Source organism: Paenibacillus caseinilyticus (genome assembly GCF_027533645.1).
Taxonomy (GTDB): domain Bacteria; phylum Bacillota; class Bacilli; order Paenibacillales; family NBRC-103111; genus Paenibacillus_G; species Paenibacillus_G caseinilyticus.
Genome location: NZ_JAQAGY010000025.1, coordinates 1 through 57,671 on the forward strand (window position 1 = coordinate 1; position 57,671 = coordinate 57,671).

The following is a 57,671-nucleotide window of genomic DNA, read 5'->3' on the forward strand; positions in this document are numbered from 1 at the left end:
GCGGTTCGATCCCGTCAGCCTCCACCATAATTGATTTACTGACGCGGGGTGGAGCAGCCCGGTAGCTCGTCGGGCTCATAACCCGAAGGCCGCAGGTTCAAATCCTGCCCCCGCAACCAATTTACTTAGTGTGGAGCCGTGGTGTAGAGGCCTAACATGCCTGCCTGTCACGCAGGAGACCGCGGGTTCGAATCCCGTCGGCTCCGCCATTTTCGTTTATTCGAAACACATCGCAGTTTCGGAAACGAAGAGTTTCTGTAGCTTCGGTGTTTTATTGATTATGCCGTCGTAGCTCAGCGGTAGAGCAACGCACTCGTAATGCGTAGGTCGGAGGTTCGATTCCTCTCGACGGCACCAGTAGTTCTATGGCGGTCGTGGCGAAGTGGTTAACGCATCGGTTTGTGGATCCGACATTCGAGGGTTCAATTCCCTTCGACCGCCCCATTATCTAGAATGATATAGTGCATTGGGGATTAGCCAAGCGGTAAGGCAACGGACTTTGACTCCGTCATGCCTAGGTTCGAATCCTAGATCCCCAGCCATTGCATGAGCCATTAGCTCAGTTGGTAGAGCACCTGACTTTTAATCAGGGTGTCGTAGGTTCGAGTCCTACATGGCTCACTTTTATTACTACCCACTTGCGGAAGTGGCTCAGCGGTAGAGCATCGCCTTGCCAAGGCGAGGGTCGCGGGTTCGATTCCCGTCTTCCGCTCCATCATCTTCACTAGTGCTTGGTTTATTGTTATGCGGAAGTGGCTCAGCGGTAGAGCATCGCCTTGCCAAGGCGAGGGTCGCGGGTTCGATTCCCGTCTTCCGCTCCAACCACCTTCTCCGCACCATACATGCCGGTATGGCGGAATTGGCAGACGCGCGCGACTCAAAATCGTGAGGGAAACCGTGGGGGTTCGAGTCCCTCTACCGGCATTATCAACGGGACGTAGCTCAGCTTGGTAGAGCACCTGGTTTGGGACCAGGGGGTCGCATGTTCAAATCGTGTCGTCCCGACCATCTTTTTATTCTTAATTATGCGGGTGTAGTTCAATGGTAGAACTCCAGCCTTCCAAGCTGGTAGCGTGGGTTCGATTCCCATCACCCGCTCCATGTCCCAGTAGCTCAGTCGGATAGAGCACTCGCCTTCTAAGCGAGTTGTCGGGGGTTCGAATCCCTCCTGGGACGCTTTGTATTATAACGGCAAGCCTTCTACTTTGGTAGAAGGCTTTTTTATTGTCTTTATGGACATTTTTAACTCCTCCATAGTTGATGTCTCTCCTGCTTACGCATTTCAACCAACCTTGTATAGTCCTCCCTGAACGGCAATTTATCCGCTTTAAAAATTTACCATGGAAAATTATGCTTGCTGGGTGGACCCGATTCGAGTAAAATCAAAGCAAGCAAATTGTAAACCATTGTTTGTTTTGATTGGTTAACAATAATTAGGAGTTGAGCGGCGATAGGTAAAGGGCTATTTGTCACGGGAACAGATACGGAGGTAGGAAAAACATGGGTTACTTCCGCACTAGCCGCAGCGATCGTACAGCGGCTGCAACCAGACAAAGATAGAGATAACGTACGCAGATCTATACCTCTTGGAATATGGAAACCAGTACAGTCGGGAACCAGCTTAGAAGATCCTAAGTCGGACAGTGCTAGACTCGTACGAGGCAGCGGTGTAGAGCAGACCGAGACGGAGACCGTCTCAATCACTCTGCTGGCCCCTTTGGCCCCTTGGATGGCGGCTGTACATGAAAATAAGTACATTTCCTGGGATGAACTGGTCGCGGAAGGGAAGCGAAGGATGACTGTAGTGCCGCGCTTGCTGATCGAAGGGGCGGGAGGACTGCTCGTTCCCTTGACGGAGCAGCATATGGTTGCTGACTTGGCTGCTGCAATGAAGCTGCCCTTACTGATTGTAGCCCGAGCTGGGTTGGGCACGGTCAACCATACTCTGCTTACAATTGAAGCTGCGAGGTACAGAGGGCTTACGATTGCCGGGGTTCTGCTGAACGGATACCGGGAGGGGGAGGAGCGAGCTGTAGACGAAAATATCTTGATGATCGAAAGCTTCGGTGCAGTCAGGGTATGGGGCGCGCTTCCTCAGTTGGACGAAGAGCCTGTAACTCCTGAAGAGTGGAAGTGTTGGAGAGCCAAATGGATAGGGATCATGGAGTCACGGACTCGGATGGATGATATTATGGCATTTTTTTAATGTTTTTACGGATAGGTCAATTTAGCGAAGGAGATGGGATACTTGCTAACCACTACATATTCGGATTGGAATGCATTGGCCGTTAAAGTGATCCAGGGGGAATGCCTGACAATGCAGGAAGGGCTGAGCATACTCGAAGCGGCTGATGAAGAGCTTCTTGGCATTATGGATGCCGCATTCCGAGTACGAAGGCATTATTACGGGAAGAAGGTCAAGCTAAATCTCATTATCAATGCCAAAAGCGGATTATGCCCTGAGGATTGCGGGTACTGCTCCCAATCTATTGTCTCTAAAGCGGCGATCACCAAGTACCCCTTGCTTGAGAAGGAGACGCTCGTAGATGGCGCTCGCAAAGCGATGGAGCTTAAGGTGGGTACCTATTGCATAGTGGCCAGCGGACGTGGTCCTACAGGACGGGAGCTTGACCAAGTGGTGGAAGCGGTCAAAGAAATCAAGTCGAGTATGCCGATGAAAATCTGTGCCTGTCTTGGGATACTTAGTGATGAGCAGGCGGTGAAATTAAAAGAAGCCGGTGTGGACCGGTACAACCATAATTTGAATACAAGCAAAGGGAACTTCAGTAACATTACAACCACGCATACGTACGACGACCGGGTAGAGACAGTGGAGAAAGCCAAAGCGGCAGGAATGTCCCCGTGTTCCGGATGCATTATCGGCATGGGAGAGACAAACGAGGAAATCGTCGAGATGGCCTATGCCCTGCGTGAACTGGACGCGGATTCGATTCCGGTTAATTTTTTGAATTCCATTCCCGGCACCCCTCTGGAGCATCGGCGCGATCTCGATCCGCGGCGCTGTCTTAAGGTTCTGGCCTTGATAAGATTAATTTGTCCGACCAAGGAAATCCGAGTGGCCGGCGGAAGGGAAGTCAATCTTCGATCCATGCAGCCGTTGGCTTTATATGCGGCCAACTCGGTGTTCGTAGGGGATTATCTCACCACGGAAGGTCAGGAAGCAACCGCCGATCACAAGATGATCGAGGATATGGGCTTTGAAATTGAGCTCTGTGCCCTATAGAAAGGAGAAGCGGTCACCTGTGTCTCTGCAGCAGCTGAACTGGATGCAAACGGAACTGGAAACGCTGAGAGAGCAGAAGAAGTTCCGTTCCTTGGTGGAATCGAAGCCTCAGCCGGATGGTTGGGTGCTTCGCGATGGACGCCGGATGTTGAATCTGGCATCAAATCACTATTTGGGCTTGGATTCGGTGGAGATGGATACCTCTAATGAAGAATTAGGAGAGCACGGTTTGGGGGCGGGCGCTTCTCGCCATGTGACGGGGCATCATCCGCTCTATACGAGAATGGAAGAGGAATTTGCGGTCTTTAAGGGCACGGAGAGCTGTCTTCTTTTCTCCTGCGGGTATATGGCGAATATCGGGGTGATCCCTGCCTTGGTCGGCCGTGCCGATTATGTCTTCAGCGACCGGCTCAACCATGCGAGCATAACGGAAGGTATTCTGCTGAGCAGAGCGCACAGCTGCCGGTACAGACACCGAGACATCGATCAGTTGGAGGCACAGCTTCAGAAGGCTCCAGCAGGAGTCAAAAAGCTGATTGTGACGGACTCGATTTTTAGCATGGATGGGAGTATGGCGCCTCTGCTTGAGCTGGTGGAGCTTAAGGACCGGTATGGGGCTATGCTGATGGTCGACGAGGCGCACAGCGGGGGCCTGTATAGCGAAGAGGGCCAGGGGCTCATCCATGCCTTGGGGCTGTCGGATCGAGTAGAGGTTCAGATGGGAACATTCAGTAAGGCTTATGGCTGCTATGGGGCTTACGTGGCCGGCGATCGGCTCCTCAAGGAATATTTGACGAATAAGGCGAGAAGCTTGATCTATACCACGGCCCTGCCACCTGTCCTGATCGCCGGCATTCACAGCAGATGGAGGTCGGTCAAAGAACAAGGGGGACGCAGGAGGGACCTGCAGCAAAAGGCGGCGAGGTTCCGGCAAACCCTCCAGCAGGCCGGCTTGGATACGGGCCGCAGCGAGTGCCAGATTGTTCCTCTGCTGCTCGGCAGCAACGAACGGGCTCTAACAGTGAGTGAGCGGCTCCAGCAAGAGGGTATCGCCGCTGTAGCAATCAGGCCCCCCACGGTTCCGGAAGGAGAGGCCCGCATCCGGTTTAGCTTGATGGCAACCCACAGAGACGAAGATCTGGAATGGGCGTTGGAGCATATCATCCGGATAGGACGTGAGGAATCATGAATGGACTACAGACCGAGCGCCGTATGCTGTGGATTCACGGCTGGGGGATGCATCCGGAGATCTGGCCCCATTATGACCGATCCGAAGCGAGGGGCCACGCGGCAGATCAAGCCCGAGGCCTTGTGCCCGGTTGGCACAGCTTCTTCTCATACCATGGGTGCGGCAGCATACAACAGATGGCAGAGCGTCTGAAGAGCAGCATACAGGAAGAAAAGCCTAATGTCCTAGTAGGATGGTCGCTTGGCGGAATGCTGGCGCTTCAGTGGTTGGCAGAGCGGCTGGAGCGGGGCGAGGGTAGAAACGAAGGACGCGGTGAGGAGCTTCCAGTGGTGGTTCTGGTCGGTACTACCTTGCGATTCGTAGATCGTGAACGTAAGAGTGGCTGGCCAAAACGTATTCTCGAACGTATGCTTGCGAAGTTGGGGGAGGTGCCGGAAGCGGTATTGGAACAATTCGCGGTTTCCATGCTGGCTGAAGCGGAGCAGGAGGATAAGGGGCTTCAGCAGAGAGTGAAGGCAGCTGCCCGAAGGACGGATTTTGCTGGAGAGGGGCTGCAGGCCGGCTTGGCTTACTTGATCGAGTCGGATCTGAGGTCTAGCTGGGCGGAACACTTGATTCCGGCGCTGCAGAACAGCAGGCTGCGCCTGCTCTGGATTCATGGAGAAGCGGATCCCGTCTGTCCCCTTGGTGCCGTTCCTGACAGAGTGGAAGGGCTGCAGAAGTGTCTGGTCAGCGGCGCAGGACACCTGCCGTTCCTCACGCAAGAAGGTATCTTCTACGAGCGTATAAAGGAGTTTGCCGAATGACAACGATTGGCATCGATAAGGGAAGAGTTAGACGCCACTTTGACCGGCATGCCCATGAATACGACCGGTATGCGGCCGTTCAGCGTCATATGGCGGAAGAGCTGCAGGCCGGCTTGTGTGAGCGGCGCAATGGGCAGGAGGTTCGGCGCATCGTAGAAATCGGTTGCGGTACGGGGCTGCTGACCGCTATGCTGCTGGATGCCTATCCATATGCAGACGTAACCTCAATCGACATCTCCCCGAAGATGGCGGAAGCAACGAGGCTTCGATGCATGAGCGAAGCGGAGAGAAGGCTTACTGTGCTCACTGCGGATGCGGAAAGCATTCTATTGGAAGCCGAATGGGCACAGGAACGATTCGCCGATATCGACCTCCTGGTCTCCAGTGCAGCCTTCCAGTGGTTTAACGATACAAGGCAGACGCTGAACCTGTGGCTCGGAAGGATGAGCGCTGCAGGCCTTTTGGCGTTCGCCACGTTCGGCCCGGATACGTTCAACGAGCTGCACAGCGCGTTCCGGATAGCGGAGCAGGAGCTGGGCATCGAGCCGCAATCCAGCGGACAGCATTTCATGAGCCAGGAAGAATGGGAGGGGCTGCTGTATTCCTATGACAAGTTCCCTTGGGAGGTGGACTGCAGGGAAGAGCTTGTCTTGCAGCGTTTCGATAGCGTGCTCAGTTTTCTTGACAGCATCAAGAGGGTTGGCGCCGGCAATGCCGTCCAAGACGGGAGGGAAGGCTTCCCTTCGGCCCGCCAAAGAATGAAGAAGATGATCGAAGCCTATACGCAGGTCTATGGCAGCAATGACGGAATTCCCGCCACGTATCAGCTCTATTATACTTTTTATGGAAAAGGGTAGTTTTGAAGGGCGGAGTATGGCACATTGTCGGGAGTTGTCATATAATGAAGGGGTGAAGTTGATCGCAAACGTGTGCAAAACGTCTGTGAAAAGACTTAAAACGCTTAAATGGGGTGTAGAGATGAATATGTTTGATCTGACCGGAAAAGTCGCTTTGGTAACGGGCGGTGCTGTGGGCTTGGGCGGAGGCATTTCGCTGGGACTGGCCAAGGCGGGCGCAGATGTTGTCATCGTCACAAGCAACGACCGTACGCGTGAAGTTCAACAAGAGATTGAAGGCATGGGCCGTAAAGTACATACGATCGTAGCCAATCTCATGGACGAGCAGGCGCTGAAGGGCGTCGTGGAAGAGGCTCTTTCCGTTTTCGGCAAGATCGACATTCTCGTCAACAACTCGGGCATCATCCGCCGGACACCGGCAGCCGAGCACGGGGCGCAGGATTGGCACGATGTGCTTAACTTGAACCTGAATTCGGCGTTCTTCCTGTGCCAGCTGGTGGGCCGCGAGATGATCAAACAAGGTTCGGGCAAAATCATCAATATCGCTTCCCTGCTGAGCTTCCAGGGGGGGATTAACGTGCCGGGCTATACCGCTTCGAAGCACGCGATCACCGGTGTTACCAAGGCACTTGCTAACGAATGGGCCAGCAAAGGCGTTCAGGTGAATGCGATTGCACCGGGCTATATGTCGACAGACAATACAGCTGCCCTGCGTGCTGACGAAGAACGCAGCTCGCAGATTCTGGTCCGTATTCCGGCTGGGCGCTGGGGCACGACGGAGGATCTGCAGGGACCTGTCATATTCCTGGCGTCCCCAGCATCGGACTATATGAACGGTCACGTCCTGTGCGTGGACGGCGGATGGATGGCACGATAATGGCAGACAGCGGACATAGAACAGAACACCAAATGTTCCGTCCGGAAATCATCACCTTCGGAGAGACGATGGCGCTGATTATGCCGGAGGGCTCCAAAGGGATCGAGTATTCGGGCAGCTTCCAAGGGCTGTTCGGCGGAGCGGAGAGCAATGTCGCCATCGGCATATCCCGACTTGGTCACCGTGCGGGGTGGTTCAGCCATCTTGGCAAAGACCCTTTTGGCCGGATGATCCTCAAGAAGATCCGTGGGGAAGGCGTGGATGTTTCCCGAGCGGAACTGACGGCGGAAGCGCCTACAGGTCTTATGCTGCGGGAAGTCGTGTCCGGCAAAACTTCCGTCTACTATTATCGCAAAGGTTCGGCTGCCAGTCTGCTTTGCCCGGAGCATCTTGATGAAGAATATATCGCCCAGGCGAAATATCTGCACATCACCGGCATTACGGCAGCACTGAGCGAGTCCTGCCGCGACACGCTGCGCGAAGCGATTCGGATCGCCCGCAAGCATGGCGTGAAGATTTGTTTTGACCCCAATCTTCGTCTGAAGCTGTGGACCATCGACGAAGCGAGAGAGGTTCTTCTGGAGCTGGCCCGGGAGGCGGATTACTTCCTGCCGGGGCTCGATGAGCTCAAGCTGCTCTATCAGACGGAGAGCTTCGATGACATCATAGCCAAGCTGGGCGAGCTGAAGGCGGTCTCCATCGTTAAGGGCGGCGAAGATGAGACCTATGTGGTGGAGAATGGCGAAGTCTCGGCGGTTCCCTACTACAAGGCGGAACAGGTTATCGATACGGTGGGCGCGGGGGACGGGTTCTGCGCGGGTTTTTTCGTGGGCCTGCTCAAAGGATACAGTCATCTCGAAGCCGTACGTCTCGGCAATCTCATCGGCTGCATGGTTGTTCAGATGGAAGGCGATTGGGAAGGCATTCCCACATGGGAGCAGGTAGAGGCCTTCCTGAACAACGTTAAGCACGTAGAACGATAAGAGGTTGCCCGAAGTTCAGGGAGAGTTCATCCAAGTGGGTTAGGGAGGATACGGGGAATGAAGAAGCTGCAGCTGGTGCAGAAGATTGTGAATGAAGGCGTTGTCGCGGTTCTGCGAGGGGATACACCGGATGAAGTAGTGGAGATGGCGGAGCAGGCAATTGAGGGCGGCATTAAAGTCATTGAGGTCACCATGACGGTTCCCTTTGCTCTCCAGGCCATCGAGAAGCTCGCTAAGAAATACTCCAGTACGACTCAAGATGCGGCCCGTTATGCGATTATAGGAGTAGGGACCGTGCTCGATCCGGAGACGGCCCGTGCGGCCATTCTAAGCGGTTCCGAGTTCGTCGTCGGGCCTTCGCTCAATCCGGACACCGTGACTCTGTGCAATAGGTACCGTGTGCCTGTGATGCCAGGCGTCATGACCATTCAAGAGATTCAGCGTGCCCTGGAACTCGGTGTAGACGTCGTGAAGCTGTTCCCGGGCAATCTGTATTCTCCAAGCATGATTAAAGCGATTAAGGGGCCTCTGCCGCAGGCGAACGTGATGCCGACCGGCGGTGTATCGCTTAGCAACCTGAGCGAGTGGATCCAGGCCGGCGCGGTAGCCGTGGGCATCGGATCGGATCTCACGACCGAAGCGGTCAAGCAGCAGGATTACAGCCTGGTAGCCAAGAAGGCGGCACAGTATGTAGAAGCCTACCGTGCAGCTAAGGCATAATGACGAAGGATATAGAAGACAAAAGGTGCTCTTCCCTATGGAAGGAGCACCTTTTGGTTTTTGGGCTGAATAGCACGAAGGTTACAGTTAACGGTACGTATCGCTGACGGTGACACGAGGCTCTTCGCTCGTCAGGAATTGATACCAGCGCTGCCGGAACCGCACTTGGGGCCCATCGGCTCCTACATGGGCTTCCATACGCAGTGCGTCCGGGATAGGGCGGGGATGCTGGCTCTCGACTACGGAGCGGTCTTCCTCCAGAATCTTGGCACTGTATTTGGAGAAGATGCGGCTCATGCCGGGCAGCTTGGCAAAATTCCTTCCGGCGTATCCAAAGATGGCGGTGACCTCCCTGTCAATGGGCGTAAAAGTCACGTAATTGAGAAACCGTCTTCGACGGGGCTCGGCAGGGGAGAGCAGCCACTGTTGTGGGAAACGGTATTCGAGCAGTCCGCTGCCATTGCGGATCGTGATCATGTCCCCTTCGGCTTCAAAGTCGATATGGATGTCTCGCGTACTGTTCCTGCCGATCGTTCGCCGGTGTACGATCGGCACATGAGCCACATCAATGACGCTCTCGATAACCCGGGTCAAGTGTGCCTGCCATACGGCATCATAAGGAGCGAGCGTGATATCCGGATCCTCGAGTGCAGGAAATACAGTGAGCGGCGGAGGGAGCATGCCTTCCATCTTGCGTAAAGGCATAGGATAAACCCAGAGCAGTCCGGTCCGTTCGACGGCCGGATAAGTGTCCGTGTGCGCGAAGGAGGGGATAGGTTTATCGGGATGGGCCGGAATGGATGTGCAGTGCCCCATTCCATCAAAGGTCCATGCATGATAAGGACACCGGAGCAGGCCGCCTTCGCAGCTTCCAAGGGCAAGGTCTGCCCCTCTATGAGGGCAGTAAGCGTGAAGTGCATGCAGCCCGCCACCCGCATCGCGGAATAGAACGATATCGCGGCCGGCGATCCGCTTCTTAAGGGGGCGGCCGGATTTCAATTCTTTAGCCCATCCCACCGCATACCATACACAGGGAAATAGGTCATGGTCTCCTTCTCGGCTTGATCGATAACGCTCATCGGACATCGTAATCCCTCCCGAATTTATCAAGTGATAAGTTTAAGTCGCATAGAAATTTAACGTGTAGCGTGGGATGTATGCACCATTGTAGTTGGCGCATCATACGGTCATCATTACCCTGAAATTATACTTGTACAAACACTATATAGCCTTGGACGGGTAACTAAAGAAACGCTGGGCACCCGGAAGTTGCATGAATGAGGGAGCGAATGAGAATGACGAAGGCTTGTCTAGACTCGTTGGTGAGGGGAGAACGGTGAGGAGCACGCGCAAAAAACAGCCTCCCGTATGACAGGAGGCTGTTAGTTTAGTAGACATTGCTAGTTATAGTGGAAAATCGACATCAATATGCTATTCCGTAGCGACGGATTGATCTGCCTGCAGGTTGACCGGAGCGATACGTACAAAGTTCGCCTGGAGGTTAGCCAGCAGTCTTTCAATCGTTGCAGCGGCTTCCGCTTGGCCGGAGTTCGCCAGTTCTTCACGGTAGATGCTGAGCAGCTCCGTGAGGTCCTTGGTGCTTTGAGGTCCGATCTGTTCGATCTTCACTTTGGCGCCTTTGGCGATCCGCCGCTCGAGAGCAGCCTGATCGAGGCCCATCTCAGGTACGAGACGCTGATAGATCACACCGCCGGTCATCCCTGCGCAAATCCATGGACCCGGGTCGCCGAGAACGACGGCACGGCCGTTAGTCATATACTCGAACGCAAAGCCCTTCAAGTTCGCCCGGGAAGCCAGACCGCCCAAATCATCACGCAGCGGAGTCGTAATCTCGCCGCCGAAGATGACGTCTGCACCCGAGAAGCGGATGCAGGCACGGGTATCGGCATTGCCCTGGATCAGGAAGAGACCCTTCTGTGCGCCGTAACCGAACGATTTGCCGACGGAACCGTTGATGAACTGCTTGTGCTTGCTGTGTGCCTTCAGGATGGCTACTTTGCCGCCAAGGGACATCTTACCGACGCCGTCTTCAGCACCGCCATGTACCGTAATGTCTACGCCGCGTGCATTGAATGCGGCAAGACCGTTACCCGGTACGGAGCCATCCGTCATCGTGATGTTCACAGGCGGCAGGTTGTCGTAGCTGCCGTCGAAGCGGTCTCTTACGCGGTGGCTTGCATAACGTGCCCCGAGAATACGGGATTCCGCATCGACTTTGCTCCAAGTCCGTTCAACCGGCGCATGGAACGATACGGTATCCGGGAAGAACTCCTGGCCTTCGGCACCGGCAGCGATCCGGATATCGGAGGAGATAGCAGCCGCTACTTCGGCATGGGCTTCCTGCGCAGCAGCGAAGGAGAGTGGAGCCGGACGAAGCAGGTCGGACAGGTCGATCCGCTCGAGGTGCGAGATCTGCTGGAGCAGGTCGGAACGGCCGACAAGTTCCTGCAGGTTCTTGAAGCCGAGCTGGGCAACGGTCTCGCGAACTTCTTCGCCAATGCCGCTGAATACGCGGATGAGGCCGTCTACAGCCAGATCGTAGACACGAGGCACGAAACGGCGAAGACCCTTCTCTTCCGCTTCTTCCTTGGAATCGATCTGCGTAGCGATACCTACGTGGCAGGTATCGAGGTGACATCCGCGGCAAGTCGTACATCCGATGGACTGCATCGCGATGGAACCGAAGCCGACGCGGTTCGCGCCGAGCATGACCATCTTGACCACGTCCTGGCCGGACTTCATGCCGCCGTCGGACCACAGCTCAACGCGGTGGCGAAGACCTGCATCGATCAGGGCCAAGTGGGCGAGCTTCGTTCCAATCTCCGTAGGCAGACCTACGTGGGTGATGGAATGAATCCGCGCCGCACCTGTTCCTCCGTCAAAGCCGGAGAGGGTGATAACATCCGCGCCAGCTTTGGCTACGCCGACGGCGATCGTGCCGACACCCGGTACGACCGGAATCTTCACGATGATCTGCGCCTTGCGGCCGGAAGCTTCCTTAAGCTCGGAGATGATCTGCGCCAGGTCCTCGATGGAATAGATATCGTGGTTGTTGGACGGCGAGATCAGGTCGGAGCCGATCGTGGCATTCCGTGCTGCAGCGATCTTCGCTGTAACCTTGGAGCCCGGCAGGTGACCGCCTTCGCCCGGCTTCGCGCCTTGACCGATCTTGATCTCCAGGAAAGCGACAGCATTGGCGAGTTCGACGTTGACGCCGAAACGGCCGGAGGCCACTTGGGCACCGCGCGTACGCTTGTAGCGTCCGAGCATGTCTTTGATCTCTCCGCCTTCGCCGTTCATCGTGACCATGTTCAGGCGCTCGCCAGCTTCCGCGTAAGCACGGAAGGCAGTTTCGTTCTGCGAGCCGAAGGACATGGAGGAGATGAGCATCGGCAGGCTGTGTCCGCCGATACCGATCTCGACTTGCGACGGTTCGAGCGGCTTGCGGCCTTCGCTGTGAGCCTTCTCGAAGTCGAAGCCCGCCACGTGGCGGATCGAGATACCGTTCTTCTTCTCTTCTTCACGGAGCTTATCGCGGTAGTCCGCGTAAGGAGCCGCGCCGGAAGCCGTATCGCCGAGGGCCTTCCACATACGCTGGAAGAAGCGGAAGTTCTTCGCAGCTTTGGCTTTCGGATTCGTGAAGTCATTGTAACGCGCTTCGGCGTCTGCTTCGAGCTCGGCATAACCTGTGCCGGCTTTCTCGCTGCCGAGGTAGTTGACGATATCGAGCACGTCGGCCAGCTCCGGCTTCAGGCCGATGGACGAGAAGAAGCGGGTGTAGCCGCGCAGCTCATGCGTACCGATCGTGGAGATGACTTTCTCCAGACCCTTCATGAGGGCTGCGAATACTTTGCGTGCCGCCGGGGCTCCGTCTTTGGACGCTGCCGTAGCAAACATCACGTAAGGAGACAGAACATCGGCACCAAGGCCACAGGCGACGGCAATGTCATGCAGGTTGCGAATGGCTCCACTACGCAGCACGACCGTGGTCTGGCGGCGTAAATTGTCGCCGAATCCGAGCTTCTCGGCTCTCAGGGCAATGTCCACCTTGGAGACGGCCAAATGCGGATCCATCCACAGACGGTCGTTCTGATGAGCCTCGCTGTCGTCAAGGACGAGCAGCAGGGCGCCGTTCTTGACAGCCTGGACGGCGTCTGCCGCGAGCTGCTCCAGAGCCGCTTCGAGCGATCCGCCGCGAGGGAACGTAGTCGAGAGTACCGCTACGCTGGCTGCGCTTGGGCCGCCGAACAGAGTGACGAGCTGCTCCAGGCTAGGCTGCTTCAGCTCGGCCAGAGACTCGATGCCGTTGCTGCCTTCAAGGACGACCGGGTACAGGATTTCCACACGAGGGCGGGCATCCGGTTCGCCGTATACTTTCGGACGGGGGCCGACGATAACGCGGGTGGAGAAGTGCTCCATCTCACGGTCGCGGTCAATCGCCGGGTTCGTTACGACGGCTACGCTTTCCTTGATGAAGTCCGGAATGTTCTGGCGCTCCCATGCGAGTGCCGCATGCGGGCTGTCATGTCCGAGGGAGCGGATCGGCTCGGCGCCGGTTTCGGCAGTCGACTCGATCATGGTGATCCCGTCCCGGTCCCAGCCGAACGCGCTGTATACCGCATCCGTCGGTACGATGTCGGACGATGGAGCCGCTTCGCTTACAGCCACATCCTGGATCAGATGCTTGCGCAGACCGTCAAGGCCTACACGCCCCGAAGCGCGCTTCAGGACCAGGTTCTGCACTTCGAAGTAAGGAATAACCTGTACATGTTCGCCCGGTGTCAGAACTACACCGATCTTCTCGCCTGGGGCGATAGGCTTAGGATCAGCGACCATTTCGCCTACCGTGATGACGCCCTGCTCCGAGGAGAAGTACAGCGACGTGTCGCTCTCTACCATCCATACCGGACGAAGACCGAGGGCATCGACGCTGAAAATACACTCGTTGCCGTATCGGGATACGATCCCTGCAGGCCCTTGGGCAAAATGTCCCCAAGTTTGACGGTAGTAAACGTAGAGATCCTGCAGCTCCGGACGGAACAGCTTCATCTCGTTGTGGATCGGCGGGAAGACGATCTCCATCGCTTCGAACAAGGAGATGCCGGAGCGATGAATGAACGTTTCGATCGTACGGTTCATGTCCTGGGAGTCACTGCCCCCGTCGACCAGCGGTACGCCGACCATATCGGCTTCGATGCGAAGCTTTTTCACCGTGTTGATCTCGCCGTTGTGGCCGAGAAGGGAGAAAGGCTGTACGCGGAAGAAGCTCGACTGGGTATTCGTGGAATAACGGTTATGGCCGATCGTAACCTGGGCTGCGAACAGCGGGTCACGGGTATCGTTAAAGTATTTCGGGAGGATGCTTGCGGCACCCATCACTTTGTAAGCGGCGGTTACGTTGCTCAAGGTGGCGACGTGCACCGTATATTGATCTTCGATCGCTACATGGAGCTCAAAGAGGTGATCGGCGACTTTCACTTCCTGCTTCTCGCAGAGGCCTGCGACCTGCCAGAACGTAGGCTCATCGTTGCGGCCGTTCGGGCCGAGTACGGAGCTGTCCACTTGATTCTCCTGCTCCATCAGGATGCTCACGTCGAACTTCGCAAAAAGTCCGCGGATGCCTTCCTGCATCTCGGCTGCCGACAAGTCAAGCTTGCGCGGCACGAAGATGTGGGCCACGGAGAAGCGCTCATCGTAAGCGAGCTTGCCGTCGAGACCGGCTTCCTGCAGCTTCTTCTCCCACAGGGCTCTCGGAATGTCCGTCAAAATACCGCAGCCGTCTCCTTCGCCATTGATGAATCCCGAACGATGCTCCATCTTTACGAGCGCTTCGATCGTTTTCTGGATGTTGTCACGGGAGGGGAACCCATCTTTCTCTACAATACAAATGATGCCGCAGGAGTCATGTTCGGTGGCCAAAAGATTCTGAAAGCGACCTTCATCACGCATAACTTGATTCATTCTAGTGGTCAGCAGGCTGACCGTCACCTCCCATGTAATTGAGTTGCGGTTTCGTCCATAATAGAAGGTTCTGTTCATGATCTTAGAACGTATATCGCAAAGCTCTATACCGGCTCTAAATCACGGAGAGTAGCGAAGCCGCTTTGTAACTCGCGGCACGGCACCCGATCCCGATGCTGCTGCAAAGAAAGCGGACATAGCCAAATGGGCAGAAGGGGTGAATAAAAATACATTTATTCTGCATAAATGGCGCGGCCGACGTGTTCCTACTCCCCAAATCGGGGATGGGAACTGGGCGATAATAAAAAAATAAATGTGCCCAAGTCGACAAAATGAGCGCATATCCTCGTGGCTATCATGGCGAAAACCTTACAATTAGCCGATGATATTGGGTTATAAAGTATTTATAGGATACCATGAAAATGCATTTGAGACAATAGAACTTTCAGTAAAGCAACCAAATGTAAGCGTTATCTATTGTGCATAAGTGGTGAATAAAGGCAATTTTCTTGCGATTTCATTAGGGTTATAAAAAACGAACGAACTATTATCGGTCTTCGATAATAGTTCGTAATTGAGGTGATAAATGGTTTTTATTATGAAGTGGAGTCCTTTATTTCATGCGGGAGAAGGCACGCCGCGCCGCCTCGATCGTAATGGCGATATCTTCATCGGTATGGGCCGTGGTTGTAAACCAAGCTTCATATTTGGAGGGGGCGAGACAAATCCCTTCTTCCAGCATGTACCGGAAGAAGGCGGCGAAGCTCTCACCGTCGGTATCCTGCGCTTCGTCATAATTCGTGACGGGATGTGAGCAGAAGTGCGTCGACAAGGCGCCGCGGATGCGGTTGATCGTCAGGGCGATACCGTGCTCCGCCGCGGCGGACGCGAGCCCGGTCTCCAGCGCCGCTCCGAGCCGGTCGAGGCGCTCGTATGTGCCCGGCTCGCTCAGGGCTTCGAGGCAGGCAATGCCCGCCGAGATCGAAGCCGGATTGCCCGCCATGGTGCCGGCCTGGTAGGCGGGACCGAGCGGTGCCACCTGCGACATGATCTCCGCCCGGCCGCCATAAGCGCCGATCGGCAGTCCGCCGCCGATGATCTTGCCGAGCGCCGTCAGGTCGGGCTCGATGGCGGCGTAGTCTGTGCCTGTCGGCAGGCCGGCGAACGTGGAAGCGGCGCCGTAGTGGAAGCGGAAGGCGGTAATGACCTCGTCATAGATGACGAGGGAGCCGTTGCGCCGGGCTGCGCCGCACAGCGCCTCCAGGAAGCCGGGCTGCGGCATCACCATGCCGAAGTTGCCGACGATCGGTTCGACCATGACGGCGGCAACATCGTCGCCCCAGCGGGCGAGCGCTTCGTCCAGCGCACGCGGGTCGTTGAACGGCACGGTGATGACCTCGTGCGCGATGGACACCGGAATCCCGGCGCTATCCGGGATTCCGAGCGTGGAGGGCCCGGAGCCTGCGGCGACGAGCACCAGATCCGAATGGCCGTGATAACAGCCGGCGAACTTGATGATCTTGTTGCGGCGGGTATAGGCGCGGGCCACGCGGATCGTCGTCATGACGGCCTCGGTGCCCGAGTTGACGAAACGGACCTTGTCGAGCGAGGGGATCGCTTCTTTGAGCATGCGGGCGAAGCGGATCTCAAGCTCTGTCGGCGTGCCGTAGAGCGTGCCGTTCTCGGCCGCGCGGACAATGGCCGCCGTGACATGCGGGTGGGCGTGGCCGAGGATGACCGGACCGTACGCCGCGAGATAGTCGATGTAGCGGTTGCCGTCTTCATCCCAGAAGTAGGCTCCCTGCCCCCTATTCATGAAGACGGGGGCACCGCCTCCTACGGCTTTGAATGAGCGGGACGGCGAGTTGACGCCGCCTACGATATGCTGGAGCGCTTCTTGATATAAGGATCCGGAGCGCGGTCTGGCGGCATCTCCGGCGGAAGCATGCTGGTTCATGAGTATGTAACCTCCCAAGGCGAATGTAGATAGGCAAAGGGAACAGGAAGCAAGCTCTCCCCTGCAGGTGCCGCCCTGTCCCTTGGCTTCATTATACGGTATCGCCCGGCGAAGAGGAAACGCACCGGCTCGTCTTTACAGCCGCGGGGCGTGGGCTAACCGGCCCCTGAGCATCGTGACGGCTTCTCCGGCGATCCGTACGCGGTCTCCCGCTGCCTCCAGATACAGCACTCCGGTTCTCGAGGAGCACTGGAGTGCGGTCATCCGGTCCCTGCCCAGCTTGTTCCGCCAGTAGGGCAGCAGGGAGCAGTGGGCCGAGCCCGTAACGGGGTCTTCATTAATGCCGAAGGAAGGGAAGAAGCAGCGGGATGCGAATTCGTACCGATCATCGGACGAACGGGCCGTTGCCAGGAGACCCTGGAAGGAGAGGGAGCCCAGAGCGGCATAGTCGGGGTTCAAGCTCCGTACGGTTTCTTCGGAGTCGAACTCAAGCAGGAGATACTGTCCGTTCGTGGCGGCCTCTACTGGCCGGACGCCGCCAAGCATAGCTTCGACCTGCCGGGTCAGCCCCTGCTCTTCCAGATCGAGCGGGGATACCGACTCCATCGGAAAGTCGAGAGAGATGCGGCCTTCTGCGGTCCGCTCGGCCGTCAATAATCCGCTGCGGGTATGGAACCGCAGCAAGGCCGCAGGATCGGCTGCCCCCGTCTCCCAGAGGTAATGGGCGCTGGCCAGCGTAGCGTGGCCGCAGAGATCGACCTCCACGGCGGGAGTGAACCAGCGGAGGCGGAAGCTCCCGTCTTCTTCTTTCCACAAGAAGGCGGTCTCGGAGAGGTTCATCTCCATGGCGATCTGCTGCAGCCATTGCTCCTCAGGGCGGACACGAAGCAGGGTCACGGCTGCCGGATTGCCGCGGAAGGGTCCCTCGGCGAAGGCATCGATGATGTGAAGCTCGGGAAGCGTCTCGGCGGGCGTTGTCTTGTACAAGGTCTCGGACATGGGTGAATCCTCCTTATGGGATATAGGGTTGAAGTGGATATGAGGAAAGTGTAACAGAACCGGAGGCCGGACAGTAACAGTACAGTAGTACAGTTGAGAGGCAGAGGGGGACGGGCGTCCCTGAGTGCCGACGTTGACGATAACTGCACTGGGGGCTGCAACGGGAAACGGGAGGGACGAGGTTGAACCGCACTGCCAGGCTGCAGTACGGCAGGCGCTCAGACCGGGCACAGCAAAAAGGAGGCCCACGGGCCTCCTCCTTCCCCAACGCATGGGGGTTCTCATCCAAAAAATCTTAACGCCGTGCATGATTCGCGGGGCGTATAATTCATGGTGTCAACCAAACTACTGCTTCTTGGCCGCGCTTGTACCCGAACCCGAGGCCCCGCTGCCGCTCTTCGTTCCGGCCTTCTCGGCTGGAGCAAAGGGATCGCGTCCTTCGAAGAGGGCTTTGATGTAGCTCTGCAGCTTGTCCTTGTTGACGCTGAGCACTTCGGCGCCGCCGACACGCTTCTCGATCACGAGCTCCGTCGGAGGAATCTGCGAGGATACCATGCCTTCGGTCTTCGCTTCAAATGCGAGGGTGCCGAGTTTCAGCATGTCCGTCGTCGTCAGGTTCGTAGAGATGTACGGATCGATGCTGCTCAGCACCTTGGGCAGGCGGATGAGCGAGCCGGTCGACTGCATCTTAACCGCGACCGCCTGGATGAATTTGCGCTGGCGCTCCGTCCGGGAGAAGTCGCTGAGGGCATCGTGACGGAAGCGGACATACTGCAGCGCTTTTTTGCCGTCGAGCTGCTGCAGGCCCTTCTTCAGGTCAATGTCGTATTCGTGGCCGTCAGCGGAGTCCTTATACTTCATGTCCTTCTCTACATCGATCTCAATGCCTCCGATGGCGTCGATGAGGGCGATGAAGCCTTTGAAATCCGTATAGACATAATACTGCACCGGGATGCCGAGCAGGTCGCTGACCGTCTTCATGGCGAGATTCGGTCCGCCCGTGGCAATGGCCGTGTTAATCCGGTCCTCTCCGTGCCCGGGGATTTTGACATAGGTATCCCGCAGAATGGAGAAAAGATAGGCTTTCTTCGTCACCGGATCAATGGAGGCGACCATAATGGAGTCGGAGCGGGGGATTTCATTCTTCTTAAGCCCGCGGGAATCCCCACCGAGGATCAGTACGTTCACCCGCTGCTTGCCTTCCCACTTCGGCGGGGTGTAAGATTCGGCAGTGCCCACCTGCTTGGGAGTAAGGCCCCCCCACTTGGGCGAAGCCGGGTCATCTTGAATGTTGTTTGCAAAACGGAGAAAAGAATATGTAAAATAACCAATACCGACGAGCAAAATCGTAATCAATAAACCAAACGTCCATTTTAGCGTACGGGCCATTATCGATCGGTTCCTTTCTTGAAATACCAGAATGCGTCCTGCTGCGAAGAAGCGCCTGCTGCCTCTGATATTTAATGGGGCCGGGCACAGAGCCCGGGAGAAGGGTATGCTATCTGTACCCCTGTACGATAGGGAAAGATCAACACAGCACGAAGGAGTTCACCGGTATCCGGTTCAATCGTTATGATTCATTATAAAAGTTAGAGCCGCTTCCCTGCAAGCTTCGGCAAATTATGACAGAAAGGTGTGAACTGCATTGACGCTTGCTATTGATGTCCAAGGACTGCGCAAAGAGTTCATGGTGCAAAAAAACCGTGAGGGGCTGAAAGGGGCCGTCCGCGATCTATTTAGAAGAGAGTATAACCAAGTTAGGGCTGTAAAAGACATCTCCTTCCAGATTCCCGAGGGCGAGATCTGCGGGTATATCGGAGAGAACGGCGCAGGCAAATCGACAACGATCAAAATGCTCACCGGCATCCTCGTGCCGACCGCCGGGGAAATCCGTGTCAACGGGTACATCCCCTTTAAGGAAAGAGAGAAGTTCGTCCGAGGCATCGGCGTCGTGTTCGGGCAGCGCAGCCAGTTGTGGTGGGATCTCGGGGTGGTCGAGTCGTTCCAACTCCTGAAAAAAGTATACCGCGTGGAGGATGCCGCTTACCGCGAACGGCTCGCCGAGCTGACGGACCGCCTGCAGCTGGGGGAACTCTTGAACCGCCCGGTCCGCAAGCTCAGCCTCGGCCAGCGGATGCGCTGCGAGCTCGCGGCTTCGCTGATCCACAACCCGAAGATCCTCTTCTTGGACGAGCCGACGATCGGCCTCGACATTGTGGTGAAGACGGAGATCCGCGAATTCCTGAAGTCGATCAACCAAAGGTTCGGGACGACGATCCTGCTCACGACGCACGACCTGCAGGATATCGAGGCGCTGTGTTCCCGTGTCATCATGCTCGATGACGGGCGCATCATCTATGACGGAGGGCTGGAGGAGCTCAAAACGCGCTGGGGCAAAGGCAAAGAAGTGATTCTGCGCTTCGCGCAGCCCGCTTCGCTTGGGAGGCTGAAGGAACTGACGGCGGGCCTCGAAGTGCACTGGTCACTCGATAACGAGCTCACGGCGAAGGTCTGGATTCCGCAGGAGCAAGCCGGCGTATCGGAGGTGCTCGGCCGCGTGGTGAACGCGGTGGCGATCGAGGATATCAAGATTATCGAGACGACGACCGACGACATCGTGCGCGAGATCTACAAGTCGGGCTCGGCGGAGACGAAGCAGGCCCCCGAAACGGAAGTGACGCTTCATGGGTAACGCGTATATCGAGATCATCCGGATGCGGTTTCTCATGATGCTCGCCTACCGGGTGAACTATTACAGCGGGATCGTCATCTACTCGCTGAATATCGGAGCCTATTATTTTCTATGGAAAGCGATCTACGGGGGCAAAGAGGTGCTGGGCGGACTGACCTTGACCCAGATGACCACGTATGTCGCCGTATCCTGGATGGCGAGGGCCTTCTACTTCAATAACCTCGACAGGGAGATTGCCAATGAAATCAAGGACGGCAGCGTGGCGATCCAGTTCATCCGTCCTTACAATTATATTATTGTGAAGATGATGCAAGGGCTCGGCGAAGGCCTGTTCCGGCTGCTCTTGTTCTCCACGCCGGGCATGGTGATCGTGTCGCTGCTCTTCCCGGTGAAGCTGCCGACCGATCCCGGCGTATGGCTCGTGTTCCTCGGAATGCTGTTCTTCAGCTTCCTGATCAACACGCAGATCAATATCATTACGGGGCTGTTCGCCTTCTTCCTGGAGAATAACGAGGGCATGATGCGCATGAAGCGGGTGGCGGTGGACCTCTTCTCGGGCCTGGTCATCCCGATGTCCTTCTTCCCGGATTGGTCGGAGAAATTATTGAACCTGCTGCCCTTTCCCGCGATTACGTATCTGCCCAGCTCCGTGTTCACGGGTAAAGTGGCAGGTGTCGGTGCATGGAACGTCTTCGCCGTGCAGATCATCTGGTTCGTTCTGCTCATCATTCCGCTCTATTTACTCTGGCGTGGCGCCCGTTCGCGCTTGTTCGTGCAAGGAGGCTGACGCAAAGTGAGATTCTACGGTGGACTGATCTTCGACTATCTCAAGAATTATATGAAAACCAGGCTCACGTACCGCTCGGACTTCTGGATCGAAGTGCTGTCCGATCTGTTATTCAATGGGCTCAATCTGTTCTTCATTCTGGTAGTGTTCAGCCATACGTCCGCCATCGGAGGCTGGAATGAGCAGCAGATCCTATTCATCTACGGCTATTTCATGGTGCCGTACGGCTTGTTCATCACGTTCTTCAACCTGTGGGGGTTCAGCGAGAAGTATATCGTCAAGGGGGAAATGGACCGGATTCTAACGCGGCCGGCCCACAATCTCGTGCAGCTCATGCTCGAGAATATGGATCCATCCTCGCTGTTCTCGGCATTGGTCGGGTTCCTCATTATGAGCTCTTCATGGATGCAGCTTAAGCTCGGCATGATGTGGTACGATCCACTGGTGTTCATAGTGCTCGTACTTGGTTCCATGATGATCTACGGCGGAGTCTACATCTTCTTCACCGCGCTCTCGTTCTTCTCGGATTCCCCAACCGGTATTACCGCGCTGCTATGGAATCTCCAGAACTACGGCCGCTATCCGATGACGATCTATAACCGGGCGCTTTCCTTGATGCTGACCTGGGTGCTGCCGTTCGGGTTCGTCGGCTTCTATCCGGCGGCCTACTTCCTCGACCGGGAGAACTGGGGGGCATTCGCCCTGCTGACGCCGGTAGTCGGAGCCGTGTTCCTGACGATCGGATTGTCGGTGTGGAATTACGGTGTCAAACGCTACCGCGGCGCAGGATCGTAAGTGTGCGAATGGATCGAGGCTTGTCCGTGCAAGACGGTGTACTAAAAGAATAGGCGAGGGTTCCTGAAGAGGAGCACCTCGTCTTTTTGCTTCTGTGTTAGCGGGGAAGAGTGGGAGGGATTAAGCTAATTTTCAGGTTTCTTTAAGATTCCCGTCATCTTCAGTTCACAGAAGGGAGATACCATAAATCGGTGAAGAACTTACTTCGAAGCCCTCACCCGCTGCCATTCCGTATTGGAGAAAAGCGGGTATTCGTAATGGATTCGAAGCCGGAGAAAAGAGGGAGAAAGATGAAGAGAAGACGATGGGCGGCTGCAGGGATCTGTCTACTGCTGGCCGTACCGATTGTGGCTTGCGGTCAGCAAAAGCCTGACATGCAGCAGGTAGCTGCCAGCCAAGGAGCACAGGCACCGCAAGCTGCTGAAGTCAAACTGCCGGACTATTGGCCGACGGCAGGGTGGCGTACCTCAAGTCCCGAAGCGCAAGGGATGCATTCCGAAGGCATTGCCGCTGCGATCGAGGCGTATCAGCATCAGAACCTCCATAGTGTCGCTATCGTACGGAACGGTTATATGGTTACGGAAGCTTATAACAGTGTAACTCAGCCGGATGTACCGCAGGATCTGCGATCGGTGACCAAGAGCTTTACTTCCGCCTTGACAGGCATAGCGCTTCATGAGAATAAAGTGACGAGCCTGGAAGAGAAGCTATCGTCCTATCTTCCCCAAGCGGCTGACGGAAGCACCAAGGCGGAGATTCAGCTTGGGCATTTGCTCTACATGGCGTCAGGGCTCGATTGGGACAATAACGGAGAGAAGTCGACGAAAGAGATGTCGGAGTCTCCGGACTGGATTGCCTACATACTGAACACCCCTTCGCGTTCGAAACCCGGTACGGTATTTCACTACAGCAACGGAGATGCACATCTGATGTCCGCCGTCCTGCAGAAAGCGACAGGGCAGACGCTCTTCGATTATGCCAAGCCACACCTATTTGAGCCTATGGGCATCAACGGGGCACAGTGGAAACAGGACCCTCAGGGTCATTCGATCGGCGCTTGGTCGATTCAGATGACAACTCGAGATATGGCCAAGTTCGGCTACCTTTATCTGCACAAAGGGCTGTGGGACGGGGCGCAATTGCTTCCAACTTCCTGGGTGGAAGAATCATGGAAGGAGAGGGTGCCGCAGAAATATAGTGACGGAACGCAGGGGGCATACGGGTATTACTGGTGGATGAAACCATTGGCTCCCGAAGGGGAGGGGGAGCTGGCGCGATACAAGGCATATTATGCGGCAGGTTCGGAAGGCCAGCGTATTTTCGTGGTTCCCGGCATGGATCTGATTGTAGCTGTCACAGCCTACAATACGCTTAACGAGGACATGCCCCTGGGACTTTTGACGGAAATCGTGAAAGCTGTAGATACCAAGAGTTCCCTTCCGGCCAATGAGGCGGCAACGACCAGGCTTCAAGAAACGGTGCAGGTATTCAAGTCTGTAAAAGACGAGGAATAATCACGTCTGGACTTCCTCGACCGGGAGAACTGGGGGGCATTCGCCCTGCTGACGCCGGTAGTCGGAGCCGTGTTCCTGACGATCGGATTGTCGGTGTGGAATTACGGTGTCAAACGCTACCGCGGCGCAGGATCTTAAGCTTTTCTAGAGGCGTGCGTACAAACAACGATATGGAGAACAAGGCGTAGAGCTTCCTTCGGGAAGCTCTTTGTCTTGGCTCCGGAGGAAACAAAATATGGGAAATTAATCGTAGATTAAGGTTCCTTTAATGTTCTCGTCATGCCTGGTTCACAGACGGGATTTATGCTGAACATGAAGATCAATCGGCCTCGGTCATCCCCTCCGTCATTTGGGACCTTCCCTCCCGTATGGGCGGTATTTGTGCTGTAGAGGGCAGAAAGGAGGGGGACAAAGGAGAAGCGGAAACGAAGGGCCAGGCTCGGTTAATACGCTGCTGTGGATGACCGTGACAGTCCGCGGCCGGCAGGAGCCCGCCGCACAGTATGGCTGATAAAGGGGGGAACCTTATGATAAGAATCGTTATTGCAGAGGGCCAAAGGATGCTGCTCGATGCCTTGGCGGCGCTGCTTTCCCGCGATTCCGATTTTGAGATCGTCGGCAAAGCATCCACGGGAGAAGAGGCGCTGAAGCTAATACAACGCTCCCAGCCCGATATATGTATAACGGACATTCATTTACCTGGGATGAAAGATCTTGGGCTTGCAGAGCGGTTAAAGGGCAGCAGCTGCAAAGTTGTCATTTTGACGGAATTCATTCAGGTGGGGTATTTTGAACGTGCCATTCGCGCGGGGGTAAGCGCATATGTATCCAAGGCCTATGGTAGCGAGGAGTTAATTCAGGCCATTCACAGTGTGATGAGCGGGCGGCGCGTCTATACCAAAGAACTGATCGTGGGAAAAGAGTCAGAGGCGAATCCTTTAACGGAGCGGGAGAAAGAAGTTCTCATTCTGGTAGCGACCGGCAAATCCACCTTGGAAATAGCGGGGGAGCTTCATCTCTCCAAAGGCACGGTGCGTAATTACATATCGGGAATTCTGGAAAAGCTTCGGGTGAAGAACAGGATCGAAGCCATCCTTCGCTGCAAGGAGAAGGGGTGGTTAGAATCCTATCTCCATTCTTTACCGGGTGTTTTGCATTCGAAAAATGAATTTTATTTTTAGGGACCGAAGCTTGGGCGGCGGAGGTCCCACGGAGTTGAACACGGCAGTCCGCTCCGGTATGCTGTAAGGTGATACCCGCCGACTGCTCCAGGGCAGGCGGAGTAAGAGAAGGAGACGAATGACATGACAGCGATAACGATTGGACAGGCAGCGCCGGACTTCGCTCTTCCCGCTACCGGCGGCTCTACCGTGTCCTTATCGGACTTTTTGGGACGGAATGTGCTCCTATACTTCTACCCCAAGGATATGACCCCTACCTGTACGACCCAGGCGCGCGATCTTCGAGACCATGCGGCCGATTTCGGCGGAGCGGACGTCGTGATCCTCGGCATTTCGCCCGACCCGGTCAAGCAGCACGAGAAATTTATTGCGAAGTACGGGCTGCCTTTCCTGCTGCTCTCGGACGAGGACCATGCCGCCGCGGAAGCGTACGGAGTCTGGCAGCTCAAGAAGCTGTACGGCAGAGAATATATGGGGATCGAGCGGTCGACCTTCTTAATCGACAAACAGGGCACGCTTGTCAAAGAATGGCGCAAGGTGAAGATCAAAGGGCATGTAGAGCAAGCGCTGGAGTATGCGAAGGAGCATCTGTCTTAGAGTCGATGCACCCGGAAGACCGTCTAGGCGAAGGCGGTCTTTTTTGATTTTTTTGGGAAAAGGGGTGGGAGGAACGAGGGACAAGAGGTACACTGGAAAGGGGCCCGGCAAGCAGCGTTAGGAAGCCTGCAGGAGCGCAAACAAGGAGGACGAGGAGAGGACATGACACGAATTGTAGTGCTGGACGGACACACCTTAAATCCGGGGGATTTGAGTTGGGCCTCTTTGGAGAAACTCGGGGAAGTGAAAGTATACGAGAGGACACCGCCGGAGCTGATCGTAGAGCGGGCGTTGGAAGCGGACATCGTACTAACGAACAAGACCCCGCTGACGGCGCAGACGATCGCCCGGCTGCCGAAGCTTCGGTATATCGGCGTCCTCGCAACCGGTTACAACATCGTGGACGGGGAAGGCGCGGCACAGAGGGGGATTCCGGTTACGAATGTGCCGGATTACAGCACGGATTCCGTAGCGCAGCTCGTATTCGCCCTGCTGCTGGAGCTGACCCTGCAGGTGAAGCTGCACAGCGATGCCGTTCATGAGGGGGAATGGACCCGGGGAGAGGACTTCAGCTTCACGAAGGCGCCGCTGCTCGAGCTCTCCGGCCGGACGTTCGGCATCCTCGGATTCGGACGGATCGGGCAGCAGGTCGCCAAAGCAGCGGCGGCATTCGGGATGAAGGTGATCGTCAGCGGCAGGCAGCCGAAGACGGTTCCGGGCTTCGAGGGAATCCCCTGGGTGCCGGTGGAGGAGTTGTTCGCCACCTCCGATGTGCTCTCCCTGCACTGCCCGCTGACGCCGCAGACCGAAGGGATCGTGAATGGGGAGCGGCTGAACCGGATGAAGCGGACGGCCCTGCTGCTCAACACGTCCCGTGGCGGCCTTATCGTGGAACGGGATTTGGCCGACGCCCTGAACGAAGGGCGGATCGCAGGAGCGGGGCTCGATGTGCTCTCAACGGAGCCGCCCGAGGCTGAGCATCCGCTGCTGTCCGCACGCAACTGCCTCATTACGCCGCATATCGCCTGGGCGACCGTCGAAGCGAGGATCCGTCTGCTCAGTCTGGCCGCGGACAACGTGGGGGCTTTCCTTGCGGGAACCCCAAGAAACGTCGTAAACGGCAAGGTCTGAAGAGGTGTGGGACAGGCTAAGCGTTTGCGAAGCTTAGGGTAAGACAATCAAGCTGTCTAGTATAGATAAGGAGAGTGCGTAGTATGAGTCTTGGCCCGGAAAACAGCATTCGGATGTATATCGGTACCTACAGCGAGGAAGGGGCGGAGTCCCTGTTCCTGGTTACTTTGGACGGGGAGACCGGAGAATTGAAGAGGCAGACGGGGTATGCCGAAGTGCAGAATCCATCGTTTGCGATCATAAATGAAGAGGGAGACCGGTTGTACTGCGTGAGCGAGATGGATATCGAAGGACGCGCCGGCGGCGGAGTGGCGGCCTACCGGATCGACCCGCTTACGGGAGAGGGTACCTTCATCGGCAGGCAGGACACCCAAGGAGCGTCGCCCTGCCATCTGGCGTTGACCCCGGACGGAAAGTGGCTGGTGACGGCCAATTATTCCAGCGGCAACGTATCGGTCCACGGCATCGGACCGGCAGGCGAATTGCTGGAGATGAAGGAAGGGCATCAGCACGAGGGAAGCAGCGTCAGCGAACGGCAGACCGGGCCGCATCCCCACTGCGTGGCAGTACGCGACGGGTTCGTCTATGTGCCGGATCTCGGCATGGACCGGATCGTCACGTACCGTCTGGCGGCAGAAGCGGGCGAGGGCGTCTTGATTCCGCATGGCGAAACCGCCGTTCACGCGGGAGCCGGTCCGCGGCATCTCGCCTTCCATCCGGCACTGCCTTATGCCTATGTAGTCCATGAGCTGGATTCGACCGTGACGGTGTTCGCCGCTTCCACAGCGGACGGGAAGCTGGAGGAGATCGAGACGGTGTCCGCTCTGCCGCAGGAGTATGAGGGCGAGAGCTACGTGGCGGACGTGCATGTGCATCCTTCCGGACGGTATCTCTACGTATCGAACCGCGGGCACGACAGCATCGCCGTCTTCGAGATCGACCAAGAGTCGGGACGGCTCCGCGCAGTTCAGCATCAATCTACACTCGGCAAGTTCCCGCGCAACTTTGCGGTAACCGCCGACGGCCGGTTCCTGCTCGCGGCGAACCAGAACTCGGACTCTATCGTGGTATTCCGGATCGAGGACGCGGGCGGGGCACTTCGCCCGGCGGGGCACGAGCTGGCTCTGCCGAAGCCGGTCTGCATCCGGTTCGTGCAATGAATGAGGTGCTCCTAAGATCAGCATCTGCCGCTCCTGTCGAGCAGGCTGCGCTTATTGTGACTTAAGGAATGAGGGATACGAGCTCTCGGAAGTAATCCTGTCGTTGTCTGCATAAAAGCCCATGGCCCTCCATATAATCTAGTATTCCTGAATACTAGATTATATGGAGGGATCTTTATATGGCGGGCAGAAGGCAGGCGGCATTCATTGCAGTAACGAGGCAAGCTGCTATAACGACGGTAAGTATCATCCTGCTTCTGCTGCTGCTCTTCCCGGGGACGATACAGGCCAGGTCCTCGGCGGAGGGGGACGCCGTGTATGCCGCGCTGAAGTCCGGTCAAAGGATCGATGGCGGCCGAACGTTCGCCGCACCTTCGAAGCCTACGGTTTACCTGACGTTCGACGATGGTCCCAGCCGGCTGACGCCGAAGGTCCTCGATGTGCTGAAAGAGGAGTCCGTAGCGGCGACCTTCTTCGTCTTGGGAGAACAGGTTGAGGCTCGGCCCGAGGTGGCCAAGCGGATCGCGGACGAAGGCCATGCACTCGGCAACCACAGCTATAATCATGTGTACCGCCAGCTCTATGGGAACTTCCAAGCCTTCTGGGATCAGGTGCAGCAAACGGAGCGGATCGTAAAAGAAGCAGCCGGCGTCCGTCCCCGGCTCGTTCGGGCTCCGGGAGGCACGCACGGGAATTTTGATGCCTTCTATTTCTACTATCTGGAGCAGGCCGGCTACCAGGTGTATGACTGGACCATCGACAGCTCGGATGCCCGCAAGAAGGGCATCAAGGCTGATGAGATATATGAGATCGTGAGCCGGGGGCCGTTCCCTCAGGAAGCCGTCGTGCTGATGCATGACAGCGCGGGCCACGAAGAAACGCTGAAAGCGCTGCCGAGGATCATACGGCTGTTCAAGGAAAAAGGGTATGCGTTCGCCCCGCTGACGCCGCAGGTCAAGCCGGTCCAGTTCTCGCTGGGCACGCCAGGATGGGGACGCAGCGTCACCGCCGAGAGCCATGCGGCACAGCTGGAGGAAGCGCAGGGACACCTCTACGTATGGCAGAACGAACCCGGCGGGACGGCGCCCCAGATCATGCCTGCGCCTCAGGCCATTCTGGCTTCCAGTGCGATGACGCTGGAGCCGGCGGGTCCGGACCGGCTGGAGATCGTGCTCGGTTCTAACCGCCTGACACTGGCCAAGGAGGCGTTCCATGCCCGTGAAGGCACCTATACGGTACCGCTGCGGAATCTCGTCGAAACGATGGGGGGCGAGGTGCTGTGGGATGGAGGGCGGCACATTGCGACCGCCCGCTACGGCGGGTATGCCGCCCAGTACGATTTTGCCCGGCTGGAGCTGAGGCTGTACCGCCCCGGCGAGGAGACCCGGACGTATCCGCTGCCTGACATGGCGCTGCGGGACGGAACCGTCACCGTCCCTTTGGAGCGGACGCTGAAGATGCTCGGCAGCCGGGTGACCGCCTCCGATACGGGAGTCTTGGCCGGGGGAGGGGGGACTGCCGAGGTCAGTGCGGTGCTCTACGGCAATTGGTGGCACCTGACGGTGGAACCCGTGGCTCTATTGAATCCGCGTCGCGCCGTCTAAACTCTCTCAAAAGGGTCATACTGGAAAGCATAGACTGCGAGATTCAGGAGGAGTCCGTCTCCCCTCTTCCGCAGAAAAGCTAGGAGGTTTCCAGACCATGACTCACGCTCCCTTTGCCCCGGATTCGCCGCAAGCCCTGCTGGAGAAGATCGTATACCAGGTCGAGAAAGTCATCGTCGGCAAACGAGACGCGGTGGAGAAGCTGATGACCGCGCTGCTCTGCGGCGGCCATGTTCTTCTCGAAGATGTGCCCGGGGTAGGCAAAACGATGCTGGTCCGCGCACTGGCCCGCGCCATGGACGGCAGCTTCAAGCGGATCCAGTGCACACCGGATCTGCTGCCCTCGGACCTGACGGGCGTATCCGTCTACAATCAGCGTACGTCGGATTTCGAATTCCGGCCGGGCCCGCTGTTCGCGAACATTGTGCTGGCCGATGAGCTCAACCGGACATCGCCCCGCACGCAGGCCGCACTGCTCGAAGCGATGGAAGAGAGGCGGATCACCGTCGACGGCACAACTTATCCGCTGCCGGAACCGTTCTTTATTCTAGCTACGCAGAATCCGCTGGATTTCGAAGGAACATATCCTCTCCCCGAAGCGCAGCTCGACCGGTTCCTGCTGAAGCTGAAGCTCGGGTACCCGGAGCCCCGCGAGGAGATGGAGATGCTGGGCCGGATGGAGGAGGCTCATCCGCTCGCAGCTGTCCGGACGGTTGTGCTGCAGGAAGAGTTCGCCAGGCTGCAAAAAGAAGTACGCACGGTCCATGTCGACGAAACGATCCGGCAGTACATTGTCGGACTCACGGCCGCTACCCGGCATCATCCGGACGTGGCCCTGGGGGCGAGTCCCCGAGCTTCGATCGCCTTGATGCGGGCCTCGCAGGCCCACGCGTTCCAGCACGGGCGGGGGTATGTCATCCCCGATGACGTCAAGGAGCTCGCCGTACCCGTTCTGGCGCACCGGCTGATGATGGCGCCGGGAGCCAGTGTGGCGGGGCGTACGGCCGAAGGCGTGGTCGCAGCGGTTGCGGGCTCATCCGCGGTGCCGGTCCGCCGGCCTGCGGCCGGTTAGCGGGGGAGAAGCCGATGCGTAATGCTCTTCTCATCCTCGGATGGCTGGCGGCTGCCGGCTGGTCTGCCGTATGGGCTTTCTTGTGGGGAGGCCGGACGGCCTGGTTCACGCTGTATGCGCTGGGGTTTCTTGTGGTGTATGGGGGTGTGCTGCTGTGGTCGGTGCGGCAGGGCGTAAGGATAGAGCCGGTGCGCAGAGGCGGAGGCGATCCCGAGGCCGGAGTCCTGGATCGGACTGCAGAGCATGGGGAAGCCGCGGAGCTGTGGTACAAGGTGATTCCGGCTGCCGGCTGGGCGCCGGGAAGTTGGGTGCTTCTGGAAGAAATCTGGGTGCACCAGGGGACTCGGGAACGGCTCTCGCTCCGGATGGCAGGCCCCCTGCTTCGTACCGGAGCGGAGCTTCATGGCGTTCTGCCCCCGCTGCAAAGGGGCTGTTACGAGCTGGAGGCCCAGGAAGTACGGATCAGCGACGTCTTCGGGCTGCTGCAGGTGCGCATGCCAAGCAGACTGGCCGCTGCGCAGCTGAATCCGGTGGAGGGTCATACGGGCAAGGGAAGAGCAAGTGACTCTCTTGCAAGCTTACCGCGAGGGAAGTCCGGGACCGCCGGAAGGGGCGGGGCTGGTCAGGCCGGGAAGCTGGACGGCAGGAGAGAGCCTGCCGCTGCCCCAGGTCTTGAAGCTTCCCGCGGACAGCTGTGGGTTCTGCCCCGGTGCCTGGACGGCGCATCCGGGCACGCCGGAGGCCTGGGGACGGCCCGGCCGGTGCAGAGGCCCGCATGGGCTGCCGCCGAGGTGCCGCAGCTCAGCGGCACCCGGCCTTATGCGCCGGGGGATCCGCTCCGCCGGATCCATTGGCGCAGCAGCGCGCGCACGGGCGACCTGCGCGCGAAGGAGCTGGAGCCGCCCGGACCGGCCCGGCAGCTCGTGCTCTTGGACGCGGCCGGAGCCGGGGGGAGCCAAGGGGCCGCCCTGTGGGCGGATCCTTGGCTCACGGCGGCGGCGGAGGCCGCGGCCGCGCTCGTGCGGCGCAGCCTCGCCGAAGGACGGCGCGTGCGCCTCGCGGCGAGCGACGCGCACGGCAGCGCCGCAGAGGCGCAGGGCAGCGCCCGCCTGGCGGAGCTGCTGCGGCTGCTGGCGGCGGTGCCGCGCGGAGGCGCAGCAGCCGACGTCAGCAGCGGAGGCTTCGCCGCGTTCGTGCTGCGCGAGGCCCGTTCGGCCGCAGGCGGTGCGCTCACGCTTGTCACGGCGCGCGCCGATGCAGGGCTGCCGGAAGCGCTGCGCCGGCTGCCGAGGGGCTCTGCCCGCGTCGTGTTCGTGCACGGCCCGGAGGGCGTGCCGGAGGCCGTGCACGCATGGAAGCGGCAGCTCGAAGCGCTCGGCTGCCCTGTAACGCTGCAGCCGGCAGGAACGGTGGCTGCAGCTCGGCTGGCTGCGGAAGGAGGTGCCCGCGATGCCGTATGGGGTACCTAAATCTTCTATCCGACCGGCTTCCATCCAGCCGGCTGCCGCTGTCGTACCGGCTCCTTCGCTGCTCGGTTGGGGTTCGGATGCCGGCCTGACGCTGCTCCTGTTCCTGCTCATCGTGGAGTGGCTCTATCCGCTGCGCCTCTTGGTCTATGTGACGGAAGTGTATGCGATCGGTCCCTTCGTACTGACGTTCGGCCTGCTGCTACTGGCCGATACGTTCCGGCTGCCCGGCTGGGCGGTGTGGCCCGTGAAGGCGGGCTGGATCATCCTGGTGACGGCCTGGCTGCACGCCGGCGGCGTACTGCCTTCCGCAGAGTGGTGGAACCAATGGGGGCAAGAGCTGCTCGGTGACGCGCAGGAAGGACTGCGGGGGGAACTGGCCGGCTGGGCGCCTGCTACGCGGACCCTGCTGTTCCTGTCAGGCTGGGCTTTCTTCCTCTCCGTAGTCGAGTCGTTCGTCCTCGAACGCAAGGGAATGCTCTGGTTCGGCGGCCTGACGTTGTTCTATCTCGGAGCGATCGAATGGATCTTCGGAGTCGATATGGGATACGCCGCACTACGGAGTGCCTTATGGATTCTGCTACTGCAGTGCTGTCAGCAGGGAGGGCGCTGGAATCGCTGGCGCAGTGGAGTGCGGGAGGGCAGCCCGCCTCACGGGCCGCAGGGAAGAGACCGGAGCCGGGCTCCGCTGACGGCCGGGATGCTGCTGGCCGCAGGCTGCCTGCTCAGCGGCTGGCTGGGCACGATGCTGCATCCGGGCGCGGTGCGCCCGCCGGATTGGTCGGCGGCGATCCGGGCGCTGGAGCAGGGATTCCACGGAGTCTCTTGGAGCGGCGCAGACCGGGGGACGGGAGCGGCACAGACCGGCTACGGTACGGACGATACGAAGCTTGGTCACCCGCTGACCCCGGACAACACCCCGGCGTTCCTCGCCGTAACGCCCCGGCTGACGTATTGGCGCGGGGAAGCGAAGAGTGTCTATACGGGGCAGGGCTGGACCGAGCCGGGCAGTGAACTGACACAGGATCTCTCCTCCGTCGAAGGGGGAACGGGTACTCTGCGGCAGCAGGTGACGATTCAGGCGCGGAGCTTGAACCGCCAGTTCTTCGCGGGGGGCACTGTGACCGGCGTTACAGAGCTCAGAGCGGAGAGCGGCCATCCTATCCCTTCTTCTTGGGTATGGAAGGAGAAGGGGGCGGACCGCTTCACTCTACCGGTGCTGAGCGATCCTATGCTCGCCTATACGGTCGAATCGCGCCTTCCCTCCGAGGGAGAGGCTGCGCTTCAATCCCTTCCGGCTTCGTATCCGGAGGACATTCTCAGGCGCTACCTGCAGCTTCCGGCTGAACTGCCGGACCGGGTCCGCCGGCTGGCCTCCGACCTTACCTCCGGAGCAGGGTCGCCCTACGCCAAGGTCAAGGCCGTGGAGGAATTCCTTCAAGGTCCGTATGTCTACAGCCTGAAAGACACCAGGGTCGCAGCGGGCGGGGAAGATCTGGTTGACCGCTTTCTATTCGAGCACAAGGCCGGGTACTGCGACCACTTCTCCTCTTCTATGACGGTTCTTCTCCGGGCAGCCGGCGTTCCTGCCCGGTGGGTCAAAGGCTTCACTCCCGGCGAGGTCATTGCGGCCTCCGCGGATGCCGGAGGCAAGCCTAGCTATACGGTTCAGGTGCGCCAGCGGGACGCCCATTCCTGGGTGGAGGTGTACTTCCCGCAGCTCGGCTGGGTTCCTTTCGACCCGACCCCACCGCTCGGCTGGGCTTCGGATGAACCGAAGGGAACGGAGGCTGCCGCTCCGGCCGCGGCAGCCTCCGCCTCCCGCGAGGCGTCCCTCTGGGCACGGTCCGCAGCTTGGCTGGCTTCCGGTTGGAGCACTGCGGCGCAGGGCGCCCCAGCCGCACTGGCCGCGCTCGTGCAGGCCGCTGCGCCCGCGCTCTCGCGTCTGCAGGCCTCGGAGGCCCTGCCGGCCGCCGGCGCTGCGGCGTTGGCAGCCCTGGCGGCTTACGCCGCTTGGCGGCTGCGCCGCAGCTGGCCGCCCGCTCCGCCGGGCTTCGGCCTGCTGCCCGGCCTGCGCCGGGCGGTGCGCCTCGCCTTCGCGGAGCGGCTGTGGCGCCGCTTGCAGCGGGCCTACGGCCGGGCTGCGCCGACGCAGACGCTGCGCGAGTACGCCGCCTCCCGGCGCTGTGCCGGCGCAGCCCAGCAGGCCGCGCTGCTGCAGCTGGCGCAGCTGCTCGAGGCGCTGCGCTACGCCGACCCGCGGGCGCCGGAAGCGCGCGTGACGCGCCGTACCCTGGCGGATGCTTGGCGGCACGTAAGGCGGAGCCGCCGCCCGCTGTAGCGCCCTCTCTGTTACGAGCATAGGCCCGGATCCGCCGATGGTGCGGAGCCGGGCCTATCATCCTTTCGGGCACTACGATTTCTCGTCTTGCCTAGGCCTCTCCGCCGGCTGTTCCGCCACGCGCTCCTGCAGCAACGGTTTTTCTTCCGCCTGGCTCTGCTCCCATTCTTCCAATACCCTGGCATTATGCGCCCTCAGGTCGGAGCGAAGACTGTCACGGGGACCGGTCTCCATACGCCGCAGGCGGCGGGAGATCGATTCCAGCCGGAAGATCACATACAGCGGAAACACCGTCCAAAGCAGCAGCATGAACCATCCGAAAGGTGAAATGAACAAGCTTATCTCCTCCTTTTGACAGCATGATGTATGAAAAGTACTCTTGCTATCTATATACTTTACCATTGGATGGGGGATTTTGGCATTTTTGTATAGTTCCAAAGCAGGTCCACAGACAATATAGCCTTATGCAGCGTTCAGACAGGCGGTGCCATCAGACGAAGGGACGTTTCAAGTCACGCTACCGTGACTTGAAACGTTCGAACGGAGATCATGGGGCTGACGCCTTACCGTAAGCTTATGCCGTCCCGCGGCCCTGTCCCTTATCAGTGAATCTACCGGAATGGTGGGGAATACATTCCTGAAATTCCCACGGTTTATTCGCGCCGCTTCGTCCTTATTGCCGTAACCGCTAACAACCCGCCGTCTGCGCGCAGCGGGCTTTTTGGTTAGCGCTCTTTGCCGCCTATGCCCCCTTTCTCCAAATCTCGACAGGCATTGCCCTTTGCCCGGGAGACGCTTATAATAAGGGCTATTAAAAAAAGAGGCGGAGGAACAAACAGAACATGGACAAGCCGAATGAAATTATCGTGGTGCTCGACTTCGGGGGACAGTACAACCAGTTGATCGCGCGCCGCATCCGTGACCTTGGCGTCTACAGCGAGCTGCTCCCATACAATACGCCGGCGGACAAAATTCGGGAACTGCAGCCTAAAGGAATCGTCTTCTCGGGGGGACCTGCCAGCGTGTACGGAGAAGCTTCTCCGCTGGTAGACCCGGCCGTATACGATCTTGGCGTACCGATCTTCGGGATCTGCTACGGAATGCAGATGATGGCTCATCAGCTGAACGGCAAAGTCGAAGGCGCCTTGAAGCGCGAGTACGGTAAGGCTGAGGTGGACTTCGCTGCGGGCTGCGGACTTGTGCACGGCTTGGAGAGCCGGCAGACGGTATGGATGAGCCACAGCGATCTCGTCGTACAGGCACCGGAAGGCTTCGTCGTCGACGCCGGCACGGAACATGCCCCAATCGCCGCGATGAGCCACCCGGACCGCAAGCTGTATGCCGTCCAGTTCCATCCGGAAGTACAGCACTCCGTCTACGGCAATGACATGATCCGCAACTTCCTTTACAAGATCTGTGAGTGCGAAGGCACGTGGAGCATGGAGACGTTTATCGAAGATACGATCCGCGAGATCCGCGAACAGGTAGGCGAGCAGAAGGTGCTCTGCGCGCTGAGCGGCGGCGTAGACTCTTCGGTGGTGGCAATGCTGATCCACAAAGCGATCGGCGACCAGCTCACTTGTATGTTCATCGACCACGGCCTGCTGCGCAAGGACGAGGCGGAGAGCGTTATGGAGACGTTCGTCGGCAAGTTCGATATGAAGGTCGTCAAGATCGATGCCCGCGAGCGGTTCCTCGGCAAGCTGGCCGGAGTGGACGATCCGGAGCAGAAGCGCAAAATCATCGGTACCGAATTCATCCGTGTGTTCGAAGAGGAATCGGCGCAGTTTGACGATTTTGCCTTCCTGGCGCAAGGCACGCTGTACACGGATATCGTGGAGAGCGGCACGGCTACAGCCCAGACGATCAAGTCGCACCACAACGTCGGCGGTTTGCCGGAAGACATGAAGTTCAAGCTCGTCGAGCCGCTGAAGGCTCTCTTTAAGGATGAAGTGCGCAAAGTAGGCGAAGAATGCGGTCTGCCGGAAGCCATCGTATGGCGTCAGCCGTTCCCGGGCCCGGGTCTCGCCATCCGCGTGCTTGGCGAAGTGACCGAAGAGAAGCTGACGATCGTTCGCGAGTCCGATGCGATTCTCCGCGACGAGATCGCCAAGGCGGGCTTGAACCGCGAAATTTGGCAGTACTTCACGGCACTGCCGAACATGAAGAGCGTTGGCGTCATGGGCGACGCCCGTACGTACTCCTACACCGTCGGCATCCGCGCCGTAACGTCCATCGACGGCATGACCGCGGACTGGGCGCGCATTCCTTGGGATGTGCTCGAGAAAATCTCCGTGCGCATCGTCAACGAAGTCGATAACGTCAACCGGATCGTGTACGACATTACTTCGAAGCCGCCGGCGACGATCGAGTGGGAATAGAAAGATAGAGAGAACCTGCTTTTCCTTTGCGGAGAAGCAGGTTTTTGAGTTCAACGGGCAGGAAATAAGATCCATTACCGAACGAATCCATAAAAAAATATGACAATGTTCGGAATATCCATTGACAAGCTTCGACACGCCTTCTAGAATAAGAAGAGTAAAGAACAACAACCAACCACATACAGGAATAACGTTTCGTATAATTCCGGGAATTGGCCCGGAAGTTTCTACGAGATCACCGTAAATGATCTGGCTACGAACAAGGATAAACCGGTTCATGGTAACCCCATGGAGCCTTCTTTATGCTTGGACGAGCCCGGACCATACCCATGGTGCCGGGATATTTGCGTTGTCGGAGGAGAACTTCGTTTCTCCTCGACTCCTTTATGCGTCCAGCTCTCCGTCTCTCGGAGGCTGGCGCCCGTCGAAGATAAACCCGGGTGCCTGGGGCTTTGGGAGCATGTCCGCTTCCTGCCCACGGGCTGAAGCGCCTGCCTGCCGGCAGCCTGTATCCGAGCTCGTTGTTCCCAAAACCACTTGGAGGGATTTTAGGAATGGATCGTTTCTTTAAGCTGAAGGAGAACGGCACCACGGTACGCACCGAGATCATGGCCGGACTGACGACCTTCATGACGATGGCTTACATCCTCGCCGTCAACCCGAACATTCTTAGTGCATTCGGTTCAGGAGCGACAGGAATGGATTGGACGTCGGTATTCCTTGCGACAGCCATTGCTGCAGGTGTCATGACGATTGCCATGGGCCTGTTCGTTAATTTCCCTGTCGCTTTGGCTCCGGGCATGGGTCTTAATGCTTACTTCGCTACGGTGATCTTGGCTTCCCAAGGAACATTTACGTACCAGATGGGCCTTGCTGCCGTCTTTATCTCCGGTTTGATCTTCATTGTGCTTACGGTGACCAAGGTCCGCCAGATCCTGCTCGTTGCCGTACCCGATTCGCTCAAGCACGCGATTACGGTCGGGATCGGATTGTTCATCGCCATTGTCGGTCTGAAGAACAGCGGTCTGATGACGATCGCCGTAGAATCGACGAAGGATATCGCCAAGGGCAAGTACACTGACCTGCTTTCCTTCGAGTCAGTGATCCATATCGGTAATATGCATGATGTGAATGTGATTCTCTGTATCGTCGGACTGGTGCTGATCTCGGCTCTGATGGTGCTGAAAGTGCGGGGCGCGATTCTCTTCGGGATTCTGCTGACGACCTTGGTCGGTGCGTTCCTGCATAACCCGGACGGCTCCGCAGTTGTCAACTTCGCGAATCTCGGACGACCTGAGACGACGTGGGTGCCGGATATGAGCAAGCTGACCTTTGGGCATTTTGACTTCGCCGGGGTCATGAACGCCGGTATCATCTCCGTCATCGCGACATTCACGTTCGTCGAGCTGTTCGATACGTTCGGTACGCTTGTCGGTACCGCGAACCGTGCCGGCATGATGAAAGACAAAGCCGAAGGCAACAAACGTATCGGTAAAGCGATGATGGTCGATGCGGTTGGCGTGAGCACGGGGGCGCTGGTCGGTACAAGTACCGTAACGGCATTCGTCGAGAGCGCGGCAGGCGTAGCCGAAGGCGGGCGAACGGGGCTTACGGCCGTGACGACAGGCGTATGTTTCCTGCTGGCGCTCTTCCTCGCGCCGGTGGCTGCCCTCATTCCGGGCTCGGCAACGGCCGCTGCCCTAATCGTGGTCGGTGTCCTGATGATGCAGGCTGTTCGCGAGATTGACTTCCAGGACCTGGTGTACGGGATTCCCGCCTTCTTCATCGTGGCACTGATGCCGTTCACGTATAACATTGCCAACGGGATTTCCTTCGGTATCGTATCCTACGTGCTGCTCGCAACGGTAGCGAACGCAGGAGCGAAGGGCCAGTACAAAGTACACTGGATGATGTGGCTGCTGGCCGTACTGGTTGTAGCGCGCTACGCCTTCCTCGGCGGGGAATAAAAGCGAAAGTCATAAGGGTGAGGCGTTCGCGGGTATAAGGCTCTAACATACAAACAGAGATAAATATATATTACAGGGGACCAGGCCCCGGAAGCCGGACGTTGATCGTCCTTGGCGGCCGGGGCTATCGTATGTCCGGGAAGCCGAATATAATGTTCTGAAAATTGCATTGACTTTAAGGTTCGGCGCATACTATAATGACAAACAAATCCATAACAACAAACGCGACGAACGGGATTAGTAGCGGGAAGAACCTGTACAGAGAGCTGCGGGAAGGTGCAACGCAGTCAGGGACACCAAGCGAACCTCACCCGGGAGCGGCAGAGCCGAGCCGGCGGTGCATAAGTGCACCCAAGGACAGTAGGTTTTGACGGATGCCTCCGTGAACGGGCTTCAAGCGGGCAGATTCCTTTACGTGAGTAGGGCATCTGTCAACAAGAGTGGTACCGCGATAGGTCAGCCTGTCGTCTCTTATTCCAAGAGACGGCGGGCTTTTTGGTTTTCTTCTGAAAGATGAGTCAGCAGTACGAATAGCATGAACGCGATGAACGGGAGCAGTAGGGCGAACCGGTGTACAGAGAGCTGCGGGGTGGTGCGACGCAGTCAGCGGCCGTTTGAACACTCGCCCGGAAGCGGCGGAATCGAGAAGGGTTAGACAGGGGGGGATGCCCGCTGCTGCCAAGGTAGATTCCGACGGATGCCCACCGTTAACGGGGCCTCGAGGTGGAGTTCGATGATGCCCGGCAAGCCAGTATGGCTCCGGCGCAAGAACTCAAAAAGAGTGGTACCGCGGCAGGGCATCGAGCCCGTCGTCTCTTAGGTTTAAGAGGCGACGGGCTTTTTGATATATCATCATGTGCATTCTCGCCGGGCTCTCGGCTGGCATCAGGACAAGGGAAGAGCCCATACACTATATTTTGGGAGGCAAATAAACATGAGAAAAATCACGATTTTCGACACGACTTTGAGAGACGGGGAGCAGGCGCCGGGAGCGACACTCACGCCGCAGCAGAAGATCGTCATTGCCAGACAGCTGGCGAGCCAAGGGGTAGATGTCATCGAACCGGGCTTTCCGATTTCGAGCCCAGGGGACTTTGCCGCCGTGGAGCAGATCTCGAGGGAAGTGACCGGTGTGGAGATCTGCGGCTTCGCCCGGGCGGTGAAAGAGGATATCGACGCGGCTGTCCAAGCGACCCGGGATGCGGAACGCCGCCGCCTGCACATGTTCCTCTCCTCCTCCAACATCCATCTGGACTTCCAGCTGCGCAAGTCCCGCGAACAGGTCATCGCGATGGCCCGGGAGATGGTAGCTTACGGCAGGCAGTTCGTGGACCGCTTCGAATTCTCCCCGATGGATGCGACAAGGACTGGAGACGAATTCCTGTTCGAAATGATCGAGGCAGTGATTGCCGAGGGAGCGACGATCATTAACATCCCGGATACAGTGGGCTATGCGCTGCCGGATGAATACGGGGCGATGTTCACCCGTGTAATGAAGAACGTGCGCGGCAGCGACCGGGTGGAGTTCAGTGCCCACTGCCACAACGATCTGGGGCTGGCTGTAGCGAACTCGCTGGCTGCGATTAAAGCGGGTGTAAGCCAGGTGGAAGTGACGGTGAACGGCGTCGGGGAACGTGCGGGCAACTGCTCGATGGAGGAGCTCGTGATGGCACTGGAAACCAGAGGCCAGGCAATGGGTGCCACGACAGGCATCCGCACGGAAGAAATCTTCACCACCTCCCAAATGGTCTCCCGAGCGATGAGCTTCCCGATCGCCTTCAACAAACCGGTCGTCGGGCGCAACGCCTTCCAGCATGAGGCGGGAATCCATCAGGACGGTCTGCTCAAGAACCGGAATACGTATGAAATTATGGATCCTGAGCGTCTGGGTGTACCACGCAGCATGATCATTCTCGGCAAGCATTCCGGCCGCCACGCGATCCGGCACCGGGTGAGCGAGCTGGGAGTGGAGTTGACCGACGAACAGATGGAGGGCTTCTATGCTTCCTTCAAAGCGCTCGCCGATGCCCAGAAAGTCGTGCATGACCACCAGCTCCTGCAGCTGATTGGGGACACAGTGAACCGGGTAATGGAACCTTACACCCTGGTATCCACCCAGCTCGTCACCGGCACGGCGGGTCACCGTGTGGCCTCCTGCACGATCCGCAGCGAAGCTACCGGGGAAGAGAAGACCTATACGGGCACGGGGGAAGGGCCTGTCGAAGCGGTCGTAGCAGGCATCAAGCAGGCGCTGCCGTTCGCCGTCGAATTCGCCGATCTCGAGCTGTACTCCTTATCCTCCGGCGAAGAAGCGAGCGGGGAAGCCATCGTCACCGTTCGCAGGGATGGAGCCTCTTACCGGGGCATTGCCTCCCACCGGGATATTCTGATGGCCGCAGCCCACGCCTTCATGGCCGCATGCAATCAAGCGGCGGGCGAAGGAGCGGAGGGGGCTGTGGTCAGGGAAGAGGAGAAGATCTCCTAACCGGCTGGCCGGCTAAGCGTCCGAAACCGATCCTTAACGTACTAAACCACTGGAAAAAGGGGCTGTGGATACCAGTTATCCACAGCCCCTGTGTATAGTGTGGGTAAGTTTAAAAAACGCTGCTATCGTGCGGTTTTTGCAAGCTGACTTTTTTGCGGCACGCGTGGATAAGTTTTCATGGTTAATCTGTGCATAATGTGGATAACCCTGTGGATGCAGAGGAGAATGCCCGATAACATCAATTAAAACGACAATTTTCTCTGTGGATAAGGGTGTGGATAGGCAGTTTCTTTTTCTGGAACTCCTTGTGAAATTGTAAGCGAATACATTAATCGGTGGATAATTCTCCCGCTGATTTCTTGGATTGTGGACAAGCAGCCGAAAAAAACGAAGTGATTCGAGTCTATCCACAGGGGTGATATAAATACAAGGCGTCATACCGTTGAAAAAGGAGGGTGAACCCTGTGCTGAATCGATTTCGGTTGAATCCAAGCGACGAGGTCCGGCTTTCTTCCTTTGACCCCGAGGAGACTGGAGGCATCGAGAGCAAAGAGCAGATTCGCCAAGAATATGAAGAACTTCAGCAACGACTCAAGGATTCGCAGGACAAGCTATATGCGGGAAAAACGCATGCAGTGCTGATCATCTTCCAAGGGATGGACTGCAGCGGCAAGGACGGCGTCATCAAGAAGGTGCTGTCGAATCTCAATCCGCAGGGATTCCGGGCGGAGAGCTTCAAGAAACCGACCGCCGACGAAGCGGCTCACGACTTTCTGTGGCGTACCCACAAGGTCATGCCGGCCAAAGGCTACATGGCCGCGTTCAACCGCTCCTACTATGAAGATGTCCTGATTACTCGGGTTCACGGACTGATTCCGGATGAAGAAGCGGACCGGCGGCTCGATCATATCCGCCATTTCGAGGCGCTGCTGCTGGACAATAATGTATTGATTATCAAAATCTTTTTACATATCTCGCCCGAGTTCCAGCTCGGTAAAATCCGGGAGCGGCTGGAGAATCCGGAGAAGCTCTGGAAATTCGATATGAGCGATCTACAGGAACGCAGATACTGGGAAGAGTACCGCCAAGCGTATGAGGTGGCGCTGGCCCGCACCGCAAAAAAGCGCAGTCCCTGGTACGTCGTTCCCGCCAACAAGCGTTGGTTTCGCGACTACCTGGTGCTGCGCATAGTGGTGGAGGAGCTGGAGAAGCTGCCCTTGGCATATCCGACCCCGGAGATCGACCTCGCCGGATTGTTCGACGACCGAAACGACCGCCGGCCGGAGGCATAACGTAGGGGGGGATGCGGCAGAGTTATTCCGCCAATCCCTCCCACTCTTCATAGCAGGCGGTCAGCTGCGCGCGCTTTTCTTCGAGAAGCGCGTTTTTTTGCTGCACCAGCACGTAATCGTTGTAGATCTCAGGCAGCGTCAGCTCCGCTTCGACCTCGCCGATCTCCCCCTCGAGCTGCGCGATCTGCCCTTCGAGCTGCTCGAGACGGCGCAGCCGGGAGCGCTCTTCGCGCTTCGCCGCCTTGCCGGCTTCGTATCCGCCGCTCTTCGCGGTGTCTTCCGCTTCGGCCGCCTGACCGGTTTTGGCGCGGGCCGCCGCTTCCTTCGCCAGACGCTCCTGCTCCATCTCCGCGAGTTCCTGCTTCTTCTCGGTATAATCGTCGTAGTTCCCCAGAAACCCGGTCACCCCGTCCGGTGCCAGCTCGAGCATGCTCTCGGCCATCTTGTTCAGGAAGTACCGGTCATGGGAGATGAACAGCAGGGTGCCTTCGTAGTCGATCAGGGCGGACTCCAGCACTTCCTTGCTGTACAAGTCGAGATGGTTCGTCGGCTCGTCGAGGATGAGGACGTTGGCCCGGAGCAGCATCAGTTTGGCCAGGGCTACCCGTGCTTTCTCCCCGCCACTGAGCGATCCGACCTTCTTGAATACATCTTCGCCGCTGAACAGGAACGATCCCAGCACCGTCCGTACTCGGGCTTCCTCCAGGTGGGGATATTCGTTCCACAGCTCTTCCAGGACGCTGTTGTGGGGATTGAGGCCGGTCTGTTCCTGATCGTAATAGCCGATCTTCACATTGGCCCCCCAAGTGAACGAGCCGCGATCCGGCGCGTGCTGGCCGATCAGCGTCTTGAGCAGCGTCGACTTGCCGACGCCGTTCGGGCCGATGAGGGCGGCCGTATCGCCGCGGCGCAGCTGGAACGTTACGTTCCGGATGAGCGGATGGGTGCCGTCGTACGACACGGCTACGCCGCGCACATCAAGCACTTCACGCCCGGACGTCGAGTCGACTTCGAACGAGAAGCTGGCCCGCTTGAGGTCCCCGAGAGGCTTGTCGATCCGCTCGATCTTCTCAAGCGCCTTGCGCCGACTTTGCGCCCGTTTGGTCGTGGAGGCCCGGACGATGTTGCGCTGGACGAATTCTTCCATCTTCGCAATCTCATCCTGCTGCTTCTCGTACTGCTTCAGCTGGATCTCGTAATCGGCTTCCTTGAGTTCGACGTAGCGGGTGTAGTTGCCGGTATAGCGCCGTGAGGCGGTCCGTTCGATCTCGTAGATCGCATCGACCAGCGCATCGAGGAAGTACCGGTCATGGGACACGACGAGGATGGCGCCGGAGTAAGAGCGGAGATACTGCTCCAGCCAAGTCAGCGTGGCAATGTCGAGATGGTTCGTCGGCTCGTCGAGCAGGAGCAGGTCGGGCGCTTCGAGGAGCATCTTGGCGAGGGCGAGGCGCGTCTTCTGGCCGCCGCTCAGCGCCTGTACCGGGGTGGACGGATCCATGCTTCCGAAACCCATGCCGTTCAGGATCCCGCGGATCTTCGCTTCGATCTCGTAGCCTCCGCGTTCGCGGAACAGGTCCGACAGCTCGGCATAGCGCTTCATCGTCTCCTCGGTCTTCTTCTCGTCGGCGAGCACCGAGGCATCGGACATGAGCGTCTCGAGCCGGCGCAGCTCGCCTTCGGTCTCCAGGAGGTCCGAGAAGACGCCGAGGAGCTCATTCCACATCGAGCGATCGGAATGCAGCCCGCTGTTCTGTTTGAGATAGCCGATCTTGGTCTCTTTGCTTTTATAGATCTGGCCCTCGTCAAAAGAGAGCTCGCCCGCAATAATCTGCAGCAGCGTCGACTTGCCCGCCCCGTTGACGCCCACGAGCCCGATTCTCTCCCTAGCCTCGATTTGCAGCGTTATATTGGAAAGCACGGTATTGACCCCGTAGCTTTTGGTGATACCCGATACTTGAAGCAGCATGATGGACAAGCCTCCCGAACCCCGAAATAATCTGTGATATTAGATGAAGAAGCCTTGCGGCCCTTCCGGATGACCTTCTGTTCCCTAATTGAAATGATATTGAAATGGTGCCGTTGACCTTAAAGTAGTGTAGCATATTCACGCCCCGCTGTGCATGCCTTCCGTTAACCTGGGGAAGACGGTCCCTTTCCGGAAAGCGCCTTTGCGGACTGCCATCAGCCGGGAGATAGGGGAAAGGCTGTTTTTATTTTCATGTTGTGTTAGAATGTTGGTATTCCAGAATTGAACCGCTAAAGAGAGGCCGCCCTCATGAATATAAAAGAGAGAAAAATCGAGCTTCGCCGCCAAGCGGAAGCCGTTCGGTCTGCCCTGACAGAGGACGAGCGCAAGGGAAAATCCGCTGTGATCAGCGCCAAGGTGATCTCACGCCTGGAGGAGCTGCTGCTCCCGGATCCGTCCGTGCGCCGGCGTCCTACGCTTTTCACTTATATGCCCGTGAAGACGGAAGTCGATGTGACTCCGGTACTTGAAGCCTGTTGGAAGCGTCATTGGCGCGTGGTCGTCCCCAAGGTGTTCGCTGCCCACAAGCAGCTCAAGCTGTACGAGGTACGATCTTATGCGGACCTCGAACGGGGAACCTGGGGGATCCGCGAGCCGGTGGCCAAAGCCCAGCAGCTGATGGATATCCGGCAGATTGATGTTGCGCTCGTGCCTGGACTTGCCTTTGATTTAAGCATGGGCCGTCTAGGCTACGGAGGCGGGTTCTATGACCGCTTCATGCAGCAGTATGTGCGTACGGGATTGCCGAAGCCTTATATTATTGCCGCATCGTTCGATGAGCAGCTGATTCCCGAGGTCCCGATGGGTCTCTTCGATTTCCGGATCAACGAGCTCATTACCGAGACGAGAACGGTTGCCGAGGGGAGCGGGGACACGAATGGCTGAACAGGACAAGGAGACGGGCCGCGCGGGAGCGCTGACCCACTTTGACGGCGATGGCCGTGCCAGGATGGTGGACATTTCGGCGAAGGAGGAGACGGTGCGTACCGCTACGGCGAGGACGACTGTCGCTATGCAGCCGGGGACGCTCCGGCTGATCCGGGAAGGCCAGATCGGCAAAGGCGACGTGCTCGGCGTCTCCCAAGTTGCGGCGATTATGGCCGCTAAGAAGACGTCCGACTGGATTCCGATGTGCCATCCCCTGCCGCTCACCGGTGTCGAGGTGCGTTATACCGACAACGGGGAGAGCGAACTCTATATTGAAGCGACCGTCCGCACCAAGGGGCAGACGGGCGTCGAGATGGAGGCGCTGACGGCGGTTTCGGCGGCGGCGCTGACCGTCTATGACATGTGCAAAGCGGCGGATAAAGCGATGCGCATCGGACCTACGCTGCTGCTGAGCAAGACGGGCGGCAAGAGCGGCGACTATCAAGCGGTGTTCTAGGGCGGGAGTCCGGCAAGCCGTGATTGTTGATGGCGGCCTGTGCGGCTCCTCCCGTATGTATATATGAAATTCATAACCGGGGAAGGAGCAGGCTTATGCGCTGGAAGGTGGCTATCTTGACCGCAAGCGACCGCGGATTCCGCGGGGAACGGGAAGACACGAGCGCCCAGGTGATCCGGGAGCTGATCGAAGAAGAGATCGGCGGCCAGATTATCGAATACCGTGTCGTACCGGATGAGAAAGATGAAATTATGGCCGCACTGATCGAAATGACCGATTACTTCAAAGCCGATCTTATACTCACCACTGGCGGGACGGGGCTGGCTGCCCGCGATGTGACGCCCGAGGCGACGCTCGGGGTCATCGACCGCCTGGCGCCGGGGTTCGCCGAAGCCATGCGCATGTCTTCGATGCAGAAGACGCCGCGCGCTATGCTCTCCCGGGCCGTATCGGGCATCCGGGGCCGGACGCTGATTCTGAATCTGCCAGGCGCGCCGAAGGGTGTGATGGAGAACTTGTCCGCGGTGATGGACCAGCTTCCTCATGCGCTTGGCATCCTGACCGGCAAGGAAGGGGACCACGGTGATGAAGCGTGACGACCTTCTTCAGGAAGTGGCTGTAGAGCAAGCGGTGGGCTTGATGCTGGCACACGACCTGACGCAGATCATTCCCGGGGAGTTCAAGGGGCGTCTGTTCCGCAAGGGACATGTGATCCGCGAAGACGATATCCCAGCCCTGCTCTCGATCGGCAAGGAACATATTTATACGATGCGGCTGAAAGATGGTATCCTGCACGAGGATGAGGCCGCCCGCCGGATGGCGGAGGCGGTCCGCAGCCCGGAGGTTACGCTAACGGATCCGCATGAGGGCAAGATCACGCTGAAGTCCGCGATCCATGGGCTTGCGGTCATCGATAAAGCGAGGATCGATGCGATGAATGCGCTCGACGGCATCGTCATGTCGACGATCCGTTCGCATACTCCCGTGAAGCCGGGCCAGCCGCTTATCGGCACCCGGGTGGTCCCTCTGGTGATTGAAGAGGAACGGGTGGCGGCCGTAGAGCGGATCGCCGCTTCTTCGGAGGAGCCCATTCTTCAGGTGAGGCCGTTTCGTCCTCTCCGGGCGGGCCTCATCACCACAGGCAGTGAGGTGTTCAAGGGACGGATCGAGGACAAGTTCGGTCCGGTCGTGCGGGAGAAGCTCGCCGCGTTCGGATCCGAGGTCATCGAGCAGCGGTTCGCTCCCGACGACAGCGCGGTGATTATTCGTGAGATTCACCGATTCCTGCACGAGGACAAGGCAGAGATTATCCTGCTGACGGGAGGCATGTCCGTCGATCCCGATGACCGGACACCCGGGGCGATTAAGGGAGCTGGAGCGGACATCGTGTCCTACGGTACTCCAATGCTCCCCGGATCGATGCTGCTCATGGGATATATCCAAGGGGTTCCCATTATGGGGCTGCCCGGCTGCGTCATGCATGATCCGTTCACCTCGTTTGATGTGCTGCTTCCCCGTATTCTTGCCGGGGAAATCATCGAACGCGCGCATATTACAGAGCTTGGGTACGGAGGGCTGCTCGGCTGTTAGCCGCCGGTGCAGTTGAACCGTACCCTCTAAGCATTCCATGAAGGAGCGTGCCCATGCTTGGGAATATAGGCATCAGTGAATTTCTACTCATCGCTGTGATTGCTTTGCTGTTGTTCGGACCGAGTAAGCTGCCGGAGCTTGGAAGAGCGCTGGGCAAGACGATCCGCGAATTCAAGCAGGGGACGCGCGAGCTGCTCGGCGACGACCCGGAACCCGCGCCGCGTAAGGATGTGACGCCGCAGGAACCGCCGGCCCCTGTACCGAATCAGGCTCCGGTGCAGACGCCGGCCGGAACGTCGGCTTCGCCGGAGGCATCATCCTCCGCTCAGACGGCGCCACCGCAAGCTGGGTCATCCGCGGACAGCCGTACGGATAACCGACGGCTTCCGGACTGAAGATATCCTTCGCTACGCGCGGATAACCGCCGGCAGCCCGCCAGCGATTATCCGCGGTTTTTGATCACAACGAACTTCCTTGGCAGGTGAATCCGCATGAATCACGAAGAAGAAGGAATGACGCTCGTCGAGCACCTGACCGAGCTTCGCAAGAGGATTGTCTGGGTGCTTCTCGTTCTTGTCGTTGGGATGGTCATCGGGTTGATTTATGCCAAGCCGCTGATTCTTTACCTTCAGTCTATCGCACCGATCGAGAATTTGACCTGGCATACCTTCTCCCCCTGGGAGCCCATCAAGCTCTATATGAATTTCTCTCTGGTGACCGGGCTGCTCATCGCGCTGCCCTTTGCCCTGTACCAAACCTGGGCTTTCTTGAAGCCCGGCCTGCGCGATATTGAACAGAAGGCATCCCTGTTGTATGTTCCTTTCGCCTTTTTTATGTTCCTGCTCGGACTGGCCTTCGGTTATTTTGTCGTATTCAAGATGGCCTTCCTGTTTACCTCCTCCATCTCGGCGAGCCTTCAGCTGACGGAGACTTATGGAGCGGCACAGTATTTTACCTTCATGTTCAATATTCTGCTTCCGATCGCCCTAGTGTTCGAGATGCCGATTATCGTCATGTTCCTCACCAAGATTCGGATTCTCAACCCACTGCTGCTGAAGAAGGTGAGACGGTATGCCTATCTGGCGCTTGTGGTCATTGCGACGCTGATCACACCGCCCGATGCGGTGTCGGCGATTGTCGTAGCGCTGCCAATGATTCTGTTGTATGAATTTAGCGTGTTTTTGTCAGCTGCGATATACCGCAAGCAGCTTATGGATGATCAGGCCTGGGAAGCGGAAGCGGTGACACTCCAAGGATCATCCGAGTCAAAGTCTGTCGATTGACAGGCTTTTTTTGTTCCATGGCCTTGCGTCAAGCCCCGGTAAACTAGAATCTGGATGGCACTACAAGGAGATAGGGGCAAGGAGGGGATAGTCGTATAATTCCATTTTCCCTGGATACAATGGGGGAGGTGCGAAAAAGTTGTAAAAGCACTTGCAAATTCACGGCGAAGTCGGTATCATAAGAATTGTTGTTAGCACTAAAGACATTCGAGTGCTAATAACAAGATTCGACTCTGTACCTAATTTTAAAGGAGGCTATTTTCTAATGATCAAACCGTTGGGTGATCGCGTAGTTCTGGAAGCCATCGCAAAAGAGGAAACGACCGCAAGCGGCATCGTTCTGCCGGACACAGCGAAAGAGAAGCCGCAAGAAGGCAAAGTAGTCGCTGTAGGCAGCGGTACCCTCAAAGACGGCGAGCGTATTCCGCTGGAGCTGAAAGAAGGCGACCGCGTGATTTTCTCCAAATATGCCGGTACGGAAGTGAAATTCGATGGCCGCGAGCTGTTGATCATGCGTGAGAGCGACATCCTAGCGATTCTGGCCTAGTAGCGCTTCCGCTATATACTTAAGTTAGAGGCTTCGCTTACTTACACAATTGATCCGGCGTCCGTCCGGAGGAAGTATACATCGCTTTTCATTTAAATTTCGGGAGGGTTCACTCATGGCTAAAGAAATCAAGTTCAGTGAAGACGCTCGCCGCGCAATGCTCCGCGGGGTAGACGCTCTGGCGAATGCCGTTAAAGTCACGCTCGGTCCAAAAGGCCGCAACGTGGTACTCGAGAAGAAATTCGGTTCCCCGCTCATCACCAACGACGGTGTAACGATCGCGAAGGAAATCGAACTCGAAGATGCTTTCGAGAACATGGGCGCACAGCTCGTGAAAGAAGTAGCTACGAAGACGAATGACATTGCCGGTGACGGTACGACAACTGCTACGGTTCTGGCTCAAGCCATGATCCGCGAAGGTCTGAAGAACGTAACGGCTGGCGCTAACCCTATGGTCATCCGCAAAGGGATCGACAAAGCGGTTCGTGCAGCGGTTGAAGAGCTGGCAAGCATCTCCAAGTCCATCGAAGGCAAGCAATCCATCGCACAAGTAGCGGCTATCTCTGCTGCTGACGACGAAGTAGGCGAGCTGATCGCTGAAGCTATGGAAAAAGTGGGCAAAGACGGTGTAATCACAGTTGAAGAGTCCAAAGGTTTTGCAACGGAGCTGGAAGTGGTTGAAGGCATGCAGTTCGACCGCGGCTACATCTCCCCTTACATGATCACGGACACGGACAAGATGGAAGCTGTTCTGGACAGCCCGTACATCTTGATCACCGATAAGAAAATCACGAACATTCAAGAGATCCTGCCGGTTCTCGAGAAAGTGGTTCAATCCGGCAAGCAGCTCCTGATCATCGCGGAAGACGTGGAAGGCGAAGCCCTGGCTACGCTGGTAGTTAACCGTCTGCGTGGTACGTTCACTTGTGTGGCTGTCAAAGCTCCTGGCTTCGGCGACCGCCGCAAAGCTATGCTCGGCGACATCGCTGCCCTGACTGGCGGCCAAGTCATCACGGAAGAACTCGGCCTTGAGCTGAAATCGACGCGTCCGGAGCAGCTTGGTTCCGCTCGTCAAGTCCGTGTAACGAAAGAAAACACGATCATCGTGGACGGCGCTGGCGACAAGAAGGACATCGGTACGCGCGTATCCCAGATCCGTGCCCAACTGGAAGAAACGACTTCCGACTTCGACAAAGAGAAGCTCCAAGAGCGTCTTGCGAAGCTCTCCGGCGGCGTAGCTGTCGTGAAAGTCGGCGCAGCGACCGAAACCGAGCTCAAAGAGCGCAAGCTCCGCATCGAAGATGCCCTGAACGCTACGCGCGCAGCGGTGGAAGAAGGTATCGTAGCAGGCGGCGGTACAGCGCTCGTGAGCGTGTACAATGCAGTTGCTAACGTAGTTGCTGAAGGCGACGAGAAGACGGGCGTGAACATCATCCTGCGCGCGCTCGAAGAGCCGGTTCGCACGATCGCAGCGAACGCAGGTCAAGAAGGTTCCGTTATCGTCGAGCGTCTGAAGAAAGAAGCTACAGGCATCGGCTACAACGCGGCAACCGGCGAGTGGGTCAACATGATCGAAGCCGGTATCGTAGACCCTGCGAAAGTAACCCGTTCCGCTCTGCAGAACGCGGCTTCCGTAGCGGCTATGTTCCTGACGACCGAAGCGGTTATCGCTGACAAGCCAGAAAAAGATAAGCCGGCTATGCCTGATATGGGCGGCATGGGCGGTATGGGCGGCATGGGCGGATTCTAATCCGGACCCGCTTATAGAAGACGGCAGCATCCTTAGGATGTCTGCCGTCTTTTTTTGTGCTGTCGGTGGAAGGCGCGGAGACATGGGATAGGGAGAACCGAGGGAGATACCATTCATTCTCTAGCTTGCCCCTAGTACCCGTCTGCCGAATGGAGTTATGGTATACTTGGATAAGGAACTGGAATTTTATCATGTTCATCATGATGACGGAGGCTTCAAATGAATCACCTATCAATAAATCGCCTATTCACTACCGCATACCGATATTTTTCATATGATGTTCTAAGGCAAGGGTGGGACCTGTATTCGGAAGGAGCCATTCTGGAATATACGGAGACGGACACAGACATTCTGGCTTTTGTGGTCGATGCTGTTGATGAATTCGAGCCGGCAGAAGTAGAGCTTGATCTAAAGGATCTGCGGCGCAGCACATGCGAGTGCCGGTCCGATGGATACTGCGAGCATATGGCAGCCGTTCTGTTCGAATGGTGCGAGCAGAACGAGGTGGATCCGGGCCAGCTGCTCCGGCCGGAAGCTTCTACGGAAGAGGGCTTGGCGGGATCTCGACTGCGGGGGAATCTGACTTCAACCCGTCCTGGCGTGACGGACAAGGCCTCGATCTTGGATTCCTTAACGACGGCAAGCAGCCTGCTTGCCTCTACAGCTGCATCTGCGGGGATACCGGTAGAGGGCAGCGGGCCCGCGGAGTGGCAGCGTTATTATCGCAGCCGGATTCATCCGAACCGATTCAGCAGTCTGCATGCTGCCGCTACCCTGTACGATAAGGTGCTGGAAGAGCTGCTTCCCCTGACCAAGGGCTGGGCTGAGACAGCCGCCCAGCTGTACGAACTGCATGTCCTTCTGTTCGTCATGAAACTGACGGAAGAAATTCAGGGCGCTCAGCTCCGGTTGCAGTATGACTTCTCCTATTATCAGCGGATGGAAGTGTACCGGGATCTGGCGGATCGCTGCTGGAAGCACATAACCGACCTTTTGAAGAAAATACGTATGGGGGAGGCCCAAGAGAACTACAGTCTTCCACTTCTTGAAACCGAGGAGGTGCTTCACGACTATACTAAGCCGGCTTCTGGCGGAGTCATCCCCTGGATGCAGATCTATATGGCGTTATGGTGGGGACTTCTGTGGAGTAGCCAGGGGGCGGCAAGGGAACAGGGAAGGCTGCGCGATGCTTTGGAGGAGGAGGATCTGTCCGCAGCCCGAACCGAGTGGCTGCTGAGTGCGCAGCTTCTCTTTGCGATGCGGGGCGGATCGGACAAGGAGGCCATGAGGCTGGCTGAACGGATGGGGCATGCAGCCCCATCCCGGGTCTTGCCTTACTTGGAGGCTTTTGCACGTATGGGAGCGTGGGAACGGACTGCAGCTTGGCTGCAGTGGCTTGTTCCCTGGATGACACGCGTACCGGGAGGACATCTGGAGACCTATTTCAGTCTATGGGCGGAGGCCCGCGAGCATTTAGATTTGGAAGAAGTATGGAAAGATGGCGTATTTGCGCTGCTACCCCGGAGTCTCGATTATTATGCGGAAGAGCTCATGCATGCCGGAAGATACCGGGAATGGGTCGATGTTCACCTTGTACTTGGCTACACGCCGATGGATTTTCGTGTCAGTGAGCTGAAGCCTATTGAGACGGAGAATCGGGAGCTTCTGCTGCCTTGGTATCATCACAGTGTAGAGCTCTACATCGCGGAGAAGAACCGGGATGCCTACAAACGGGCCGTTCGGCTGCTCAAAAAACTGCAGAGTCATTATAAGAAGTTGAAGCGGACTGATACATGGGAGCGGTATTTGGATTACCTGACAACAAGGTATTCACGGTTTCGGGCGCTTCAGCAGGAGATGCAGAAGCTGAAAAAGGGAGGAGATGCGTCATGACCCTGCTGAACACCCTTGCTGAGGTTCAGGGAGAGATGGAAGCGGACGGCAGTTGGAATTTATGGGCCGTCAGCGAGCGAGGCGTTTCGATCTCGCTAAGCGAGCTGCGGCTGCGCCTCTTTGTATGGCACAGCCGCAGCTTATACGGTGCGCTGCTCGAGGCGGGCAGCCGGTCGGAGCGACCGGATTCGGTGCGCCTGGGCCCCTACGCGGCGCTCGAATACCTGGCTGCCCCGGGCGCTGCCCTGCATCTGCCCTTGCGCTGGTCGCCACAGCTGGAAGCAGCGCGGCGTGTGGCTGCGCTGGGCATGGAGGCGCTGCGCAGCGGTTGGTACCAGCCGGATGCCGAGGCGTGGCAGGCCGGCCGGCTGGACTGGCTGCTGCAGCTGCCCGAGGCGCAGGATAGCGAGGCTGCTGCTGTGCTGGAAGCGGCCGGAGAGCTGGGCCTGGACGGCCGCGTGTGGTTCAGCCGTGCGCTCGGCGAGCTGCTGGGCAGCGACCCGGCCGTGCATGCGGCCTGGGAGGGCCTGCAGCAGGAGCAGCCGCTGCTGCAGGCGGTAGACGTGGACGCGGCCGAAGCGCTGGCCGAGGCATCGCTTCACATGGACGAGGAAGCCTGGCTCGCTGCGGCTGGCTGGAAGCCCGATGAGGTGCCGTTCCGCACCGGATTCCAGCTGATCGAGCCGGAGGATGAGGAAGACGACTGGGCGCTGCGGATGCTGCTGCAGGATAAGGTGAATCCAGCGGTTGTGATCGAGGTGGCTCAGGGAGCGGAGGGAATGCTGCTGGCTCCTGAGGGGCTGCCTGAAGCATGGGCTGAACATGCTGCACGCCGGGTTCCCCAAGATCTGGAGCGTGTTCTGCGGGCCGCTCCAGAGCTGGAGGAGGCGGCAGGCAGTGGCAGAATGGTGACCCGGCTAGGCGAAGCGGAGGCCTGGGCTTTCCTGCACGAGGGCAGTGTGCACCTGCTGCAGGCCGGGGTTTCGGTATTCTTGCCGGCCTGGTGGGAGGAGCTGCAGCGGCTCACTCCCCGGCTGAAGGCGAAGCTGAAGTCCTCCGTAGGAGCAGGAGGAGGCTCGCTGCTGGGGCGGGATCAGCTGATTCAGTTCGACTGGAAGGTCGCCATCGGAGACCTGGATTTCTCGGAAGAGGAGTTCGCCCGTATGGCGGCGGAGAAGAAGCGGCTGCTGAAGGTACGGGGACGGTGGATTCAACTGGATCCGGCTATGCTGCGGCAGATGCAAGAGGCGATGAGAGGGACAGACCGGCGGGGCGGCTTATCACTGCGCGAGGTGCTAGAGATGCACCTGCTCGCAGGGGAGTCGACGGATGCCAGCGCATCGGATAGCGACATACCCAGCGATGGGGAGGGCGATACCCCAGCGCTGCGTTTGGAAGTGGAGCTTAACGCCCATATGGCCCAGCTTCTTCAACATCTGCAGCATACGAAGCAGATTCCCATCGTCGAACCTTCCGCTGCCCTGCACGCCGAGATGCGGCCTTATCAGAAGGAGGGCATGTCCTGGCTTTTGTTTATGCGCCGGTTTGGCCTCGGCTCCTGCCTAGCGGATGACATGGGGCTTGGGAAGACGCTGCAGTTCATTGCTTATCTGCTCACGGCCCGCGAGCAGGCGGTACGCGACGGCCGGGAGCTCACTCCCGCCGTGCTGATCTGCCCTACCTCCGTGCTTGGCAACTGGCAGAAAGAGCTCGAACGGTTTGCCCCATCGATGCAGATCTACCTGCATTACGGCCCTCAGCGCCTTCAGGGAGAGGCCTTTATGGAGGCCGTACGCGGTTGCGATCTCGTGCTGACCTCATACACCCTCGCTCAGATGGACGAGGAGACGCTCTCGGGCGTGCAATGGGACGTGATAGGGTTAGATGAGGCGCAGAACATCAAAAATGCTTATACGAAGCAGTCGACAGCTGTTCGGCGTCTGGAAGCGGGGCATAAGATTGCCCTTACGGGGACGCCGGTCGAGAACCGGTTGACCGAGCTGTGGACCATTTTTGATTTTATCAATCCGGGCTACCTCGGCAGCCTGAACGAATTCAATCACAACTACGTAGGACCCATCGAGAAGACACGGGATGAAGTGCTGCTCGCACGTGTACAGAAGCTGATCCGTCCCTTTCTGCTCAGGCGTGTCAAGAAGGATCCCTCGATCCAGCTGGATCTGCCGGAGAAGTACGAGACGAAAGCTTACGTCACGCTGACGGTCGAGCAGGCGACACTTTATGAGAATGTCGTGCAGGACCTCATGAACCGGATCGATACCTTGAGCGGTATGGAGAAGAAGGGGCTTATTCTCGCTACACTGACGAAACTGAAGCAGATCTGCGATCATCCATCCCTCTTCCTTAAGGATGGGGGAGGATCAGCTGCCGATGCGGAGTCCGAGCAGAGGTCTTCAAAAATGTCCCGGCTGCTTGAACTGGTACAGGAATTGCGTGCCGAAGGGGAGAACTGCCTAATCTTCACGCAGTTTGTCGAGATGGGGAATCTACTTCAAAGCACACTGGAGAGCGAACTTGGGGAACGGGTGCTGTTCCTCCATGGCGGGGTCCCCAAGGCTCATCGGGATGCGATGATCGACCTATTCCAGCGTCCGGAATCATCCGAGGAAGAACGCAGCGGTGTATTCGTGCTTTCCTTGAAAGCGGGGGGCACCGGCTTGAACCTCACGGCAGCCAACCATGTGTTCCATTTTGATCGGTGGTGGAATCCGGCGGTTGAGAACCAAGCGACAGATCGGGCGTTCCGCATTGGGCAGACCCGCAATGTGCAGGTGCACAAGTTTATCGCCTTGGGGACCTTGGAGGAGCGGATCGATGAGATGATCGAGCGCAAGCTCGGGCTCAGCCAGCAGATCGTAGGGACGGGCGAGAACTGGGTCACGGAGATGTCGACTCATGAGCTCAGGGAATTGTTCGCGTTGCGTAGAGAATGGGTCGGCAAGTAAGAGGGGGTGCTGAGATGGTGGAAGAGGAACAATCTGCCCACGAGTCGGTCGGCAGCGGAACTATCGCGCCGTCTTCAGAGGGGGATAGCGTGACTCGCGAGGCGGGGGCTAAGCCTAAGCGGGGAAGAAAAAGCAAAACGCCTTCCCTTCCGGATCCGCTCGAAGGGCTGGATGTGGAAGGAACACCCCACTTGCAGGGCATGTCACCGGCTTGGCAGCGGCTGTATGCAGCTGTGGCACAAGCGGCCAAGTCTATAGGACCTTGATGCTGACGTGCCCTTGCAGGGCGCCTATCAGCAGGCTCAAAAGCATACACAAAAGGGGCTATCCCTCAAGTAGACATCTACTTGGGGATAGCCCCTTTGCTGTGCTGCGTCAGCCCATCTTAGTCGATGAACTCAGCGAGCGACAGGAAGCGTTTCAGCATCGTAGCTGCTTGAGCACGAGTAGCTTCGCTTACTGGAGCGATTTCGCTGTCAGTCAGACCGTTTACCAGACCTGCGTTGATCGCAGCTGCTACTTCAGCGTTAGCCCATACGATGCTGTCAGCATCTTCGAACTTGCTGAGGACTTCAGCTTGCTTCGCAGAGGAAACGGAAGTTTCGATACCTGCATAGTTCGCTGCACGAACGACCATAGCGGCCAGTTCTTCACGAGTGATTTCAGCGTTCGGACGGAACGTGTTGTCTTCGTAGCCGTTGATGATACCGGCATACGTAGCAGACGCTACAGTGTTCGCATACCAAGCGGAGGATTCAATATCCGTGAAGTAAGTGTTCGTTGTTACAGCGTTCAGGCTCAGGGAACGTACAACCAGGGCAGCAAACTCTGCACGAGTGATGCTGCGGTCCGGTTGGAACTCATCAGCGCTTACGCCGTCAACAACCAGCTTGTTCGCGAGAAGTTCAACATCGGCTTGTGCCCAGTGGGAAGCCAAGTCATCGAAAGACTTGTTGGACTCGATTACCGTGTAGATGCTGTTGCTGTTACGCTTCAGCGTAGCAACCGTCTTGCCGTCTTTTGTTTCGAAAGTAGCCGGTACGAAGCTCAGTGCTTGTGTTGTTTCGTTGTACACAACGCCAGCAGCTTTCTTCGCGTCTACATTCTTGTTCACATTCAGCGAACGGGAAACGAAAGTTTTGCCCAGGTCAACGGAAACCGTTTTGCCTTTCGCGCTTGCAGTTAGGTTGAAATCAACCGCGCTAGCGATCGGAGCAGCGCCTAGAGCGTATACTGCTTTGGTTACAGCGTCAGCTTTGGAACCGGATTGCTTGGCAATCGTCACGGTAACCGTAACGTCTTTCTGCTCGGCAGAAAGGGACTTCGCCAGGGCATCGCCGTTCAGTACAGACAGCGGAAGCGTGTACGTACCGTTCTCGGAGATCACTGTAATTTGAGCGTTGTTGTACTTCTTCAGCGCATCCAGCAGAGCGGACAGAGGCAGGTCAAGCTTTTCGCCCTTGATCGTGATCTCTACTTTGTTCGTCGCTGCGAAAGCGGTTTGCAGTTCATAAGCGGTTACGGAACCTGTTATAGCATCGATTTTGCCGTTATTGTTAGAGGAGCCACCACCTGCGCAGCAACCACCACCACCATATACAGGCGCTGTGCCGGAATTCTCTGCACGGTAAACATTGCTGTTCACATTATCATACGAGCTAACTACATAAACCGCTTGTGGAACAGTGGATGCTGTCAGGTTTACGTTGAAATTAAAGTATGTAATGTCATTTACGGTATTGACGTATGTAGCACCGTAAACATACCCGAGAATGCTCTTGGCATCTTCATCGCTATAAACCGTAGTGTAAACGTTGCTTGCCACAGACCCCTCATCGGTATATACTGTGCCGCTTACCGTTTTGTTGTACATATCGTACGAAACGTTCCCTAATTGAACTGCCGCCAAAGCAAGTACCGGAAGCAGGATCGAAACAAGCATAAATAATGCCAAGGCTTGGGAAGTCTTTTTCATTACGCGTGAGTTCATGCCAATATTACTCCTTTTGTTTCTCAGTAGATTTGTTTGTTGTTCATTCGATTGCACTTTTTATTCACACCCCCTATTCCAGCGCATATTTGTAAGAACCAGGGTCTATTCTATCATCAATCCTACGTAAATGGTAGTATTTACACAAAAAAAGAAGGCT

The 57,671-nt window shown here is 57.6% G+C and carries 43 protein-coding genes, 12 tRNA genes, 1 pseudogene, 1 riboswitch and 1 other annotated feature; of the genes and pseudogenes, 48 read left to right on the plus strand and 8 right to left on the minus strand.

The genetic code is table 11. From position 1 onward, the window contains the following. Positions 1-42: 42 nt before the first annotated feature. The 20 genes from O9H32_RS26750 (at position 43) to O9H32_RS26845 (ending at position 8,676) form a co-directional block, all read left to right on the plus strand. Positions 43-119: transfer RNA gene (locus tag O9H32_RS26750), tRNA-Met, on the plus strand. Positions 120-132: 13 nt separating this feature from the next. Next, positions 133-209: transfer RNA gene (locus O9H32_RS26755), tRNA-Asp, on the plus strand. A gap of 73 nt (positions 210-282) precedes the next feature. Further along, positions 283-357 (plus strand) — tRNA-Thr (locus O9H32_RS26760). Between the two features lie 11 nt (positions 358-368). Continuing rightward, positions 369-444, plus strand: a tRNA-His gene (locus O9H32_RS26765). Positions 445-467: 23 nt separating this feature from the next. Next, positions 468-542: transfer RNA gene (locus O9H32_RS26770), tRNA-Gln, on the plus strand. Between the two features lie 6 nt (positions 543-548). Beyond that, positions 549-621, plus strand: a tRNA-Lys gene (locus O9H32_RS26775). Positions 622-640: 19 nt separating this feature from the next. After that, positions 641-715, plus strand: a tRNA-Gly gene (locus tag O9H32_RS26780). Positions 716-746: 31 nt separating this feature from the next. Continuing rightward, a tRNA-Gly gene (locus tag O9H32_RS26785) sits at positions 747-821 on the plus strand. A 23-nt stretch (positions 822-844) separates the two neighbouring features. Next, positions 845-924, plus strand: a tRNA-Leu gene (locus O9H32_RS26790). Positions 925-931: 7 nt separating this feature from the next. Beyond that, positions 932-1,008: transfer RNA gene (locus tag O9H32_RS26795), tRNA-Pro, on the plus strand. A gap of 19 nt (positions 1,009-1,027) precedes the next feature. Beyond that, positions 1,028-1,101: transfer RNA gene (locus O9H32_RS26800), tRNA-Gly, on the plus strand. Between the two features lies 1 nt (position 1,102). After that, positions 1,103-1,176: transfer RNA gene (locus O9H32_RS26805), tRNA-Arg, on the plus strand. 274 nt (positions 1,177-1,450) lie between these two features. Then, on the plus strand, positions 1,451-2,206 hold the full coding sequence (bioD, locus tag O9H32_RS26810) for a dethiobiotin synthase (RefSeq protein WP_269869265.1): 756 nt from the start codon (positions 1,451-1,453) through the stop codon (positions 2,204-2,206). 33 nt (positions 2,207-2,239) lie between these two features. After that, the gene (bioB, locus tag O9H32_RS26815) at positions 2,240-3,244 is read left to right on the plus strand and encodes a biotin synthase BioB (protein WP_269869189.1); all 1,005 of its coding nucleotides are present in this window, start codon (positions 2,240-2,242) and stop codon (positions 3,242-3,244) included. A gap of 43 nt (positions 3,245-3,287) precedes the next feature. Continuing rightward, positions 3,288-4,433 (plus strand): 8-amino-7-oxononanoate synthase, encoded by a 1,146-nt coding sequence (gene bioF, locus O9H32_RS26820; RefSeq protein WP_269869190.1) that lies wholly within the window; start codon positions 3,288-3,290, stop codon positions 4,431-4,433. After that, positions 4,430-5,239 (plus strand): alpha/beta fold hydrolase, encoded by an 810-nt coding sequence (locus O9H32_RS26825; RefSeq protein ID WP_269869191.1) that lies wholly within the window; start codon positions 4,430-4,432, stop codon positions 5,237-5,239. The genes bioF and O9H32_RS26825 overlap by 4 nt, the downstream gene beginning before the upstream one ends. After that, positions 5,236-6,096 carry a methyltransferase gene (locus O9H32_RS26830; RefSeq protein ID WP_269869192.1) on the plus strand — a complete coding sequence of 287 codons (861 nt, stop codon included), beginning with the start codon at positions 5,236-5,238 and terminating at the stop codon, positions 6,094-6,096. Before O9H32_RS26825 ends, O9H32_RS26830 begins: the two co-directional genes overlap by 4 nt. 121 nt (positions 6,097-6,217) lie before the next feature. Further along, positions 6,218-6,973 (plus strand): 2-dehydro-3-deoxy-D-gluconate 5-dehydrogenase KduD, encoded by a 756-nt coding sequence (gene kduD / locus O9H32_RS26835; RefSeq protein ID WP_269869193.1) that lies wholly within the window; start codon positions 6,218-6,220, stop codon positions 6,971-6,973. After that, positions 6,973-7,956, plus strand: coding sequence for a sugar kinase (locus O9H32_RS26840; RefSeq protein WP_269869194.1), 984 nt, complete (start codon positions 6,973-6,975; stop codon positions 7,954-7,956). The genes kduD and O9H32_RS26840 overlap by 1 nt, the downstream gene beginning before the upstream one ends. Before the next feature lie 57 nt (positions 7,957-8,013). Further along, complete coding sequence (locus tag O9H32_RS26845) at positions 8,014-8,676, plus strand: bifunctional 2-keto-4-hydroxyglutarate aldolase/2-keto-3-deoxy-6-phosphogluconate aldolase (protein WP_269869195.1); 663 nt, start codon at positions 8,014-8,016, stop codon at positions 8,674-8,676. An 87-nt stretch (positions 8,677-8,763) separates the two neighbouring features. On the opposite strand, the gene O9H32_RS26850 is transcribed toward O9H32_RS26845, so the two are convergent. The 5 genes from O9H32_RS26850 to O9H32_RS26870 form a co-directional block, all read right to left on the minus strand. Next, positions 8,764-9,762 (minus strand): aromatic ring-hydroxylating oxygenase subunit alpha, encoded by a 999-nt coding sequence (locus O9H32_RS26850; RefSeq protein WP_269869196.1) that lies wholly within the window; start codon positions 9,760-9,762, stop codon positions 8,764-8,766. A gap of 345 nt (positions 9,763-10,107) precedes the next feature. Then, a complete protein-coding gene (locus O9H32_RS26855) occupies positions 10,108-14,646 on the minus strand; it encodes a glutamate synthase-related protein (RefSeq protein WP_269869266.1) in 4,539 nt (1,512 codons plus the stop codon). A 625-nt stretch (positions 14,647-15,271) separates the two neighbouring features. Continuing rightward, positions 15,272-16,615 (minus strand): glutamate-1-semialdehyde 2,1-aminomutase, encoded by a 1,344-nt coding sequence (locus O9H32_RS26860; RefSeq protein ID WP_269869197.1) that lies wholly within the window; start codon positions 16,613-16,615, stop codon positions 15,272-15,274. 135 nt (positions 16,616-16,750) lie between these two features. After that, on the minus strand, positions 16,751-17,614 hold the full coding sequence (locus O9H32_RS26865; protein WP_269869198.1) for a PhzF family phenazine biosynthesis protein: 864 nt from the start codon (positions 17,612-17,614) through the stop codon (positions 16,751-16,753). A 345-nt stretch (positions 17,615-17,959) separates the two neighbouring features. After that, positions 17,960-19,003, minus strand: a complete 1,044-nt coding sequence (locus O9H32_RS26870) for an LCP family protein (RefSeq protein ID WP_269869199.1) — start codon at positions 19,001-19,003, stop codon at positions 17,960-17,962. A gap of 298 nt (positions 19,004-19,301) precedes the next feature. Here O9H32_RS26870 and O9H32_RS26875 point away from each other — a divergent pair, with 298 nt between their 5' ends. The 13 genes and pseudogenes from O9H32_RS26875 (at position 19,302) to O9H32_RS26935 (ending at position 33,954) form a co-directional block, all read left to right on the plus strand. Next, positions 19,302-20,306, plus strand: coding sequence for an ABC transporter ATP-binding protein (locus tag O9H32_RS26875; protein WP_269869267.1), 1,005 nt, complete (start codon positions 19,302-19,304; stop codon positions 20,304-20,306). Then, entirely contained in the window at positions 20,299-21,093 is a 795-nt protein-coding gene (locus O9H32_RS26880; RefSeq protein ID WP_269869200.1) for an ABC transporter permease, read from the plus strand. Before O9H32_RS26875 ends, O9H32_RS26880 begins: the two co-directional genes overlap by 8 nt. 6 nt (positions 21,094-21,099) lie before the next feature. Beyond that, positions 21,100-21,888: an ABC transporter permease gene (locus tag O9H32_RS26885; protein WP_269869201.1), complete on the plus strand. Its 789-nt coding sequence runs from the start codon at positions 21,100-21,102 to the stop codon at positions 21,886-21,888. Between the two features lie 290 nt (positions 21,889-22,178). Continuing rightward, positions 22,179-23,402: a serine hydrolase domain-containing protein gene (locus tag O9H32_RS26890; RefSeq protein WP_269869202.1), complete on the plus strand. Its 1,224-nt coding sequence runs from the start codon at positions 22,179-22,181 to the stop codon at positions 23,400-23,402. Between the two features lie 12 nt (positions 23,403-23,414). Beyond that, a pseudogene (locus tag O9H32_RS26895) lies at positions 23,415-23,540 on the plus strand (ABC transporter permease); the annotation flags it as partial. Positions 23,541-23,929: 389 nt separating this feature from the next. After that, complete coding sequence (locus O9H32_RS26900) at positions 23,930-24,583, plus strand: response regulator transcription factor (RefSeq protein ID WP_269869203.1); 654 nt, start codon at positions 23,930-23,932, stop codon at positions 24,581-24,583. Positions 24,584-24,706: 123 nt separating this feature from the next. Then, the gene (gene bcp, locus O9H32_RS26905) at positions 24,707-25,180 is read left to right on the plus strand and encodes a thioredoxin-dependent thiol peroxidase (protein ID WP_269869204.1); all 474 of its coding nucleotides are present in this window, start codon (positions 24,707-24,709) and stop codon (positions 25,178-25,180) included. Between the two features lie 162 nt (positions 25,181-25,342). Then, the gene (locus O9H32_RS26910) at positions 25,343-26,311 is read left to right on the plus strand and encodes a D-2-hydroxyacid dehydrogenase (protein ID WP_269869205.1); all 969 of its coding nucleotides are present in this window, start codon (positions 25,343-25,345) and stop codon (positions 26,309-26,311) included. 83 nt (positions 26,312-26,394) lie between these two features. Then, a complete protein-coding gene (locus tag O9H32_RS26915; RefSeq protein WP_269869206.1) occupies positions 26,395-27,471 on the plus strand; it encodes a lactonase family protein in 1,077 nt (358 codons plus the stop codon). A 179-nt stretch (positions 27,472-27,650) separates the two neighbouring features. Continuing rightward, positions 27,651-29,075 carry a polysaccharide deacetylase family protein gene (locus O9H32_RS26920; protein ID WP_269869207.1) on the plus strand — a complete coding sequence of 475 codons (1,425 nt, stop codon included), beginning with the start codon at positions 27,651-27,653 and terminating at the stop codon, positions 29,073-29,075. A gap of 97 nt (positions 29,076-29,172) precedes the next feature. Further along, entirely contained in the window at positions 29,173-30,147 is a 975-nt protein-coding gene (locus O9H32_RS26925; protein WP_269869208.1) for an AAA family ATPase, read from the plus strand. Positions 30,148-30,161: 14 nt separating this feature from the next. Further along, positions 30,162-31,616, plus strand: coding sequence for a DUF58 domain-containing protein (locus O9H32_RS26930; RefSeq protein WP_269869209.1), 1,455 nt, complete (start codon positions 30,162-30,164; stop codon positions 31,614-31,616). Further along, positions 31,597-33,954 (plus strand): transglutaminase-like domain-containing protein, encoded by a 2,358-nt coding sequence (locus O9H32_RS26935; protein WP_269869210.1) that lies wholly within the window; start codon positions 31,597-31,599, stop codon positions 33,952-33,954. Before O9H32_RS26930 ends, O9H32_RS26935 begins: the two co-directional genes overlap by 20 nt. 72 nt (positions 33,955-34,026) lie before the next feature. Here the strand turns inward: O9H32_RS26935 and O9H32_RS26940 are convergent, their stop codons facing one another. Next, positions 34,027-34,290, minus strand: a complete 264-nt coding sequence (locus tag O9H32_RS26940; RefSeq protein WP_269869211.1) for a hypothetical protein — start codon at positions 34,288-34,290, stop codon at positions 34,027-34,029. Between the two features lie 506 nt (positions 34,291-34,796). Here O9H32_RS26940 and guaA point away from each other — a divergent pair. The 4 genes from guaA (at position 34,797) to O9H32_RS26960 (ending at position 42,079) form a co-directional block, all read left to right on the plus strand. Next, positions 34,797-36,335, plus strand: a complete 1,539-nt coding sequence (gene guaA, locus O9H32_RS26945) for a glutamine-hydrolyzing GMP synthase (protein ID WP_269869212.1) — start codon at positions 34,797-34,799, stop codon at positions 36,333-36,335. Positions 36,336-36,510: 175 nt separating this feature from the next. Next, positions 36,511-36,611: riboswitch (purine riboswitch) on the plus strand. 278 nt (positions 36,612-36,889) lie between these two features. Continuing rightward, positions 36,890-38,302 (plus strand): NCS2 family permease, encoded by a 1,413-nt coding sequence (locus O9H32_RS26950; RefSeq protein ID WP_269869213.1) that lies wholly within the window; start codon positions 36,890-36,892, stop codon positions 38,300-38,302. Positions 38,303-38,520: 218 nt separating this feature from the next. Then, positions 38,521-38,777, plus strand: a binding site (T-box leader). 459 nt (positions 38,778-39,236) lie between these two features. After that, positions 39,237-40,787: a 2-isopropylmalate synthase gene (locus O9H32_RS26955; RefSeq protein WP_269869214.1), complete on the plus strand. Its 1,551-nt coding sequence runs from the start codon at positions 39,237-39,239 to the stop codon at positions 40,785-40,787. 464 nt (positions 40,788-41,251) lie between these two features. Further along, the gene (locus O9H32_RS26960) at positions 41,252-42,079 is read left to right on the plus strand and encodes a PPK2 family polyphosphate kinase (protein WP_269869215.1); all 828 of its coding nucleotides are present in this window, start codon (positions 41,252-41,254) and stop codon (positions 42,077-42,079) included. 22 nt (positions 42,080-42,101) lie between these two features. Here O9H32_RS26960 and O9H32_RS26965 read toward each other — a convergent pair whose 3' ends face one another. Beyond that, entirely contained in the window at positions 42,102-44,048 is a 1,947-nt protein-coding gene (locus O9H32_RS26965; protein ID WP_269869216.1) for an ABC-F family ATP-binding cassette domain-containing protein, read from the minus strand. Between the two features lie 309 nt (positions 44,049-44,357). Between O9H32_RS26965 and O9H32_RS26970 the strand changes: the two genes are divergently transcribed. The 11 genes from O9H32_RS26970 (at position 44,358) to O9H32_RS27020 (ending at position 55,787) form a co-directional block, all read left to right on the plus strand. Then, on the plus strand, positions 44,358-44,993 hold the full coding sequence (locus O9H32_RS26970; protein ID WP_269869217.1) for a 5-formyltetrahydrofolate cyclo-ligase: 636 nt from the start codon (positions 44,358-44,360) through the stop codon (positions 44,991-44,993). Beyond that, complete coding sequence (moaC, locus tag O9H32_RS26975) at positions 44,986-45,492, plus strand: cyclic pyranopterin monophosphate synthase MoaC (protein ID WP_269869218.1); 507 nt, start codon at positions 44,986-44,988, stop codon at positions 45,490-45,492. Before O9H32_RS26970 ends, moaC begins: the two co-directional genes overlap by 8 nt. A gap of 95 nt (positions 45,493-45,587) precedes the next feature. Then, complete coding sequence (locus tag O9H32_RS26980) at positions 45,588-46,088, plus strand: MogA/MoaB family molybdenum cofactor biosynthesis protein (RefSeq protein WP_269869219.1); 501 nt, start codon at positions 45,588-45,590, stop codon at positions 46,086-46,088. Next, complete coding sequence (locus tag O9H32_RS26985) at positions 46,078-47,082, plus strand: molybdopterin-binding protein (protein WP_269869220.1); 1,005 nt, start codon at positions 46,078-46,080, stop codon at positions 47,080-47,082. The genes O9H32_RS26980 and O9H32_RS26985 overlap by 11 nt, the downstream gene beginning before the upstream one ends. A 53-nt stretch (positions 47,083-47,135) precedes the next feature. After that, the gene (locus tag O9H32_RS32805; RefSeq protein ID WP_319946957.1) at positions 47,136-47,477 is read left to right on the plus strand and encodes a twin-arginine translocase TatA/TatE family subunit; all 342 of its coding nucleotides are present in this window, start codon (positions 47,136-47,138) and stop codon (positions 47,475-47,477) included. 96 nt (positions 47,478-47,573) lie between these two features. Next, positions 47,574-48,365, plus strand: a complete 792-nt coding sequence (tatC, locus tag O9H32_RS26995) for a twin-arginine translocase subunit TatC (protein WP_269869221.1) — start codon at positions 47,574-47,576, stop codon at positions 48,363-48,365. A gap of 265 nt (positions 48,366-48,630) precedes the next feature. Then, positions 48,631-48,912 carry a co-chaperone GroES gene (groES, locus tag O9H32_RS27000; RefSeq protein ID WP_269869222.1) on the plus strand — a complete coding sequence of 94 codons (282 nt, stop codon included), beginning with the start codon at positions 48,631-48,633 and terminating at the stop codon, positions 48,910-48,912. 115 nt (positions 48,913-49,027) lie between these two features. Beyond that, on the plus strand, positions 49,028-50,662 hold the full coding sequence (gene groL / locus O9H32_RS27005) for a chaperonin GroEL (protein WP_269869223.1): 1,635 nt from the start codon (positions 49,028-49,030) through the stop codon (positions 50,660-50,662). A gap of 360 nt (positions 50,663-51,022) precedes the next feature. Next, positions 51,023-52,555 carry an SWIM zinc finger family protein gene (locus tag O9H32_RS27010; protein ID WP_269869224.1) on the plus strand — a complete coding sequence of 511 codons (1,533 nt, stop codon included), beginning with the start codon at positions 51,023-51,025 and terminating at the stop codon, positions 52,553-52,555. Beyond that, positions 52,552-55,521 carry a DEAD/DEAH box helicase gene (locus O9H32_RS27015; protein WP_269869225.1) on the plus strand — a complete coding sequence of 990 codons (2,970 nt, stop codon included), beginning with the start codon at positions 52,552-52,554 and terminating at the stop codon, positions 55,519-55,521. Before O9H32_RS27010 ends, O9H32_RS27015 begins: the two co-directional genes overlap by 4 nt. Before the next feature lie 14 nt (positions 55,522-55,535). Beyond that, positions 55,536-55,787: a hypothetical protein gene (locus tag O9H32_RS27020; protein ID WP_269869226.1), complete on the plus strand. Its 252-nt coding sequence runs from the start codon at positions 55,536-55,538 to the stop codon at positions 55,785-55,787. A 119-nt stretch (positions 55,788-55,906) separates the two neighbouring features. On the opposite strand, the gene O9H32_RS27025 is transcribed toward O9H32_RS27020, so the two are convergent. Further along, positions 55,907-57,511, minus strand: a complete 1,605-nt coding sequence (locus O9H32_RS27025; RefSeq protein ID WP_269869227.1) for an S-layer homology domain-containing protein — start codon at positions 57,509-57,511, stop codon at positions 55,907-55,909. Between the last annotated feature and the right edge of the window lie 160 nt (positions 57,512-57,671).

Coding starts and splice junctions, on each gene's coding strand:
- O9H32_RS26985 (WP_269869220.1), top strand. CDS start 46,078: ATGAAGCGTGACGACCTTCTTCAGGAAGTGGCTGTAGAGCAAGCGGTG.
- O9H32_RS26825 (WP_269869191.1), top strand. CDS start 4,430: ATGAATGGACTACAGACCGAGCGCCGTATGCTGTGGATTCACGGCTGG.
- O9H32_RS26950 (WP_269869213.1), top strand. CDS start 36,890: ATGGATCGTTTCTTTAAGCTGAAGGAGAACGGCACCACGGTACGCACC.
- O9H32_RS26910 (WP_269869205.1), top strand. CDS start 25,343: ATGACACGAATTGTAGTGCTGGACGGACACACCTTAAATCCGGGGGAT.
- bioF (WP_269869190.1), top strand. CDS start 3,288: ATGCAAACGGAACTGGAAACGCTGAGAGAGCAGAAGAAGTTCCGTTCC.
- O9H32_RS27025 (WP_269869227.1), bottom strand. CDS start 57,511: ATGAACTCACGCGTAATGAAAAAGACTTCCCAAGCCTTGGCATTATTT.
- O9H32_RS26925 (WP_269869208.1), top strand. CDS start 29,173: ATGACTCACGCTCCCTTTGCCCCGGATTCGCCGCAAGCCCTGCTGGAG.
- O9H32_RS26970 (WP_269869217.1), top strand. CDS start 44,358: ATGAATATAAAAGAGAGAAAAATCGAGCTTCGCCGCCAAGCGGAAGCC.
- O9H32_RS26920 (WP_269869207.1), top strand. CDS start 27,651: ATGGCGGGCAGAAGGCAGGCGGCATTCATTGCAGTAACGAGGCAAGCT.
- O9H32_RS26845 (WP_269869195.1), top strand. CDS start 8,014: ATGAAGAAGCTGCAGCTGGTGCAGAAGATTGTGAATGAAGGCGTTGTC.
- O9H32_RS26980 (WP_269869219.1), top strand. CDS start 45,588: ATGCGCTGGAAGGTGGCTATCTTGACCGCAAGCGACCGCGGATTCCGC.
- O9H32_RS26880 (WP_269869200.1), top strand. CDS start 20,299: ATGGGTAACGCGTATATCGAGATCATCCGGATGCGGTTTCTCATGATG.
- O9H32_RS26955 (WP_269869214.1), top strand. CDS start 39,237: ATGAGAAAAATCACGATTTTCGACACGACTTTGAGAGACGGGGAGCAG.
- O9H32_RS26840 (WP_269869194.1), top strand. CDS start 6,973: ATGGCAGACAGCGGACATAGAACAGAACACCAAATGTTCCGTCCGGAA.
- O9H32_RS26865 (WP_269869198.1), bottom strand. CDS start 17,614: ATGTCCGAGACCTTGTACAAGACAACGCCCGCCGAGACGCTTCCCGAG.
- O9H32_RS26870 (WP_269869199.1), bottom strand. CDS start 19,003: ATGGCCCGTACGCTAAAATGGACGTTTGGTTTATTGATTACGATTTTG.
- groL (WP_269869223.1), top strand. CDS start 49,028: ATGGCTAAAGAAATCAAGTTCAGTGAAGACGCTCGCCGCGCAATGCTC.
- O9H32_RS26860 (WP_269869197.1), bottom strand. CDS start 16,615: ATGAACCAGCATGCTTCCGCCGGAGATGCCGCCAGACCGCGCTCCGGA.
- guaA (WP_269869212.1), top strand. CDS start 34,797: ATGGACAAGCCGAATGAAATTATCGTGGTGCTCGACTTCGGGGGACAG.
- tatC (WP_269869221.1), top strand. CDS start 47,574: ATGAATCACGAAGAAGAAGGAATGACGCTCGTCGAGCACCTGACCGAG.
- O9H32_RS32805 (WP_319946957.1), top strand. CDS start 47,136: ATGCTTGGGAATATAGGCATCAGTGAATTTCTACTCATCGCTGTGATT.
- O9H32_RS26855 (WP_269869266.1), bottom strand. CDS start 14,646: ATGCGTGATGAAGGTCGCTTTCAGAATCTTTTGGCCACCGAACATGAC.
- O9H32_RS26935 (WP_269869210.1), top strand. CDS start 31,597: ATGCCGTATGGGGTACCTAAATCTTCTATCCGACCGGCTTCCATCCAG.
- bioB (WP_269869189.1), top strand. CDS start 2,240: ATGGGATACTTGCTAACCACTACATATTCGGATTGGAATGCATTGGCC.
- bcp (WP_269869204.1), top strand. CDS start 24,707: ATGACAGCGATAACGATTGGACAGGCAGCGCCGGACTTCGCTCTTCCC.
- moaC (WP_269869218.1), top strand. CDS start 44,986: ATGGCTGAACAGGACAAGGAGACGGGCCGCGCGGGAGCGCTGACCCAC.
- O9H32_RS26890 (WP_269869202.1), top strand. CDS start 22,179: ATGAAGAGAAGACGATGGGCGGCTGCAGGGATCTGTCTACTGCTGGCC.
- O9H32_RS26875 (WP_269869267.1), top strand. CDS start 19,302: ATGGTGCAAAAAAACCGTGAGGGGCTGAAAGGGGCCGTCCGCGATCTA.
- O9H32_RS26830 (WP_269869192.1), top strand. CDS start 5,236: ATGACAACGATTGGCATCGATAAGGGAAGAGTTAGACGCCACTTTGAC.
- O9H32_RS26930 (WP_269869209.1), top strand. CDS start 30,162: ATGCGTAATGCTCTTCTCATCCTCGGATGGCTGGCGGCTGCCGGCTGG.
- O9H32_RS27015 (WP_269869225.1), top strand. CDS start 52,552: ATGACCCTGCTGAACACCCTTGCTGAGGTTCAGGGAGAGATGGAAGCG.
- O9H32_RS26850 (WP_269869196.1), bottom strand. CDS start 9,762: ATGTCCGATGAGCGTTATCGATCAAGCCGAGAAGGAGACCATGACCTA.
- O9H32_RS26965 (WP_269869216.1), bottom strand. CDS start 44,048: ATGCTGCTTCAAGTATCGGGTATCACCAAAAGCTACGGGGTCAATACC.
- O9H32_RS27020 (WP_269869226.1), top strand. CDS start 55,536: ATGGTGGAAGAGGAACAATCTGCCCACGAGTCGGTCGGCAGCGGAACT.
- groES (WP_269869222.1), top strand. CDS start 48,631: ATGATCAAACCGTTGGGTGATCGCGTAGTTCTGGAAGCCATCGCAAAA.
- kduD (WP_269869193.1), top strand. CDS start 6,218: ATGAATATGTTTGATCTGACCGGAAAAGTCGCTTTGGTAACGGGCGGT.
- O9H32_RS26915 (WP_269869206.1), top strand. CDS start 26,395: ATGAGTCTTGGCCCGGAAAACAGCATTCGGATGTATATCGGTACCTAC.
- O9H32_RS26900 (WP_269869203.1), top strand. CDS start 23,930: ATGATAAGAATCGTTATTGCAGAGGGCCAAAGGATGCTGCTCGATGCC.